Consider the following 42,957-nt stretch of genomic DNA (forward strand, 5'->3'; position numbering starts at 1 on the left):
ACCCGGACCTCCCCCGCACGCGGCTCAGCAGGTTCCCGCTCCTCGACCGTCATCGTGCGCGCGCCTGTGTAACGTGCCGTCAACATGCCGATCGGTTCCTCCTCGCTCTGTCGCGGGCCGCACCGGCCCACAGCCCGCGCAGCCTAACAGTAAACATCATACGTATGCTGTCGCTGTGACATTCGACCCTGTGACCAGCAAGCCACCGACGCGCGACCGCGCATCCACGGAACGGACGCTGCCGACCCGAGGACTGCGAACCGGGCACCAGCTCACGGAGTTGGGCCTGGGCGCAGCCCAGCTCGGCAACCTCTTCACCCAGACGACCGACGACGAGTCGCAACGCGCCGTCGCAGCCGCGGCCGAGGAAGGGATCCGCTACTTCGACACCGCGCCGCACTACGGCCTCGGGCTGTCCGAACGCCGCCTGGGGGAGGCCCTGCACGCGGCCGCCCGGCCGGGTGTGGTCATCTCCTCGAAGGTCGGGCGCCTGCTTGTGGACAGCCCTGACACGAGTCACCTGCTCGACGACGACGGGTTCGTCGTGCCGGCGACGAAGAAGCGGGTCTGGGACTTCAGCCGCGACGGGATCCTTCGTTCCGTGGAGGAGTCACTGGCGCGGCTCGGGACGGACCGGCTCGACATCGCCTACCTGCACGATCCGGACGACCACTGGGAGCAGGCATCGTCGAGCGGGATCGCCGCCCTGGCCGAGCTCCGGGACCAGGGCGTCGTCGGCGCCATCGGCGCCGGCATGAACCAGGCGGCGATGCCGGCCGAGTTCGTGAGGCGGACCGACGTCGACGTGGTGATGGTCGCCGGGCGGTTCACCCTTCTCGACCAATCGGCGCTGGACGACCTGTTGCCCGTCGCCGTCGCCCGCGGTGTCGGCGTCGTCGCGGCGGCGGTCTACAACTCCGGACTGCTGAGCACCAAGGCCGTGGACGGCTCGGCGCCCTACGACTACGGGGCGGCGCCGCGGGCCGTCGTCGAACGCGCCGCCCGCATCGCCGCCGTCTGCGAGCGGCACGGCGTGGAGCTTCCCGAGGCCGCCGTCCAGTACCCGTTGCGCCATCCCGCGGTCGTCTCGGTGGTGACGGGGATGCGCACTCAGGAACACGTGCGAAGCAATGTCGCGCGGTACCGGGCGGTGATCCCGGAGGCGCTGTGGGAGGAGCTGCACGTCACAGGGCTCGTCCCGGACCCGATGCGGACACGCTAGTCCTCCGGGATTCCAAGTCATACGTCACATGAATCTTGTTGCAAACATCATACGTATGCTAACTCTGTGTCGGGCATCAACGCCCCTATCACAGGAAGCGATCGAACATGACATCGACGTCAGACTCGACACGCTCGGTGAGCAGACGATGGAGGCGCAGGGCAGGCGCCCTCGCGGCGCTCGGCGCCGGCGCCCTCATCGCATCAGCGCTCATTCCCCTCCAAGCGCAAGCCGCGCCCCGGACGGAGTACTTCGCAGCGCCGGACGGCAAGGACGCCGGACACTGCAGCCGGTCGCAGCCGTGCTCGCTGGAGCGGGCGCAGCATGTCGTCGGCCCGGCCACCAAGCACGGTGACGTGACCGTCCAGCTTGCCGACGGCACCTACCGGCTTTCCGAGCCCCTCCGGTTCGGACCCGGCGACGACGGCGGCGACCACACCGTCGAATGGGCCGCCGCCCCGGGCGCCCACCCCGTCATCACAGGCGCCTCGAAGGTCACCGGCTGGTCCAAGTCCGGGGCAGGGTCGGGCATCTGGGAGGCGGACACCCCCAGCGGCCTGGACACCCGCCAGCTCTACGTGAACGGCGTGATCGCCCCTCGCGCCGCCATCCGTCTGGCCAACGCGGACGTCACTCCCACCGCGACCGGTCTCACCATCAAGAACCCGGCCCTGAGCTACCTCGCCACGCTCCCCGACCAGGGGCGCATCGAGTTCGAGTCCCTCGGCGACTTCACGAACCGCTACTCGCCGGTCAAGAGCATCAGTGCCACCGAGATCACGATGGCCCAGCCGGCGTGGGACAACAACACCTGGGGCTGGGACACCGTCCAGAACTCGTTCCTGGCCGGTCCGAGCTGGTACCTCGACAACTCGCTGAGCTTCCTGACCCAGGTCGGCCAGTGGTACATAGATCCGAGTGCCGGGAAGCTCTACTACAAGCCGGCGGACGGGGTCGACCCCAGCCGGCTCGACATCGAGCTGCCCCGCATGGAGTCGCTGGTCAGCATCGGCGGGACGTACGACAAGCCGGTGACCGGACTTGCCTTCAAGGGCATCCAGTTTTCCGGAACCTCCTGGCTCGGCCCCTCGACCGACGGGTACGCGGACCAGCAGAACGGCCTCTTCATCAAGGGCGCCTACGACTACCGCCCCGCCGACGCCTTCACCAGCTGCTCGCGCGGCTGCGAGATGTTCGAACGGGCGCGCACCAGCTGGTACCAGGAGCCCGCCGCGGTGCAGGTCTCCGCCGCCAGCCGCATCTCGTTCACCGGCAACACGTTCACCAACCTCGGCCAGTCGGCGCTGGGCATCGGGAACGACGCCAACGCCACGGTGACCGGTGTCGGGCTGGGCGCCGGCGACATCGAGGTGGTCGGCAACCGGTTCACGGAGAACAGCGGCCACGGCGTCGCGGTCGGCGGCGTGCTGCCCGACGCGCACCACCCGAGCGACCCGAGGATGACCAACCACGACATCCTGATATCCGACAACACGATCAATCGCGTGGCGGTCGACTACAAGGACAACAGCGGCATCCTCAGCACCTACGTCACGGGCGCCCGCATCCTGCACAACGAGGTCTCCAACGTCCCCTACGACGGCATCGACACGGGCTACGGCTGGGGCATCAACGACGCCGGGGGCTCGAACGACTACGTCGACCGCGGCTACTACAAGTGGAACACGCAGTACACGACGCCGACGACGCTCAAGGACAACCGCGTCGAGGGCAACCTCGTGCACAACACCAAGGCGCGCTTCGCCGACGGCGGATCGGTCTACAACCTCTCCGCCAGCCCGGGAAGCGTGGTCGCCAGGAACTACCTGTTCAACATCTCGGGAGTCGGCCTCTACCTCGACGAGGGCTCGCGCTCGATGACCTACGAGAACAACGTGGTCCAGGGCGGTTCCTTCCTCTTCACCAACGCGTACAGCCTCCGCAACAACACCAGCGACAACGTCATCCAGAACAACTGGTACAACTCGGGTGGTGCCTCGACGCCGAACGCAGGGGCGCACAACAACCAGCTGATCAACAACGTGAAGGTCACCGGTGCCAACTGGCCCGCGGGCGCACGGGACGTGATCTGCCAGGCGGGTGTCGCGCCGCAGTACCGGACGTCCCTCAACGCGAACCAGTTCGGCTTCAGCGGGTGCGCGGCCGATGCACCGGTCGCACCGGGCCTGCGCACGTCCGGAGGTTCGGCCGTCAGCTCGTACTTCGGCCAGCGCGGCGGCGGATTCGGGATCGCGGCGGCCGGCGCCGACGTGTGGGGCGCCGGCGGTCAGCACGACGACCAGTTCGGCTCGGTCTACCGGTCCGGCTCGATCAACGCCGACTCGAGCGTGTCCACCCGGGTCGTGTCGGTCAACGACGCCAACGCCTGGGCCAAGTCCGGGGTCATGGTCCGCAACGACATGACCAAGGCAGGGAGTTCGCCCGGGTACGCCGTCGTCGCGGTCACCGCCCGCAACGGCGTCGTGTTCGAGTGGGACGCCAACGGCGACGGGTACCTGGACACCGACGCCCGCGCCGGCGTCGACATCTACCGCCCCATCTGGGTGAAGCTCACCCGGTCGGGCACCTCGTTCAGTGCCTCGTACTCCTACGACGGCGCCAACTACGTCCCGATCGGTCAGCCCGTGACGTTGGCCTCCGCGGCGGCGCAGCAGGACGCGGGCATCTTCTCCACGTCCCACGACGTCACGCAGTCAGCGATCAACCAGTTCGACTCCGGCTCCTTCACGGCCGCAACGATGCCGTAGGTGCCGCTCACGGTGGGTCGACGACAGGCGCGGTGAGGTGTTCCGGAGCCCGTCGGCGGGCGCGCACGAGTGGGCCAGAGCACCGAACGTGAACTGTCGTCGGCCATCCGGCCGTGCGGGGCGGGCGTCCGCTCGCCCCGCACGGCCTTCTGGCCCGGTGCGGTGGGCCGCATCGTCCGGTCGTCGGGGGAGGTGCGCGGCCGACTCCACGTCGAGGTTCAGGGTGATGCGGCCGCTGCGCGCCTGCGGCGGAATGGGCATTTCGTACCGTTCGTGCGACGGGGACTCGTGCCGGCCGGTACCAGACACCTTCGTGGCGGCCTCGCGTCGGGCCGGGGTGGAGGCGCCGGTTACGTTCCGCACCCGCCGAGGGGGATACTGGCGGCCATGCGTATCGACTTCGATCCCGAGGCCATGGGCCGGACCCCGTTCTACAAGCTCCTGACCTCGGTGGTCGTCCCGCGCCCCATCGCCTGGGTCTCGACGCTCAGCGAGGCGGGGACGGCCAACCTCGCCCCGCACTCCTTCTTCACCGTCGCCTGCGTCAGCCCGCCGGTCGTGCAGTTCACCTCGGTGGGGCGGAAGGACTCGCTGCGCAACATCGAGGAGACCCGGCAGTTCGTGGTCAACCTCGCGCCCGAGCACCTCTTCGAGCAGATCAACGCCACCGGCACCGACTTCCCCCGCGGCGTCAGCGAGTTCGACGCGGTCGGCATCGCCCGTGAGCCCAGCCGCGCGGTCAAGCCGCCGCGCGTCGCGGCCTCGCCCGTCGCCCTGGAGTGCGAACTGCACAGCACGGTCACCCTCGGCGACTCGACCGTGGTCTTCGGCCGCGTCGTCCACGCCGCCGTCTCCGAGGCCGTGATGTTCGAGGGCCACCCCGACGTGCGCAAGCTCCGTCCGCTGGCCCGCCTCGGCAAGGACGAATGGGGCACGACCGGCGAGGTCCTGGAGATCTCCCGCATCCGCTACGCCGACTGGCCGGGCGTCACCCAGGGCTGAGCGTCGTCCCGCCGTACGTCCGGCCCGGACCGGTCGTCCGGTCCGCGCCGTACGTCCGGTCCGGGCCCGTGGGCGTCACGGACGGCTGCGGCGGCGCAGGGACGGGTCGAGCAGTGCGGGCGGGGTGTCGAACTTCTCGTGCGGGGCGAGGTCGAGACCGGGGGCGACGATCGCGTCGATCGCGTCCAGCACGTCGGCGGAGAGCACGGTGTCCGCGGCGGCGAGGTGTGCCCGCAGGTGGTCCGGTGTGCGGGGGCCGATGATCGCGGCGGTCACGGCGGGGTGCGCCGTCACGAAGCCGAGGGCGAGCTGGACCATGGTCAGGCCGGCCTCGGCCGCGAGTGCGGCCAGCTTCTCGACGGCGTCGAGCCTGGCCCGGTTGGCGGGCAGGGCGGTGTCGAAGCGTTCCGGCAGGAATGTGGAGCGGCTGGTGGTGACCGGCCGGCCCTCGCGGACCGCGCCGGACAGCCAGCCCGAGGCCAGCGGGCTCCACGCCAGCACGCCCAGGCCGTACTCCTCGGTGACGGGCAGCACATGGGTCTCCACGGCGCGCTGCAGGATCGAGTAGCCGGGCTGTTCGGTGACGTACCGGCTCAGGTGGTGCTCGCGGGCGGCCCACTGGGCCTGCACGATGCGGTACGCGGGGAAGGTCGAGGAGCCGAAGTGGCGGATCTTGCCCGCGCGTTGCAGGTCGGTCAGGGCCGACAGGGTCTCCTCGTCGCCGGTGGCCGGGTCCCACCGGTGGACCTGGTAGAGGTCGACGTGGTCGACACCGAGCCGGCGCAGGCTGTCCTCCAGGGCCCTGGCCAGCCAGCGGCGTGAACTGCCGCGCTGGTTGCGCTCGTCGCCCATCGGCATGCCGGCCTTCGTGGCCAGCACGATGTCGTCGCGGCGGCCGGCGAGGGCCTTGCCGACCATCTCCTCCGACTCTCCGGCGCCGTACATGTCGGCGGTGTCGATGACGTTGATCCCGGCCTCGAGGGCGGCGTCGACGAGGGCGGTGGCCTCGTCCTGGGTGGTGCGCCCGATGCTGCCGAAGTTCATCGCGCCGAGCGCGAGGGAACTGACCTGCACGCCGGTGCGGCCGAGGGTGCGGTACTGCATGACCGTGTTCTCCCTTGCGGGTGGGGTGTGGTGGCTGCGTGCGGCGGAAGCGCGCACGGCTTGGTCCCGGGGCGTGCGCCCTGGCATGATGAGCAAACGGAACCTTGTTCCGCTAACGATACGGAACGACGTTCCGGTTGGCAAGGCCGGTCGTGGAAGGAGTGGCGCGGTGATGGAGGACGGCGACAAGGGCACGGGGCGGGCGCCGCGGTCCAAGCGGGCCGACGCCCGGCGCAACGAGGAGACGCTGCTCCAGGCGGCGGCCGCCGCCTTCGTCGCCTCGGGCGTGGAGGCGCCGGTGCGCGACATCGCCGCCAGGGCCGGCGTCGGGACGGGCACGATCTACCGCCACTTCCCGACCCGGGCGGATCTGATCACCGCCGTCTACCGGCACCAGGTCGACGCCTGCGCCGAGGCCGGACCCGCCCTGCTGGCCAGCAGCGCCACCCCGCACGCCGCACTGGCGCGGTGGATCGACCTGTTCGTCGACTTCCTGGTGACCAAGCACGGACTCGCCGCGGTGCTGCAGTCCGACAGCGCCGGCTTCGAGACGCTGCACGCCTCCTTCCTCGACCGCCTCGTGCCCGTGTGCGCCGGGCTGCTCGCCGCCGCCGCCGCGTCCGGCGAGATCCGCTCCGACCTGGAGGCGTACGCGCTCATGCGCGGCGTCGGCAACCTCTGCATCGGCGCGGACAGCGATCCCCGCTACGACGCGCGCCGCCTGGTCGCGCTCCTCGTCGCCGGGCTGCGCCAGGCGGACCAGGCGAACCAGGCGGACTGACCCGCCGTCAGGCGAGGCCGGCCCGGTACACCACCAGGGCGATCTGGACCCGGTTGTTCAGATCGAGCTTGGTGAGGATGTGGGACACATGTGCCTTCACCGTGGGGACGCTCATGTACAGCGACGCCGAGATCTCGGCGTTGGTCCTGCCCTGTGCCACGGCGAGCGCCACCTCCCGCTCCCGCTCCCCCAGGAGGCCGAGCAGCCGCTCCGCCTCGCCCCGGTCGTCGGGGCGCGCGGCGGTGCCCCCGCCACCGGCGGCGGTGACGGCGCCGATGAGCTGTTTGACGGCGGCCGGTGACAGGACCGGTTCGCCCGCCACGACGTTCCGCACCGCGGCGACGATCTGGGCGGGGGGCGTGTGCTTGAGGACGTAGCCCGCCGCCCCGGCCCGCAACGCCTCCAGGACGTAGCCGTCCGTGGTGAACGTGGTCAGGATCAGCACCTCGGGCGGCCGGGGCCTGCGCCGCAGTTCGGCCGTGGCGCTCAGGCCGTCCATCCGTGGCATGCGGATGTCCATCAGGACGAGGTCGGGCCGGTGCGCGTCGACCAGCGGCAGGACCTCCGTACCGTCCGCGGCCTCGGCGACCACCTCGACGTCCTGTGCCCCGGACAGCATCATGCGCAGGCCGGAGCGCACCAGCGGGTCGTCGTCCACGATCAGGACGCGGGTCACCTGGTCCATGGCAGCCAGATCTCCAGGGCGAAGTCGGTGGGGGTGAAGGTACGGCGCATGCTGCCGCCGGCCAGGACCGCCCTTTCGTTCATCCCGACCAGGCCCTGGCCGGCGCCTTCGGGACGTGCGGCGCGTTCCTGCGGCACCGGGTTGCGGGCCGTGACGGTCAGCCCCTCGCGGGCCCCGCCGGTCAGCGACAGCCGCAGCGGGCCGTCCGGAGCGTGCTTGCGGTGGTTGGTGAGGGCTTCCTGCAGGATGCGGTACGCGGCCCGGCTCGTGGTGGGGTCCATGGTGGCCAGGTCCTCCGTGTCCCGGTGCACCTCGACGGTCGCGCCGGTCGCGCGCGACTCCTCGACCAGCCGGTCCATGTCGGCCACGGCGGGCTGCGGGGGCTCGGTGTGCGCATGGACCGTGGGGGTGCGCAGGACGCGCAGCACGTCCTGGAGGTCCTCCAGGGCCTGTCCGGCGCTCTGCCGGATGACACCGGCCGCCTCCGCGACCTGGGCGGGCGACGCCGTGGGATGGAACTCCAGCGCCCCCGCGTGCACGCTGAGCAGGGTCAGCCGGTGGGCCAGCACGTCGTGCATCTCCCGGGCGATCTCCTCCCGGGCGTGCTGCCGGGCCTGCTCGGCGCGCAGGTCCGCCTCCCGCTCCGCCCGTGCGGCCCTCTCCCGTACTCCGGCGACGTACAGGCCCCAGCCGACGGCACCGCCCACGAACGCCACGGCCGACACGGCCGTGGCGGAGGTGAGGGGCCCGGTGTACGAGGTCGCGGAGAACTGCGCCGGCACGGGCAGCAGGGCCACGCCGGTGACCCGGAGCGTGGTGCGCAGGGGGCGGGTGGCGGCCACGGTGAACAGCGCCACCAGCAGCGGTACGACCACGGGCCAGACGACCGACAGCGCCACGAGGACCAGGGCCAGCGCCACCGGGTGACGCCTGCGCCAGAACAGGGCCGCGCAGGCCAGCAGCGGGATCAGCGCCGTCTGGGACGGCCGCCAGGAGATCGGCAGCAGCGAGGTGAGCAAGGCACCGCTGGACAGCTGCGGGTACACGTGCAGACCCGACTGCTGGACCCGCACGACGAAAACCGTCAGCCCGGCGGCCGCGACCACCACGCCCGCGTCCATGAGCCGCGGGTGCCCGAGCAGGGCCTGTCTCACATCGATCACGCACGCAACCGTAAACGCCGTCCCCGGTCCGCATCAAAACATACGGGCCCCCTTGATAGACTTCTATACCAAAGTATGGGGACGCCCGGTGTGCATCGTTCCTTCGGACGGAAAAGGCGCGTACCCGCAGTCGAATTCCCGGGTTCCCCGCGGTCCGTACCTTTCCGGTCATGAATCCCAGGAAATTCCCCCGACGTTTCACCCGGGCCGGAGTCCCCGCCGCACCGCGGCCGGTGACCCGGGTCGCCGTCGTACTGGCCGGCGTCGCCTCCATCGCCGTGACCAGCGGATGCAGCACCCTCCCCGGAGTGACGTCACCGGCCGACGCACGCGCCGCCGCCCAGCGCGCGGCCCGGGCCGGCAGCCACCGCCCCGCCCCCGACTGCACCGTCGAGAAATGCGTGGCGCTCACCTTCGACGGAGGGCCCGGCGCCACCACGCCGAAACTGCTGGACATTCTCGCGGAGAAGACGGTCCGCGCCACGTTCTTCGTCCAGGGGAAAGGCCACACGGACACCTATCCGCAGACCCTGCGGCGCATGGCGCGCGATGGCCACGAAATAGGCAACCACACCTGGTCGCACAAGGTGCTCACGGAACTGGACGCGCGGCAGGTGAGCGACGAACTGACCCCGGTCCAGAACGACGTCCGCAGGATCACCGGACACGCCCCCACCCTGATGCGCCCACCGCAGGGCCGCACCGACGACGACATCTCGGCGGTCATGCGGGAACTCGGCCTGGCCCAGGTGCTGTGGAGCGTCACCGCGAAGGACTACGCCACGACCGACACCGCGCTGATCACCCGGCGGGTCCTGGACCAGACGAAGCGCGACGGGATCATCCTCCTCCACGACCGCTACCGGGGCACGATCCCCGCCGTCCCCGGGATCGTCGACGCCCTGCGCCGCCGGGGCTACGTCCTCGTGACCGTCTCCGAGCTGATGGCTCCCGCCGTACCGCGCCCCGGCACGGTCTACCGGCCGTGACGGTGGCCCTGGCGTCTGCGGCCCCGGCCGCGCCCCCGCCCCGCCCGGAGGGTCAGCGCTTGCGGCGGGTGCGGGCGGCGACGACGACGGCGGCGAGGCCGGTGACCGCGATGAAGCCCATCGCGACGAGGAAGACCGGTGACGTCGGCGTCGCGGCGCGGCTGCCGGCGATGACGTAGGCCGCCGTGTTGGGCACGCTTCCCAGCGCCGTGGCCAGCAGGAAGGGCGCGAGGCGCATCCGCGAGACCGCCGCGCTGTAGTTGGCCGCCGCGAACGGCACCCCGGGGAAGAGCCGCATCGCCAGCATCGTGCGGAAACCGTGCTCGCTGAGCTGGCGGTCCGCGGCGAGCAGCACCCGGCCGCGGAGCAGCGGGCGCAGCGCGTCCCGCCCGAGGAGGCGGCCGAGGACGAAGGCGAGGCCGGCACCGAGCACCGTGCCGGCGAGGGCCGCGGGCACTCCCGCCTGGGCACCGAAGAGCGCTCCCGCGCCGACGTTGAGCAGGGGGCGCGGTACGAAGGCGAGGGCGCAGAGCCCGTAGCCGGCGGCGAAGAGCACCACGGCCGCGGCGCCCGTGAGTTGCGCGGGCCAGCCGTGCGCGAGCAGCCGCTGGGGCTCCCACACCAGCACCGAGGCCGCGGCCCCGGACAGGAGGACGACCAGCAGCGCCAGCCGCGCCCACGACGCCGGTCGCGAACGCGGTCGGGAGAGGACGGTGACCTCGGACATCCCGCGAGCCTAGCGGAGGAGGATGTCGCTCCGGTGCCGCCGCGTACCGTAGGGCCATGGCCCCTCCCGCCCCGGTCCTGCCGGACAGCGCCCTCGCGGACCTCGTGCTGCCCCGGCTGAGCTCGGCGTACGGTGCCGCCGCCGACCCGGTGCGGGCCGCCTCGGCGGCGGCGTACATGCGGGACGCGTTCCCGTTCCTCGGTATCGCCACGCCGGCCCGGCGTACCCTGTCCCGCGCCGTGCTCGCGGGCACGCCGCGCCCGGACGAGGGGGACTGCACGGCCGTCGCCCTGCGTTGCTGGGCGCTCCCCGAACGGGAGTACCGCTACTTCGCCGTGGACTACCTGCGCCGTCATGTGGGGCGCTGCTCACCGGACTTCCTCGGCACGGCCCGGCACCTGATCACGACGGAGCCGTGGTGGGACACCGTCGACCTGCTCGCCGCGCACGTCGTCGGACGGCTCGTGGCCGCCGGCCCCGCCCTGGTGGACGTGATGGACGAGTGGATCACCGGCGACGACCTCTGGCTCGCCCGCACCGCGCTGCTGCACCAGTTGACGTACAAGGCGGACACCGACCCCGCCCGGCTGTTCCGCTACTGCCTGCGTCAGGCGGACCACCGGGACTTCTTCATCCGCAAGGCGATCGGCTGGGCACTGCGCGCGTACGCCCGCACCGATCCCGGCGCCGTGCGGGCGTTCCTCGCGGAGTCGGGGGAGCGGCTGTCGCCGCTGTCGGTACGAGAGGCGGGGAAGCACCTGTGAGCGGGGGCGACGGGCGCGGCCGGGTGCGCCGCAGCTACGACACCGTGGCCGAGGAGTACCGGGAGCGCATCGGGACCGAGTTGGCGTACAAGCCGCTGGACCGGGCCCTGCTGGCGGCCCTCGCCGAGCAGACCGCGGACGGCGCGCCCGTGGCGGACCTGGGGTGCGGCCCCGGCCACGTCACGGCGTGGCTCGCGGCGCGCGGGGCGCGGACCGTGGGCATCGACCTGTCGCCGGGAATGGTCGCGCTCGCCCGCCGCGAGCACCCCGGGGCCGAGTTCCGCGAGGGCGACCTGCTCCGCCTCCCTGCGGCGGACGGCGAGTTCGGGGCGGTCGTCGCGCTCTACGCGGTGGTCCATCTGACGCCCGGTGAACTGCGGGCGGCGTTCGGCGAGATGCGGCGCGTGCTGCGCCCTTCCGGGCGGGTGCTCGTGGCCTTCCACGTCGGGACGGAGATCCGGCACGTGACGCAGTGGTGGGGGCACGAGGTCGACGTCGACTTCCACTTCCACGACCCCGGGACGGTCACCGAGGCGCTGACCGACGCCGGGTTCGAGGTGGAGGCGCGGCTGGAGCGGGCCCCCTACCCGCAGGAGACGGAGACCCGGCGCGCCTACGTCCTCGCCCGCGTCGGCGGGGCGTGAGGCGGGCCGCCGGAAAATCGTTCGACCGACGGCCATGCCGTACCCGATCATCGACGGCATGTCCCGGTACGCCTTCAGCGCAGATACGTCCGCAGTCGCGGACGCGCTGCAGGCTGCCCCGGCACAGGCTTTCTCGGCCAACGCGTTCGGCGGCGCCCGAATCTGACCCTTCCCGGACAGTCCGGCGGACCCCGCAGGGGGAGGGTCGGCACGGTCCAGGGGTCCCGCACGCGAGGCGATGAATCGACTTACCGAGGAAGCAACATGCCCAAGCAGGCGTACGTGCGCACCAAGCCGCACCTCAACATCGGGACGATGGGTCACGTCGACCACGGCAAGACCACGCTGACCGCCGCCATCACGAAGGTGCTCAGCGCCCGCGGCTCCGCCGCGTTCGTGCCGTTCGACCGGATCGACAAGGCCCCGGAGGAGGCCGCTCGGGGGATCACGATCACCATCGCGCACGTCGAGTACGAGACGGACACGCGGCACTACGCGCACGTCGACATGCCCGGTCACGCCGACTACGTGAAGAACATGATCACGGGCGCGGCCCAGCTCGACGGGGCGATCCTCGTCGTCTCCGCCCTCGACGGCGTCATGCCGCAGACCGCCGAGCACGTGCTGCTCGCCCGCCAGGTCGGCGTCGAGCACATCGTGGTGGCGCTCAACAAGGCCGACGCCGGCGACCCCGAACTCACCGACCTGGTCGAGCTGGAGGTGCGCGAGCTGCTGTCCGCCCAGGGCTACCCCGGCGACACGCTGCCCGTCGTCCGGGTGTCGGGCTTGCGGGCGCTGGAGGGCGACCCGCGATGGACGTCGGCGATCGAGGCGCTGCTCGACGCGGTCGACACCCACGTGCCGATGCCGCACCGCTACACCGACGCACCCTTCCTGCTGCCGGTGGAGAACGTGCTGACCATCACCGGGCGCGGCACGGTCGTCACCGGCGCGGTGGAGCGGGGCACGGTCCGCGTCGGCGACCGCGTGGAGGTGCTCGGCGCGGGGACGGCGAGCGTGGTGACGGGTCTGGAGACCTTCGGCAAGCCGATGGACGAGGCCCAGGCGGGCGACAACGTGGCGCTGCTGCTGCGTGGGGTGGCCCGGGACGTGGTCCGGCGGGGCCACGTGGTGGCCGCGCCGGGCAGCGTCACGCCGAGCCGCCGGTTCCGGGCGCGGGTCTACCTGCTGCCGGCCGCCGAGGGCGGGCGGCGCACCGGGATCGCCAGCGGCTACCGGCCGCAGTTCTACGTCCGCACCGCCGACGTCGTCGGCGACGTGGACCTGGGCGAGGTGGGGGCGGCCCTGCCGGGGGCGACCGTCGACATGACGGTCGAGCTGGGCCGGCCGGTGCCGTTGGAGCCGGGGCTCGGCTTCGCGATCCGTGAGGGCGGCCGCACCGTCGGCGCGGGCACCGTCACGGCGCTCGCCGAGTGAGCGCGGGGGTCCGGGGGTTCCGCCCCCGGGCCCTGTCGTGTGCTGGGACAATTGCGGCGTGGAGGACGACGGACGCATACCCGTGACCCAGGACGTGGACTTCGGCGCGGCCAGGCTGCTGCCGGACGTGGACCGGCCCGCGGGCTGGCTGCTCACGGTCGACGGGGCCCCTCAGTCGTACGTGGACCTGGACGACCCCACCTACCTGGAGTTCGAGTACGCGCGGCGCCTGGCCTACGTGCTGGACGAGGCCGCGCCCGAGGGCGCGCCGCTGGACGTCGTCCACCTGGGCGGCGGCGCCCTGACGCTGCCCCGCTACACCGCCGCGACGCGGCCCGGTTCGCGGCAGCGGGTCGTGGAGGCCGACCGGGCGCTCGCCGCGCTGGTCGCCGCCCGGCTCCCGCTCGGGCGTGGCGGTGACGGCGTGGCGATCACGACGGACGACGCCCGTGCATGGCTCGAGGCCGCCCCGGACGCTTCGGCGGACGTCGTCGTGGCGGACGTCTTCGGCGGTTCGCGGGTGCCGGCGCACCTGACCTCGTACGAGTTCGTCACCGAGACGGCCCGCGTGCTGCGTCCCGGCGGGGTGTACCTGGCGAACCTCGCCGACTCGGCGCCCTTCGACTTCCTGCGGCCGCAGATCGCGGGCCTGCGCGAGCTGTTCGGCCAGGTGTGCCTGATCGCCGAGCCCGGGGTGCTGCGGGGCCGCCGCTTCGGCAACGCCGTGCTGGCCGCGAGCCGCGCCCCGCTGCCGGTGGACCGGATCGCGCGGCGTACCGCGTCCGACGTCTTCCCCGCCCGCGTGGTGGCCGGCGACGCTCTGGAGGTGTTCGGACGGGGGGCGCGGCCGGTCTACGACAAGGACGCGGTGCCCTCGCCGATCCCGCCCGAGGGTTCCTTCGGCGTCGGCTGACCGCCCCGCGCGACCGTCCGCCCGCCCTCGGGGTCGTCCACGCGCCGCAGCCGCCGCACCTCGGGGAGGGTGAGCACCGCGCCCGTGAGCAGCACCGTCAGCCCCGCGCAGCCCCACAGCGCCCCGTTCAGGCCGAAGGCGTCCGCGGCCGGGCCCGCGAGCGCCGTGCCGATCGGCATCATGGAGACCGAGCCGAACCAGTCGTAGGCCGCGACGCGGGAGAGCTTGTCCTCGGGGATCTCCTGGTGCAGCGCCATCATCCAGGCCACGCCGAACACCTCGATCGACAGGCCGGCGACGAGCATCGCGCAGGCCAGCAGCGGCACCGGGAGCGCCAGGGCCAGCGCGGCGGCGGGCAGCGAGAACGGGAAGACGCAGAGCACCCCGGCGAGCAGGATGCGGCGCGGCCGCCAGCGCAGCATCAGCAGCCCGCCCAGCAGGTTCCCGACGCCGAACGCGGCCAGGGCCGCGCCCCACGGCCCGGCGCCGCCGAGGTGCTCCCGGGCCACGAGCGGCCCGTACACCGCGTCGGCGGCCGTGAACACGGCGTTGACGACCGAGAACTGCACCACGATGCCCCACAGCCAGCGCCGTGAGACGAACTCCCGCCAGCCGTCGCGCAGATCGCCCAGCAGACCGCCGCGCAGACCGCCGCCGCGCCGCTCCGCGCGGTCGCGCAGCGTCGCCGGGGACACCCGCAGCAGCGCGCGCAGCCCCGCCGCGACCGCGAAGCACGTCGCGTCCACCGCGAGGACCCAGCCCGGTCCGGCGAGGGCGACCAGTGCCCCGGCGAGCGCGGCGCCGCCGACGTTCGCCCCGTTGACGCCGAGCCGGAACACCGCGAAGGCGCGGCCCGCGTGGGCGGAGTCGACGGTCGAGAGCAGCATCCCCTCGTTGGCGGGGGCGAAGAAGGCCTGCCCGGTGCCGCCCAGCGCGGAGAGCACGGCCATGTGCCAGATCTCGGCCCGGCCGGTCAGCACCAGGACCGCGAACAGGCCCTGCGAGACCGTGTTCAGGCAGTTGGCGGCGACCATGACCCGGTGCCGCGGCAGCCGGTCCGCGACCGCGCCCCCGATGAGCAGGAAGACGACCAGGGGTACCGTCCGCGCTGCGGCGACCAGTCCGATCTCCGTACCGCCGCCGCCGGTCTGCAGGACCGCGAACGCCGACGCGACGACGGCGCCCGAGGCGCCGAGCCCGGTCACGAAGGCGGAGGCGGCGAGGAGCCGGAAGTTGCGGCCGGCCCAGTCCGGGAAGCGCGGCCGGTGGGGAACGTGGCGTTTCACCCGGGGACTATCGTCGCTGGGCCGTTTCCTTGGCAAACCCATTTCCGGCCGACAGCCGGGCCGGGCCGGGCCCGAGCCGGCCGGATCGGGCTACGGCCTCGCCCTCGCCCTCAGCCGACCAGCCGGACGCTGTCGCGGACCTTGGCCACCGTCCCGGCGTCGACCGCGCCCGCGTAGCCGCTGTCCACGACCAGCAGCCAGGAGCGGACCTCCTTGTCCTTGCCGAGGAAGGTGAAGCTGTACGAGGTGCCGTCGGCCGCGCACGAGCCCTTCATCCCGGTCGCGCGCGTGGAGGCGATCCAGCCGGGCACGCCCTGGGCGTTGGTGTAGGCGCGGGGGGCCGCCTCGGTCAGCTTGGTGCGGCCCTCCTTGTTGTACTTGCCGTACGCCCAGTTGTAGGCCTCGTTGGCGGCCTCGGACTTCAGGCTCTTGGCGCCCTTGCCGCCCTTCACGCCCGCCAGGCCGCGCTCGTCGGTGCCGCACCACTTCTCGTCGAGGACGGCCGCGCCCCCGGTGACGACGCGGTTGTCGTCCCACTCGTAGCCGATGAGCAGGCCCTGCGGCTTGACCGTCCAGCCCTTGGGGACGTCGTAGGCGACGCCCATGTCACTGCGCACGACGGTCTGCCAGCCGGGGACCACGGGCTTGATCGTGTCCTCGCCCGGGTTGCCGCGGGCGTCGTCCGGGCCCGGGCCCTGCTCACCCCCCTCGCCCTCCTCGCTCCCCGACGCGGAGGGCGAGGGGGCGGGGGAGTCCGGGGCGCTTTCCGAGGCGACCGGCGAGCGGCTGCCGGACGGGCCGGCCTGCGGGCCCTTGTCGTCGCCGGTGAGCTTCACCGCGACCAGGACACCGGCGGCGACCACCGCGACCGCGGCCACCACCGACACCGCGACCACCGCGCCCCGCCGCCCCCCGGGCGGCTTCGGCCCACCCGGCACCGGCCCCGGCGGGGGCCCCCACAGCTGCGGAGGCTGCTGGTAGGCCGGGTGCTGCTGCGGCTGGTACGGGGCGGGCTGCTGCTGCCCCCACTGGGGCTGGTTCTGTGGGGGCTGCTGCGGATACTGCGGTTCCCCCGGCTGCTGCTGTCCTGGCCACATGGCTGGAAACACTAGGGGTTGTGCGGCCGCGGTTCCATGGAAGCGATGATTACCTGCTGGTAACATCCGGCCATGTCCGAGAACCAGCCCCAGATAGGCGAGCTCATGGCGGCCACCGTGCCGATGGCCGCCACCCTCAGCATCGAGTTCCTGGAGACCACCGCCGAGCGCGCCGTGGTCCGCCTCCCCGACCAGCCCGCCTACCACAACCATGTCGGCGGCCCCCACGCCGGCGCGATGTTCACCCTCGCCGAGACCGCCAGCGGCGCCGTCGTCCTGGCCGCCTTCGCCGACCAGCTCTCCCGCGCCGTCCCCCTCGCCGTCCGCGCCGAGATCGGCTACAAGAAGCTCGCCATGGGCCCGGTCACTGCCACCGCCCAGCTCGGCCGCCCCGCCGCCGACGTCATCGCCGACCTCGACAAGGGCGAGCGCCCCGAGTTCCCCGTCACCGTCGCCCTCGCACGCGAGGACGGCGCCGTCACGGGCGAGATGACCATCGTGTGGACCCTCCGCCCCAACTCCTGAGCGACGCCCGGGTGCCGCACCCCGGTGCCCGACCGGGCGCCGGGACGGGCATCGCGAATCCGTTGCGAACTCGCCCGCCCCGCACGCGCAACTCCCCTGTTGACGCCGGACGCGTCCGGTTCCAAGATCGTGGCTTCTGCGGTCTTCGTGCGGCCGGAGCGGTTCCGGTTCCATGTCCCGGCTCAGGCCACACGGGGTCACGGAGCGACCCGAGAGCCTGGAGGGCTGCCCCCATGTCGTACCTGATCGTCGGCTTCGTCAGCCTGTACGGCGGCGTCCGGGCACTGTGGCTCCGACGGCGGCAACTGGGCCCCGAGGCGGCGCGGTCCTCGTCGGTGATCCTGCGGCCGGGGGTGCTGGCCGTCCTCGCGGGTCTCGCTCTCGCCTGCGGGGTGTTCCTGCTGGCCGACGGGATCCTCGTCATGGCGCAGGGCTGAGCCCGCGGGGTCCGGCCCGCGGCGACACGCTGATGCCCACGTCGGATACGCTGCAACGACGTGCGCGCACCGGCGCGCCGACCGACATCCGACCGCCCTAGGGGGAGGAAGCGGCCTTGCACGTCCAGGAGTGGCTCGGCACGATCCCGCCGGTGAGCGTCTACCTGCTGGTGGGCCTCGTGATCGGCCTGGAGAGCCTGGGCATCCCGCTGCCGGGCGAGATCATCCTCGTCAGCTCGGCCCTGCTCGCCTCCCAGGGGCACGTGGACCCGTGGGTGGTCGGTGTCTGCGCCTCGGCGGGGGCGATCGTGGGCGACTCGATCGGCTACGCCATCGGCCGGCGCGGCGGGCGGCCGATGCTGGACCGGCTGGGGCGGCGCTTCCCCAAGCACTTCTCGCCGGCGCACATCGCGGCCGCCGAGGCGTCGTTCACGCGCTGGGGCATGTGGGCGGTGTTCTTCGGGCGCTTCGTGGCGCTGCTGCGGATCTTCGCCGGCCCGCTGTCGGGCGTGCTGAAGATGCCGTACTGGAAGTTCCTGGTCGCCAACGTCCTCGGCGGCATCGTGTGGGCGGGCGGCACCACGGCCGTCATCTACTACGTGGGCATCGTGGCCGAGCCGTGGCTCAAGCGCTTCTCCTGGATCGGCCTGGCGGCCGCCGTGCTGATCGGCCTCGGCTCGTTCCTCGTCGTGCGGCGCCGTGCCAAGGCCGCGGCGAAGGCCCACGAGGCCGCGCCGGAGGCGGACGCCGTGGCGGCGGCCGCCGACTGAGCGGTCGGCCCCGGGGCGGTCAGTCCCGGGCGAAGGCGGCCCGGTGGGCGTCGGCGAGCTGGACGTAGTGCTCGGCGTTGATCCGGACCATCTCGCGCTCCTCGGTGGTCAGCTCACGGCGCACCTTCGCCGGTACGCCCGCCACCAGCGACCCCGGGAGCACCCGCATGCCCTGGGGGACGAGCGCACCCGCCGCGACGAGCGAGCCGTGCCGATGTGGGCGCCGTTGAGGACCGTGGCGCCCATGCCGATTAGCACGTCGTCCTCGACGACGCAGCCGTGCAGCACAGCGTTGTGGCCCACCGTGACGCCCGCGCCGATCACCGCGGGGAACCCGGGGTCGGCGTGGACCGTGGAGTTGTCCTGGACGTTGCTGCCCTCGCCGACGCTGATCGACTCGCAGTCGCCGCGCAGCACCGTGTGGTACCAGACGCTCGCGCCGGCGGCCAGCGTCACGTCGCCCAGCACCACCGAGGTCGGCGCGGTGAAGGCGGCGGGGTCCAGGTGGGGCGTACGCCCGGCGACGTCCGCGATCAAGGCTCTCTCCGTCATGGGGATCACCGTAGTCCGGTGATTGCGCCCCTCGCGTGGCGGGTAGCGCGTACTGCGTGCTGAAGTTCTCCGACGAAGTGATCATCGCGCTGGAAACCGGTGCCCCGGTCGTCGCCCTCGAGTCGACGATCATCTCCCACGGCCTGCCCCGTCCCCGCAACCACGAGGTGGCGCTGGAGCTGGAGGCCGCCGTGCGCGAGGCCGGCGCCGTCCCCGCGACGATCGCGGTGCTGGACGGCGTGCCGTGCATCGGGCTCGACGGGAAGGGCCTGGAGCGCATCGCCGGCGACGAGGGGATGCGCAAGCTCGGCCACCGCGACCTGCCCGTCGCGGTCGCCACCGGCGCCAGCGGCGCCACCACCGTCTCCGCCACGGCCTTCCTCGCCGCCCGCGCCGGGCTGCGCGTCTTCGCGACCGGCGGACTGGGCGGCGTGCACCGGGGCTGGACCGAGGAGCAGGACGAATCCGCCGACCTGAGGCTGCTCGCGGGCACCAGGATCACCGTCGTGTGCGCCGGGGTGAAGTCGATCCTCGACGTGCCCGCCACCCTGCAGCGCCTGGAGACCCTCGGCGTCACCATCGTGGGCTATGGGACGAGCGAGTTCCCCGGCTTCTACCTCAGCGGCTCCGGGCAGCCCGTGGACTGGACGGTCGGCACGCCCGACGAGGCCGCCTGCGTCATGGCCGCCCAGGACGACCTCGACGGGCCGCCGTCCGCCGTGATCCTCGCCAACCCCGTGCCGGAGCACGAGCAACTCGACCCGGCCCTGCACGACCGCGTGCTGGCGCAGGCGCTGGCGGCCGCCGAACGCGAGGGCGTCACGGGGCAGGCCGTCACGCCGTTCCTCCTCGGTCACCTCGTCGAGCACACCGGCGGGGCCAGCCTGGAGGCGAACCTCGCCGCCGTGCGCGGCAACGTCCGCCTCGCCGCGCGGGTCGCCGTCGCGTGGACGGAACGCGGCGCACATCACATCTGATCGCCCGGCCGCGCCGCGGCGCCCTCGGTACGGTGAGCGGGTGCCGAAAAACGAGAACCTGTTCTCCTCCGCGGCGGCCTGGCGTCGCCGGGCCGTCTCGCGTCTGGTGCACCGCGGCTGGCGGTGGGTCCAGGACGCGGGTGCCGTCTCGGCCGAGCGCCCCGGGCCCTTGCGCTTCGGCCGGATCGGCGCGGGCACCCGGCTGGCGTTCCCGCAGGGGACGGTCTTCGGCGAGCGGTGGATCCACCTCGGCGAGTGCTGCATCATCGGCGAACAGGTCACGCTGACGGCCGGGATGATGCCCGGCCTCGACCTCGGCCCCGACCCCGTCGTCCGGCTCGGCAACGGCGTCGTCCTCGGCCGCGGCAGCCACGTGATCGCCTCCCGGCCGGTCGTGTTCGGCGACGACGTCTACTGCGGGCCGTACGTCTACGTGACGAGCGACAACCACTCCTACGACGACCCGCACGAGCCCATCGGCCGCCAGTGGCCGCGCTCGGCGCCCGTCGAGATCGGCTCGGGGAGCTGGCTCGGCGCGGGCGCGGTGGTCCTGCCGGGGGCGCGGATCGGGCGGAACGTCGTCGTCGCGGCGGGGGCGATCGTGCGGGGCGAGGTCCCCGACCACTCGGTGGTGGCGGGCGCGCCGGCGCGGGTCGTCCGGCGCTGGACGCCCGAGCGGGGGTGGGAGCCGCCGCTGCGGACGCCCGCCCCGGTGCCGGTGCCCGCCGGCGCGACCCACCAGCAGCTGGCCGCGCTCGCGGGGCTCGACCCGGAACTCCTCGCGGGATTGGAGGAGAAGCTGGCCTCCGAGGCGTGACCGGTCCGGGCGTGCGCGGCGCCTCTTGCCGAAACGGCACGGAACGTTGCCTCCACCGGCGGCCGGAGTGATCGTGCCGCCATGGACGAGAACAAGAGCGGCATCGGCGGGAACGGCATCGAGGCACCGGGCGGCGTGTGGGACGTCGTGGTCGTCGGGGGAGGCGCCGCCGGTCTGTCCGGCGCGCTGACCCTGGCACGGGTGCGGCGGTCGGTGCTGGTGATCGACGCGGGCGAGCCCCGCAACGCCCCGGCCGCCGCGGCACACGGACTGCTGGGACGCGACGGCATCGCCCCCCTGGAACTGCTGCGGAGGGGGCGGGAGGAGGTCGCATCCTACGGCGGCCGCGTCGTCGCCGGAAGCGTCACGGCGATCCACCGCGACGGTGGCCGCTTCGGGGTCGAGTGCGCGGACGGACGGCGGACGGCGGCCCGGCGGGTCCTGGTGACCTCGGGCCTGGTCGACGAACTCCCGGACGTGCCGGGCCTGGTGGAGCGATGGGGCAGGGACGTGGTGCACTGCGTGTTCTGCCACGGCTGGGAGGTCCGGGACACCGCGGTCGGGGTGCTTGGCAGCTTCCACCAGGCCCTGCTGTTCCGGCAGTTGTCCGAGGACGTGACACTGTTCCTGCACTCCGGCACGAATCTGACGGACGATCAGTGGGAACAGCTCGCCGGGCTGCGCGTCGGCGTCGTCGAGGGCGCCGTGACCGGTCTGGAGACCGACGACGCGGACCGGCTGGCGGGGGTGCGCCTCGCCTCCGGGCAGGTGATACCGGTCCGCGTGCTCGCGGTCGCCCCTCGCTTCACGGCACGGGCGTCCTTCCTCGGCGGTCTCGGCCTGGCCGTGCGGGAGCATCCGGCGGGCTTCGGGGAGCAACTCGCGGTGGATGCCTCCGGCTTCACCGGCGTCGACGGCGTGTGGGCCGCGGGGAACGTCGGCGACCTGATGGCGGGCGTTCCGGCTGCGGCGGCGGCCGGGACGACCGCGGCCGCCGCGATCGTCATGGACCTGCTGACGGACGACGCCCGTGCGGCCGCCCGGGCCCGGCGGCCCGCCGGCACCGGGGTTTTCAGCGGGCGGACGGAGGCGGAGGTCACGCGGCGCGTGCTCGGGGTGCGCCGGCACGGCCTGGACCCGCTGACGGGGGCGTGAACCCCCCGTCACCCCGGTCGCCCCGGCCTCAGGCGGTGCGGGCCCGCAGATGGGCCCGCTCGCCCTGGCGCCCGAACAGGACGAGCAGTTCGACGGGGTCATCGCCGTCGGGGCCGAGCCGGTGCGGGACGTGCGTGTCGAACTCGGCGGCCTCGCCGGGCTTCAGCACCACGCGCCGGTCGCCGAGGAGCAGCAGCAGGCGTCCGGCCAGGACGTAGACCCATTCGAAGCCCTCATGGGTCTTCAACTCGGGCTCCGTGCCCGGGTGCGGCGGGATCAGCAGCTTGTGCGCCTGGATCCCGCCGGGTCGGCTCAGCGGCACGTACGTCAGACCGTCGCGGGTGACCGGCCGGAGGTGGATGCGGGGATCTCCGGTGCGGGGCGCGCCGACGAGCTCGTCGAGCGGCACCGAGTGGACCTCCGCCAGGGTCAGCAGCAGCTCCAGGGTCGGCTTGCGGCTCCCGCCCTCGAGGCGGGACAGGGTGCTCTCGTTGATCCCCGTCCGCTCGGCCAGCTCGGCCAGGGTCATGCCGCGGCGGCGCCGCAGCTCCCGCAGCCGGGGCCCGACGGCGTCCAGCACCTCTTTCCTCGTGACGTCCACGCCCCCAGGTTGCCGAAACGGCAGGGGGGATTGCAAGTGCGGCAAGCGGCGGGCGGGCGGTGCGCCGTCAGCCGGCCGCCAGCAGGACCGATCCCGCCAGGGCGAGGCCGGCGCCGGCCGCCTGGACGGGGCGGAGCCGCTCCCCGAGGACGCCCCGGGCGGCGAGGGCGGTGACGACGGGGTACAGGGAGGCCAGCACCGCCGCCACCGCGACGGGGCCGTGGTGCGCCGCCAAGGCGTAGGAACCGTTGGCCGCCACGTCCGCGAGGCCCACGAAGGCCAGTGCGGGCAGGCTGCGCCACACCGTCGGCAGGCCGCCCTCGGGGAGCGACGGTGCACCCCGCCGCACGGAGACCGCGAGGGCCGCCCCGCCCACGGCGACGTTGCAGACGCGCTGGACGAACAGCGCCAGGAAGAGCCCGGTCACGGTGTGGGAAGCCTCCGCCACGAGCGACATGACCGCGCCGAAGCCGAAGGCCGCGACCAGGGTCATGGCCACCGCCTGCCGCTGTACGGGCGCCCCGCGCAGCTCGGGCCCGCCGGCCAGGACGATGCCCACGACGGCCACCGCGATGCCCGCGTACTGCACGGTCCCGGGGCGTTCGCCGAGCAGCAGCCCCACGCTCACCGGGACCGCCACCCCCACCGTGGCCAGCGGCGAGACGACGCCCATGGGGCCGAGGGCGAGCGCGCGGTAGAAGCAGAGCATGGCGACCGGGCCGATCAGCCCCGCGGCCACGGCGAACCACAGGCGCGGGGAGGCCTCGCTCCAGCCGCCCGTCGCGACCACGACCGCGCCCAGCGCGACGGCGGCCACGCCCTGCGACACGACGACCACGGTGAGCGCCGGGAAACGGCGGGTGAGGAGCCCGCCGCCGAAGTCGGCGAGACCCCACAACAGGCTGGTGGCCAGGGCGAAGACCGCGGTCATGGGGCTCCCTCGCAGTACAGTACGGTGAACAGTGCAGTACACCCCACAGTAGTACAGTGAAGTGAACTCCAGCATTCATCATATTGGACGGTACGGTGCCGGACCTCGACCTGATCGCCCAGTCGCTCGCGCGCAACGTCAAGCGTCTGCGCCTGGAACGGGGATACAGCCTCGACGCGCTCGCGGCCCGCGCCGGCGTCAGCCGCGGCATGCTGATCCAGATCGAGCAGGCGCGCACCAACCCGAGCCTGGGCACCATCGTCCGCATCGGGGACGCGCTCGGCGCGAGCCTGGTGAACCTGCTGGACTACGCGGACGGGCCCAAGGTGCGGCTGGTCCCCGCCGACCAGGCCGTCGAGCTGTGGAGCACCCCCGCCGGCAGCCGCGGTCTGCTGCTGGCCGGCGGGCAGGCGCCGGGACCGCTGGAGATGTGGGCCTGGCGGATCATGCCGGGCGAGGGCCACGACTCGGACGCGCATCCGCCGGGCACCGTCGAACTGATCCGGGTGGACAAGGGTGAGCTCACCCTCGTCGTCGACGGGCAGGAGCACCGCGTGCCCGCCGGGACGACCGCCAGCTTCGAGGCCGCGGCGCCGCACGGCTACCGCAACCGGGGCACCGAGGTGACGGAGATGACGCTGGCCATCTCCGTCCCCGCCCCCCAGTGAGACGGCGCCGCCAACTCCCGGGATTTGTTAGCGTTCCGGACATGCGCGCACCCATCGGCACCTTCACCGACGTCCACCCCGCCGTGGAGAAGCTCGACCTGCTTCCGGCCCCCGTCGCGGCCGCACTGACCGCCTGGAGCGGGCAGGTGCCCGTCGAGGAGCTGCTGCTGGTCGACACCGACCCGGAGAAGGCGGACACCGCGGTCTTCACCGAGACGTACGGGGTCGCCCTGGAGCAGTCCGCGAACTGCGTGGTCGTCGCGGGCAAGCGCGGCGGGGAGGTGACGCTCGCCGCCTGCGTCGTCCTCGCCACCACGCGGGCCGACGTGAACGGCCTCGTGCGGCGTCATCTCGGCGTGCGCAAGGCCTCGTTCGCGCCGATGGACACCGCCGTGGGCGAGAGCGGCATGGAGTACGGCGGCATCACCCCGATCGGGCTGCCCGCCGACTGGCCGCTGCTGGTCGACGCGGCGGTCGCGGACACCCCGTACGTGATCATCGGCAGCGGCCGCCGGCGCGGCAAACTGCTCGTGCCCGGCAAGGCCCTGGCCTCGCTGCCGGGCGTGGAACTGCTGGAAGGGCTGGGACTCCCCGCGTGACGGATCTGCTGGACCGCCTGGAGCGCTACTACGACGCCGTGCCCCGCGCGGGCGCCCGCGCCGAGGAGCACGGCCCGCTCACCCTCTTCGTCCGCGAGGGCGTCGGCTGGCCCTTCTACGCCCGCCCGACGCCCGGCGCCGACGGCACCGTCGGCCGGGCCGACGTCGACCGGGTCCGGGCCCGCCAGCGCGAGCTGGGCGTGCCCGAGTGCTTCGAGTGGGTCGCGGAGACCACCCCCGGCCTCCGGGAGGCGGCGCAGGCGTCCGGCCTGGCCGTGCACGAGCACCCGCTGATGGTGCTGGATCCGCTCGTCCCGTCCCCGCCGCCGCCGGAACTCCCCGCGGACGTCGGCGTACGGCTGCTCCGGCCCGGTGACCCCGCGCTGCCCAGCGCGCTCACCGTCCCGCACCTGGCCTTCGCGCAGCCCGGCACCGCCGTCGGCACCGCCGGGCGGGCGGAACTCGCCGCCGCGCTCCCGCTGCACGCCGCCCCGGGACTCGTCGCGACCGCGGAAGCCCGACTGCGGGCCGGGCTCACCGTCCACGCCGCGGCCGTCGAGGACGGCACCGCGCTGTGCGCGGGCCAGTACAACCCCGTGGGCGAGGTCTGCGAGATCGTCGGCGTGGGCACCCTGCCCAGCGCCCGCCGCCGCGGCCTGGCCCTCGCGGTCACCGGCGCGCTCGTCGCCGAGGCCCGTGCGCAAGGGCTGACCACCGTGTTCCTGTCGGCGGGCGACGAGGCCGTCGCCCGGATCTACGCCCGGCTCGGCTTCCGCCGGGTCGGCACGGCCCTCATCGCGGAGCCGTCCGCCCCCTGACCGGCCGCCGCGACAGGTCCAGCGACAGCGGGATCGAGTGCTCGGCGAACCCCAGGCTGCGGTAGAGCGGTTCCGCCTCCGGGGTCGCGTGCAGGTCGACGCGGGTCACGCCCTGTTCCGCGAACCACGCGAGCAGGGCCTGCGTCGTGGCCCGCGCGTACCCCAGGCCGCGGTAGCGGGTGTCGGTGCAGACGTTGAAGACGAAGCCGAACCGGCCCGCCGGGTGCCCCGGCGCGGGCAGCCGCTCCTCGACCCGGCCCACCGCGCACGCCGCCAGGTGCGGCCCGTCCGCGACCGCGGGGTCGCCGTCCACCACGAACGCCCCCAGCCACCGCGCGCCGCCCCCGCCGAGCTGCTCGCGCGCCCGCTCCTGCGCGGCCGCCTCCCAGGGACCGGGCTCGTCCCGCCCGCTCATGGCCAGGAACATCAGCCGCCGCAGCCGTACCAGCTCGGCGGCGTCATCGGGTCGGGCAGGGCGTACGGGACCGGGCATGTGCGCACGCTACAACAGGGCATCAGGCCCTACGCAGCGGATTTCCGGCGCATCCGCGAGCCCCGGGGCCCGCGGCAACCGGGGTCCGGCGGCTAGCCGAGCCGGGGGATCTCGATCGCGGGGCAGCGGTCCATGACCATGAGCGGACCCGCGGCGCGGGTGCGCTCGTACGCGTCCTCGTCGATCACGCCGAGCTGGTACCAGACCGCCTTCGCGCCGATCGCGACGGCCTCGTCCGCGACGGCCCCGGCCAGGTCGGAGTTGACGAAGACGTCCACCACGTCGACCGGGAACGGGATGTCGGCCAGCGAGGCGTAACCCTGCTCACCGTGCACGGTCTCGGCCTTGGGGTGCACCGGCACCACGCGCTTGCCGTACCGCTGCAGCACCGCGGCGACGCCGTACGCCGCCCGCGAGGCGTTGTTGGACAGCCCCACCACGGCCCAGGTGTCCCCGAGGCCGGTCAGGATCTTCCGAACCGTCGCGTCGTCTCCGTACACGTCGTCCTCCCTCTATTCCGGTCCGCAGTAGTCAACCAGAGGACGCACCTGACTGTTCCCGTAGGGTGGCGGGGTGGTGGAGCGGTATCTGACGATCGGGCGCGAGCACGTCCACGAGAGCGAGATCAAGCGCTCGCGGTTCCTGTGCGCACTGGCGCCGGCCCCCAGTGAGGAGGCGGCGCAGCAGTTCATCGCCCGTGTCCGCAAGGAGCACGCCGGGGCGACCCACAACTGCTACGCGTACGTGATCGGCGCCGAGGGCCGGATCCACAAGGCGAGCGACGACGGCGAGCCGGGCGGCACCGCCGGGACCCCGATGCTGCAGGTGCTGCTGCGCCGCGAGGTCCGCGACGTCGTCGCCGTCGTCACCCGCTACTACGGCGGCATCCAGCTCGGCGCGGGCGGTCTGGTCCGCGCTTACGGGGGCGCCGTGTCGGCGGCGCTCGACGAGCTCGGCACGGTCGAGCGGCAGAAGCTCGCACTGGTCACCGTCGTCGCGGATCACCAGCGGGCCGGGCGCATCGAGAACGACCTGCGCGCCGCCGGCCGCACCGTACGAGGCGTCGCCTACGGCGCGGCGGAGGTGCGCATCGAGCTGGGCGTGCCGGAGGAGGAACTGGCGGCCTTCCGGAGCTGGCTCGCGGACGCCTCCGCCGGGACCGCGGGCGTCGAGGTGTCGGGCAGCGCCTTCGTGGACGTGTAGCGGGCCCGCCGGCAGGTCACTCGGCGTTGACGTAGGTGACCTTGCCCTTGACGGTGGCCTCGATGAAGCAGGTGCGGTAGTCGTCGACCCGGTAGTAGTACAGGGACGGCTTGTCGCTGATGATGTCGGGCTTGACGATCGCGTAGCTGAGGGTCGGGTGCTCGACCTTGCAGTCCTTGTCGGCGCGGCCCATCAGGGCCGGAAGCGCGTCCCAGCTGACGGTCCTGAGGTCGACGACGGTGTCGTCGGGATCGATGGTGCCCTTGCTGCCCCACTCCGACACCTCGCCGTCGCGGTACATGTAGCCGTCGTACACGCCGGTGTCCGACTTCTTGGGTGCCTTGAAGATCGCGTAGTCCTCGTAGACGGTCAGTTCGACCACCTTGGTGCCGCCCGAGACCGACTTCACGACGTCCGCCATCGAGCGGCCCCCGGCCACCGAGAGCAGCTTCTCGGGCGCCGCCGTGCTGGGGGCGCCGGGGACGGAGGAGGGCGTGCCCTTCGGGGTCCCCGTGCCGCCGGCCTTCTCCTTCGCGTCGGCGTCCCCACCGTGGAGCCCCGGGACGAGGGTGTACAGCAGGACGCCCGCGACGCCCACGGCCACGACGGCGGTGGCGGCGGCCACGACCCGGCCGGCACGGCCGCCGGGCCGGGCCGCGGGGAGCGCGGTGGGGCGGGTCGGCGGCTGCGGGGGGTGGTACGGGTGGGGAGCCAACGGCGGGTACGAGGCCGGGGCGGGACCGAAACCGGGGGGCGCCGCGTCCATGGGCGCGGGAGCGGGCGGCGTGCCGCGCTCGACGTCGGAGAGCATCCGGTCGAGCCGGTCGGCATCGGGCCGGGCGGCGGCGTCCCGCACGAGCAGGGCGGTGAGCACGGGGGCGAGCGGCCCCGACCGCACCGGGGGCGGGAGGGGCTCGTCGAGGACGGCGACGAGCGTGGCGATGCTGGTCTCGCGGCGCAGCGGGTGGACGCCCTCCACCGCGACGTACAGCAGCATGCCGAGCGACCACAGGTCGGAGGCGGGGTTGCCCTCCTCGCCGCGGATGCGCTCGGGGGCGATGTACTCGGGCGAGCCGATGAGGCCGCCGGTGGTCGTCAGCCGTGTCGAGTCGCGGAGCGTGGCGATGCCGAAGTCGGTGAGCACCGGTGTCATGCCGGGCCGCAGCAGCACGTTCGCGGGCTTCACGTCGCGGTGGTGGACCCCGACCGCGTGCGCGGCGCGCAGCCCCGCGAGTACCCCGCGGCCGACCGCGGCCGCCTCCGGCGGGGTCAGCGGGCCGCGGGCCAGCCGGTCCTGCAGGGAGCCGCCGGTCACCAGCTCCATCACCAGCCACGGGTGCGGGAGGTCCGTCCTGTCCACGATGTGGTGGATCGTGGCGACATTGGGGTGGTGCACCCGGGCCAGCGCGCGGGCCTCGCGCAGCACGCGCTCCCGCAGTTTCGCCGCCGCCTCGGGGTCGGTCTCGGCCAAGTCCGGGTCGGGCGGCCGTACTTCCTTCAGGGCGACCTCGCGGTGCAGGGCGGTGTCGCGGGCCCGCCAGACCAGGCCCATGCCGCCGCCGCCCAGTCGTTCCAGCAGCTCGAAGCGGCCGTCGATCAGTCGTCTGCCGGAGTCGCTCGCCGTCATGGCGGTTATCGTACGGGCGGGCGGGAACACGGCTTGACCGACCTTGCCCGAATTCGGACTCCCGCGGCGCGCTGACAGTGGTGCCGGATAGCCTGCTCTCGGAGCCTACGGGACCGGTGGGGACACCGGGGCCCGTGCGGAGCATGCGGAACGTGAGCCGGAGGAACGGAACATGCGGGCGGGAGAGCCACGGTGAGGTTGCTGCACACCTCCGACTGGCATCTGGGGCGGTCCTTCCACCGGGTCGGACTGCTCGACGCCCAGGCGGCGTTCATCGACCACCTGGTGGCGACGGTGCGGGCGGAGGGCGTCGACGCCGTCCTCGTCGCCGGCGACGTCTACGACCGGGCGCTGCCCTCGCTGCCCGCCGTCGAGCTCTTCGACGACGCCCTGCACCGGCTCGCCGCCCTCGGCGTGCCCACGGTGATGATCTCCGGCAACCACGACTCGGCCCGCCGGCTCGGTGTGGCCTCCGGGCTCATCGACCGCGCCGGGATCCACCTGCGGACCGACCCGGCCGGGTGCGCGACGCCGGTCGTGCTCGCCGACGCGCACGGGCCGGTCGCCCTGTACGGGCTGCCCTACCTCGAACCGGCCCTGGTGCGCGAGGAGTTCACCCTCGACCGGGCCGGGCACACCGAGGTGCTGAGCGCCGCCATGGCGCGGGTCCGCGCGGACCTGGCCGCACGCCCCGCGGGCACCCGCTCGGTCGTGCTGGCGCACGCCTTCGTCGCGGGCGGCGCGCCCAGCGACAGCGAGCGGGACATCACCGTCGGCGGTGTGGCGGCCGTGCCCGCGGGCGTCTTCGACGGCGCCGACTACGTGGCCCTCGGCCATCTCCACGGCTGCCAGACGATCACCGACCGTGTCCGCTACTCCGGCTCCCCGCTGGCGTACTCCTTCTCCGAGGCCGACCACCGCAAGAGCATGTGGCTGGTCGACCTCGGCGCCGACGGCTCCGTGTCCGCCGAGCGGGTCGACTGCCCCGTGCCCCGGCCGCTCGCCCGGATTCGCGGCCACCTGGAGGAGCTGCTGGAGGACCCGGCGCACGAACGGCACGAGGACTCCTGGGTCGAGGCCACCCTCACCGACCCGCACCGCCCGCACGAGCCCATGGCCCGCCTGCGCAAACGCTTCCCCCACGCCCTCGCGCTGGCCTTCGAGCCCGAGCGCACGGACGCCGACCCCCACGCCTCGTACGCGCAGCGCCTGCGCGGCCGTACCGACCGGCAGATCGCCGAGGACTTCGTGACCCACGTGCGCGGCACCGGGCCCGACGCCGCGGAGCGGGGTGTCCTGCGGGACGCGTTCGACGCGGTCCGCAGCGATGCCGTACGGGCGGAGACCGACTGATGCGCCTGCACCGTCTGATCCTGACCGCCTTCGGGCCGTTCGCCGGCAGCCACACCGTGGACTTCGACGAGCTGTCCTCGGCCGGGCTGTTCCTGCTGCACGGCGCGACCGGCGCCGGCAAGACCTCCGTGCTGGACGGGGTGTGCTTCGCCCTGTACGGCGGGGTCCCCGGCAGCCGGCAGGGCAACCGGCTACGCAGCGACCACGCCGGGGAGGACACGCTCACCGAGGTCGTGCTCGACCTGACCGTGGGCGGACGGCGGCTGGAGATCACCCGGCGCCCCGAGCAGCCGCGCCCGAAGAAGCGCGGCACCGGCTACACGATGGAGAAGGCCGTCACCCTGCTGCGCGAGCACACGGCGGGGGAGTGGCGGGCGCTCAGCAAGTCCCACCAGGAGGCCGGCGAGGAGTTGAAGCAGCTCATCGGCATGAGCCGGGAGCAGTTCTGCCAGGTCGTGCTGCTGCCCCAGGGCGAGTTCGCGACCTTCCTGCGGGCCACCGCCACCGACCGGGCCGCCCTGCTCGGCAAGCTCTTCGACACCGGCCGTTTCAAGGCCGTCGAGGAGTGGCTGCGGGCCCGGCGGCGGGCCGCCGAGCAGCGGGTCGCCGCCGGGGACGACGAACTGCAGCGGCTCGCCGAGCGCATGGGCCAGGCCGCCGGGGACGACCCGGAGGCCCTGGTCGGGCCGCTGCCGGAGGGCGTCGCGGCCGGCGACCCGGAACTGGCCCCGCACATCCTGCGCTGGGCGGCCGTGCTGGCCACCACCGCTCACGAACGCGTCGACGTCGCCGACCTCGCCGTGACCGCCGCCGAGGGCGCGCACGAGCAGGCCCAGCGCGAGGCCGAGGCGGTACGCGAACTCGCCGTCCGGCAGCGCCGGCACGCCGCGGCCGAGCGCCGCGCCCGTGACATGGCCGGCGAGCGCGAGACCCGCGCCCGCGAACAGCGGCTGCTGGAGACGGCGGAGCGGGCCGCGACCGTGGTGCCCGCCCTGGAACTGCGCGAGCGGGCCGCCGCCCGGCAGGCCCGTGCGGCCGTCGAGGAGCGCACCGCCCGCGCGGGCCTGCCCGCCGAGCAGTACGAGGCGGGCGCCGAACAGCTCGCGGAGTACGAGAACCGGCTCCGCGAGGAGCTGGGCGGCCTCGCCGACGCCGGCCGGGCCGAGCAGCGCGCCGCCGAACTGGCCCACGACCGAGGGCGGGTGGAGCGCGAGGCCGCCGAGGACGAGCGGCTGATCGCCGACACGGCCGCCTGGCTGGACGGCTGGGAGGCCGCACGCCTCGGCCACGAACGCGCCGTCGACACCGCTCAGTCCGCCGCCACCCGCGCCGCCGAACTCTCCGGCGCCGTCGACCGGGCCCGCCGCCGCCTCGACGCCGCCCGCGAACGCGACACCCACGCCACCGCGCTGCTCGCCGCGCAGGACCGGCTGCGCGCCGCACGCGACGCCGCCGCCGACGCCCGCGACCACTGGCAGGACGTGCGCGAGGCCCGCATCAACGGCATCGCCGCCGAACTGGCCGCGCAGCTCAGCCCCGGTGAGGGCTGCCTGGTCTGCGGCGCCACCGAGCACCCGCACCCCGCCCGCCCCACCGGCCGCCAGGTGGGCCGCGCCGACGAGGAGGCCGCGCAGGAGGCCCAGCAGCGGGCCGCCGCCATCCGGGACACCGCGCAGGACCAGGTCGTACGCCTCACCGCGGCCCACGACGCGGCCCTCGCCGCCGCGGGACCGGAGCCGCAGCCCGAACTCGCCGCCGCGCACGCCGCGCTGGAAGAGGAGTACCGGGCCGCCGTGCGGGCCGCCGCGCGGGCCCCCGAGGCGCGCCAGGCGCTCGACCGGGCCCTCGCGGAGCACGCCCGCCGCTCCGCGGACCGCAACGAGGCCGAGAACCGGCTCGCTTCCCTCACCACCCGCCGGGAGCTCCTCGACCAGGAGGACTCCGAGCTCACCGCCCGGCTGGCGCGGGCCCGCGGCCCGTACGCCACCGTCGCCGAGCGCCGCGCCCGGCTCGCGGCGGACGCCGAGCGCGCCGCCACCGCGGCCGGGGCGGCCCGCGCCGGGCAGGACTGCGCCCGCGCGCTGAAGGAGGCGGACTCCGACCTGGCCGACGCCGCCTACAAGGCCGGTTTCCCCACGCCCGAGGCGGCGGCCGCCGCCGTACAGCCGGAGACGGAACTGCGGCGGCTGCGGCAACGGGCGGAGGAGTGGCGCCGCGAGGAGGCCGCGGTCACTGCCGAACTCACCGCTCTCGACCTGGCCGAGGCCGCCGCGCTGCCCCCGGCCGACCCCGACGCGGCCCGGCGGGCCGTCGAGACCGCCACCGTACGGCTGCGCGGGGCCGCCGCCCGCCAGTCCGCCGCGCACACGACCCGCGACGCCCTCGACCGGCTGCGGGCCGAGGCGCTGCGCGGTACCAGGGCGCTCGCCCCGGCCCGTGAGGAGTACGCGCGGCTGCGACGCCTGGCGGACCTGGCCACCGGCGCCGGCGAGAACACGCTGCGCATGGAACTGGAGACCTACGTGCTGGCCGCCCGGCTGGAACAGGTCGCGGCCGCGGCCAGCGTCCGGCTGCACCGGATGTCCTCCGGGCGCTACACCCTCGTCCACACCGACGCCCGTGCCTCACGCAACGTCAAGTCGGGCCTGGGGCTGATGGTCGTGGACTCCTGGACGGGCACCGAGCGCGACACCGCCACGCTCTCCGGCGGCGAGACCTTCTTCGCCTCCCTCGCCCTCGCCCTCGGTCTCGCGGACGTCGTCACGGACGAGTCGGGCGGCGCCCGCCTCGACACGCTCTTCGTCGACGAGGGTTTCGGCAGCCTCGACGAGCAGACCCTGGACGAGGTGCTGGACGTCCTCGACGGGCTGCGCGAACGGGACCGCGCCGTCGGCATCGTCAGCCACGTAGCCGAGCTCCGGCAGCGCGTCCCCGCCCAGTTGCAGGTGGTCAAGGGGCAGCGGGGGTCAGCCCTCCGCCACCGCACGGCGGGCGAGCGGTGACGAGTAGACGACGCTCGTCGTCACCGAGCCGAGGCCCGAGACGCGGCCGGTGATCTCCTCCAGGTGACGCATCGAGCGGGCGGTGACCTTCATGATGAAGCAGTCGTCGCCCGTCACATGGTGGGCCTCCAGGATCTCCGGGGTCGACTCCAGCAGATCGTGGAACGGCTTGTAGTTGCCGTGCGGGTAGCGCAGCCGGACGAACGCCATGATCGGGCGGCCGATCCGCTCCAGGTCCACGACGGCCGTGTACGCCGCGATCACCCCCGCCTCCTCCAGCCGGCGGACCCGCTCGGTCACCGCGCTCGGTGACATCGACACGGCACGCGCCAGTTCTGCGTAGCTGGCCCGGCCGTCGCGCTGCAGGGCGTCCAGGATGCGCCAGTCGGTGGCGTCGAGGGAATCCACGGTCATTCCCCTTGAGTACCAGTGGTTTCCCCGGTCGGGCAAGACGGACGCCGGGGAACGACCCTTCAGGCGGGCGTCGGCGGCTCGTAGATTTACCGCCATGACGACACAGACCGCCGCCTCCGCCTCCACCTCTGCCTCCACCTCTGCCTCCGCTCCGGCCGGCAACCCCGTGCTGCGCGTCCCGCCCGCCGCTCCGGCCGACGCCGCCGCGTACTTCGCCGCGAGCCTCGCCTTCCACGCCGACGTGTCCGACGTCGCGGCCGCCCTCGCCACGGCGGCGGAGAGCGGCACCGGACCCGGCTTCGTCGTCGTCGACTCCCGTTCCACCCAGGCCTGGGAGCAGGGCCACGTCCCCGGAGCCGTCCACCTGCCCACCGCGGACGTCCCCCGGCTCGCCGCGGCCTTCCTCGACCGCGACGTGCCCGTCGTCGTGTACTGCTGGGGGCCCGGCTGCAACGGCGCCGCCCGCGCCGCGCACGCCCTGGCGAGCCTGGGCTACCAGGTCAAGGAGATGCTCGGCGGCATGGAGTACTGGATCCGCGAGGGCTTCGCCCACGAGACGGCAGACGGCACCTCACGGCGTCCGGCCGACCCGCTGACCGCGCCCGTGGGCGCCGACGACTGCGGTTGCTGAGGCCGCCGCGCGGCGGCCTCAGCGGACCACGGAGACGGCCGGGCGCAGGAACCGGCGGTCCCGCGGACCCCACCCGGCGAGCGGCGCCGCGGCCCGCAGGACGACGTCCAGCGCGGCGTCGGCGTCGCACGCGTAGTGCCCGCTCGCCCAGGCGGCGTTGGCCTCGACCACCGCCCACCCGTCCGCGGTCCTGCCGACGTCGACCACGACCGCGCCGGGCAGTTCCGGCACGCCGGGTGCGAACAGCCGTCGGGCGAAGTCCCGCACCTCGCCGGCCGCCGGGTCGCCGTCCAGGGGCGCCACGTCCAGGCCGCCGCGGGTCGCGTAGCGGCTGCCCGTGACGACCTCGCCGTCCAGCAGGAACAGCCGGTACTCGACGGCGAACGCCACGATGTCGCTCACCAGCACGGGGGCGTCGTCGTCCACCGCGTCCGGACCGGGCAGGCCGCTGCCGTCGGGGTACACACGGGCCGGGAAGCTCTTGTCGTTCGGCGGCTTCACGAAGGCGGGCCGGCGCAGCCCGCGGGCCTCCGCCAGGGTCGTGAACTCGATCCGCCGCCCCACGAGTTCGCACGGCAGCCGGGCCAGCCAGTCCTCGTCGGCCTCCAGCAGCCCCAGGCCCAGGTCCGCCGCCACCGCGTCCGCGAAGAGCGGCCCCGCGTACAGCGACGGGCCCACGGCGTCGAGCGCGTCCTGCGGCACCCGCCACGTGGGGAGGGTACGCGTCGCCATGCCGCGCCGGTGGGCGGCCGCGGCGAGCGCATGGCCGGTGGCGGTCACGCGCGGCGAGAGGAAGAGGGTCCGGGACGGGTGCACGGTGTTCACGGTCAACGATGGTGGCGCACCCGGCGGGTGCCGCGACAGCGCATTACGCCGTCACACCACCCCGGCCGGCCGCAGCTCGTACGCCCACTGGGCGTCCCGGTCCGCGACCCGCCCGAAACCGGCCCGCTCCAGCACCCGTTGCGAGGCGCGGTTGCCCGGATCCGTGGTCGCCAGCACGGTGCGCACCTCGGCACGGCTCAGCGCCCACCGGGACAGCACCAGTACGGCGTCCGTCGCCCAGCCCACGCCGCGCGCGGACTCCGACAGGTCGTAGCCGATCTCCACCAGGCCGTCGACGGCGGAGGGCGGGCCGTGGAAGCCGATGCCGCCGAGCGCGAGGCCGTCGTCCGTCCGCTGGATCACGAACAGCCCCCACCCCGGGGCGTACACCGCGGCGGCCGCCGCGATCGTCATCATCCCGGCCGCGATGATCGTGCCCTCGCCCGGCCCGCCGTCGATCCACTCCAGCCCGGCCGGCTTGCCGTCGGCCAACTGCGCCGCTTCCTCCGGCAGTTGCTCCCTCAGCACCACCCGCCCGTGCGTCAGCACCAGGCGGCCCTCTTCCCGCGCAGCATTCGGAATCATCCGCGTGACACCCCCATGCGACTCACCCTATCCACCCCCGCCGCTCCCCGCGGGCGGGTCCCGCGCCGGGGCGGGCATCGCGGGCAGGCACCGGGCGGCGGCGTGCCCCGCGGGAAATCCGCGGGCTGCCGACGGTCCGGCGTGGCAGGATCGGTGCCGCTCAGGGGAGGGATGCGCATGGGGCTCGACTACACCTACGAGATCGTCCTGCCGGGCAGGAACGTCGCCGCCGCGCTGGCGGAGCTGGTGAAGCTGGCGCCGCCGGCCTCGCAGGTGCCGCCGCTGACGGTCACCCTGCCCGGCGGGGAGGGCATCGTCGTCCCCTTCACGTCCCATTTCCGGAGCGAGCCGGTGGACTGCTCCGGGAGCGGCACGCTGGGGCTCGACACTTCGATCATGTTCGGGGTGGACGACGCCGTGCGCGCGTTCCTGGAGGACCGGGACCCCGAGCCCGACGCGCTCGGGAGGGTCCCGATCGGCTACGTCTACCTGACGGTCCGGTTCGCGCCCGCGCTCCACCCCCACTACGCGACGTTGGAGTTCACGGCGGCGACCACCCGGATGAGCCTGATGTTCGAGCGGTCCGCGAGCGTCCGGTCGGTGTTCACCGGCCTCACGGCCGCAGCCGGGGGAGTGTGCTGCCTGCTCGACACCGAGACCGGCATCCACCGGATGGACTGGCTGAACGGCCGGCCGGTGCGGGAGACGGTCCCCGGCCCCCGCTTCGCCGACTACCGGGCGCTCGTGGCGGCCTGGCCCGACCCGGAGCGGTGAAGGGGCGGCGTACGGTGTCCTCCCCCGGGCCGGCCCCGGGGGAGGACGGGTGACCGCTAGAGCTTCGAGAGCTCGTCGACGAGGTCGTCCAGGCCCAGGGAGCCCTGCGACAGCGCGGCCATGTGCCAGGCCTTGGGGTCGAAGGAGTCACCGTGGGCCTTGCGGGCGGCCTCGCGCCCGGCGAGCCAGGCGCGCTCGCCCAGCTTGTAGCCGATGGCCTGCCCCGGCATGCCGAGGTAGCGGATGATCTCGCTGTCGAGCATGGCGTCGCTGAGCCCGTTGAAGCGCCCGAAGAATTCACGCCCCAGCTCCGGCGTCCAGGTCTCGCCCGGACGGTACGGGCTGTCCTGCGGGATCTCCAGCTCCAGGTGCATGCCGATGTCCAGGATGACGCGGGTGGCCCGCAGCATCTGCGCGTTGAGGTAGCCCAGCCGGCGCCCCGCGTCCGTCAGGAAGCCGAGTTCGTCCATGAGGCGCTCGGCGTACAGGGCCCAGCCCTCCGCGTTGGCGCTGACCTGGCCGAGGGTGGCCTGGTAGCGGCTGAGCCGGTCCGCGACGTACACCCACTGCGCGAGCTGCAGGTGGTGGCCGGGGACGCCCTCGTGGTACCAGGTGCTGACCAGGTCCCAGACGGGGAACCGCTCGCGGCCCAGGGTGGGCAGCCAGGTGCGGCCCGGCCGGGAGAAGTCCAGGGAGGGGGCCGTGTAGTACGGCGCGGCGGCGCTGCCGGGCGGGGCGATGCGGGACTCGACGTGCTTGACGGGCTCGGCCAGGTCGAAGTGGGTGCCGTCGAGCGCGGCCATGGCCTCGTCCATCAGGCCCTGCAGCCAGTCGCGGACCTCGTCGACGCCCTCGACGGCCTCGCCGGCCTCGTCCAGGTGGGCCAGCGCCTCCAGCGGGGTGGAGCCGGGCAGCACCTTCTCCGCCTCGACGCGCATCTCGGCGTCGAGGCGCCGGAATTCCTCCCAGCCCCAGGCGTACGCCTCGTCGAGGTCGAGGTCGGAGCCGGTCCAGTAGCGGGCCCAGCGGGCGTACCGCTCGCGGCCGACGGCGTCCGGGGTGCCCTCGACGGCGGGGGCGTAGGTGTCGCGCAGCCAGTCGCGCAGGCCGGCGACGGCCGCGGTGGCGTCGGCGGCACCGCCGTCCAGCTCGGACCGCAGGGCCTGCGGGCCCTCCTTCACGAACTGCGCGAACCAGCTCGCTCCTGCGTCCTCGCCCAGCCACTCGCCGAGCTGCTCGATGACCGTGGCGACCTGGCGCGGCCCGGCCGGCAGCTTGCGGGCGACGCCCTCCTCCAGGGAGGCCCGGTAGCCCGCCAGGGACTCCGGGACCGCGCGCAGCCGGGCGGCGACGGCGGCCCAGTCCTCGTCGGTCCCGGTCGGCATCAGCATGAAGACGCCGCGCACCGAGTGGACGGGGGAGTGCAGGTTGCTCACGGCCCGCAGGCCCTCACCCGCCTCGTGCACGGCCAGCTCGGCGGTGAGCCGCTCGCGCAGCAGCCGGGCGCAGCGGCGCTCGTCGTCGTCCGTCGCCTCGGCCGCGTCGACGTCGGCCAGGGTGCGGCGGGCGAGCTCGGCCTGGGCCTCCAGGCCGGCGGGGCTGAAGTCGGGGAGCCGGTCCTGACCGGTCCGCACCCCCAGGTACGTGGCGGTGATGGGGTCGAGTTCGGTGACCGCGTCGACGTACGCGTCGGCGATCTGGCGGGGCAGCGCACTGCCGGTGGTGTCGGGCATGGTCACATCCTGGTACGGAGCGGCCTGCTCCGTCATCACCATTGACGATCATATTCCTGACGTGGGCGGGAGCAGCGGGCCGCAGTCCCAGTGCTGGAAGATCAACCGGGTCTCCACGCGCGCGACTTCGGGCCGCGAGGTGAACTCGTCGACGACCAGCCGCTGGAGGTCGCCGGTGCTCGCCACGGCGACGTGGACGAGGTAGTCGTCGGGCCCGGTGAGGTGGAACAGCGCCCGGGACTCGGGCAGTGCCCGCACCCGCTCGACGAACGGGCCGATCAGCTCCCGGCGGTGCGGCCGCACCTGAACCGCCAGCAGTGCCTCCAGCGGCCGCCCGAGCCGGGCCGGGTCGACCCGCAGCTCATGGCCGAGGATCACCCCGGTGCGGCGCAGCCGGCCGACCCGGTCCAGGCAGGTGGACGGGGCCACGCCCACGGCCGCGGCGAGGTCCTTGTACGTCGTCCGTGCGTCGTTCTGCAGGAGCCGCAGAATCTCGAGGTCGACCGGATCCAGAAGCACAGAATCGGACATCGGCCGAAGTTAACACGGGCCCTCCCCGCTACGGACCGGTAGCTGTTCAGCATCGGGCCATGGACACGACAGCATCGGCGCCCACCCGCGCCCTCGCCACCGAGGCCGTGCACGCCGGCCGCGAAGACCTCGCGGACCTCGGCCTGCACGCCGTTCCCCTGGACCTGTCCACCACCTACCCCTCGCGGGACAGCCGCGCCGAGGCCGCCCGGCTGGACGACTTCGCCGTGACCGGTGCCGCGCTGACCGGCCCGCCGGTCTACTCCCGGCTCGACAACCCCACCGTCGCCCGCTTCGAGGCGGCGCTGGCCCGGCTGGAGGGCGCCGAGGCCGCGGTGGCCTTCGCCAGCGGCATGGCCGCCCTCACCGCCACCCTGCTGGCCCGCGCCTCCATGGGGCTGCGCCACGTGGTGGCCGTCCGCCCGCTGTACGGCTGCAGCGACCACCTCCTGACCGGGGGCCTGATCGGCACCGAGGTGACCTGGACCGACCCGGCCGGGATCGCCGACGCCATCCGCCCCGACACCGGCCTGGTGATCGTGGAGACCCCCGCCAACCCGACGCTGGCCGAGGTCGACCTGCGGGCCGTCGCCCACTCCTGCGGCGAGGTGCCGCTGCTGGTCGACAACACCTTCGCCACGCCCGTCCTGCAGCGCCCGCTGGAGAGCGGCGCCAGGATCGTGCTGCACAGCGCCACCAAGTACCTGGGCGGCCACGGCGACGTCCTGGGCGGGGTCATCGCCTGTGACGAGGAGTTCGCCCGCGTGCTGCGCAAGGTGCGCTTCGCCACCGGAGGGGTGCTGCACCCCCTGGCGGGCTACCTGCTGCTGCGCGGGCTGTCCACGCTGCCGGTCCGGGTGAAGGCCGCCTCGGCGACGGCGGCCGCGCTGGCCGAGCGGCTGGCCGCCGACCCGCGGGTGGCGAAGGTGCACTACCCGCGGATCGGCGGCGCCATGGTCGCGTTCGAGGTCCAGGGCGACCCGCACGAGGTGATCGCCGGGGTCCGGCTGATCACCCCGGCGGTCAGCCTCGGGAGCGTCGACACCCTCATCCAGCACCCGGCCTCGATCAGCCACCGCATCGTCGACGAGGGCGACCGCCACAGCTCGGGCGTCAGCGACCGGCTGCTGCGGCTGTCCGTCGGCCTGGAGGACGTCGAGGACCTGTGGGAGGACCTCGACATCGCGCTCAGCGCAGCGACGCGCTCGCGCCGGCCGGTGACAGCGTCGCGGTGATGACCAGCGTGCCGTCCTCGACCTGGTAGTCCAGCGGCAGACCCAGGCGGCGCATCGTCGCGACCATCCCGGTGTTGGTCGCCCGGGTCACCGCGTAGACGCTCTCGCACCCCGCGTCGACGGCCTGGGAGACCAGGCGGCGCAGCAGCTCCAGGCCGATGCCGCGGCGCTGCCAGGCGTCCTCGACCAGCAGGGCGACCTCGGTCTCGTCGCCGTCCCACAGCAGGTGGCCGAGGGCGACGAGCCGGCCGGAGACGGTCTGCACGGCGAGGGTCTGCCCGAAGCGGGGGCTGAGCAGGTGGGTCAGATAGCGGTCCACGTCCGCGACCGGCCCGTGGTAACGGCGCGTCAGGGTCCTGGCGGAGCAGCGCTCGTGGAGCTCGCGGGCGGCCTCGAGGTCCTCGGGGCCCGCCCGGCGGACGGTGATCTCGTTGCCCTCGGGGAGGGTGAGCACCGCACGGTCCTCCGGGACCCTGGTGCCCAGGTGCGCGTCGAGCTCGACGAGCGCGCGGGCGCGGGCGAACTCGGTCGGGGTGAACGGGAGGTAGGCGCGTTCCACGGTGAGGGTGCCTCCGGCCGGATCGCGCAGCCGCATGATGGTGCCCTCCAGGGTGTCCTCGGTGTCCTCGGTTCCCTCGGCGGGATCGGGGCCGGCCGTACCGGGCGGGGTGGAGCTTATCGTGCAGCGGCCGAACAACTGGCGTAGTGCCAGGGGCAGTTCGGCGGCGTCCATGGCGGTGCGGGTGGCGAGGTTCAGCACCCGGGTCGGGGTGTCGACCAGGTCGTGGGCGTCGGCCCGCTCGATCCAGGTGTCGCGCCCGCCTCCGCCCCCCACGGTCCGCGTCAGGTCGCCCGGGGCGAGTGCGGCCGGGGCGCGGACCAGGAACTCGTCCACGGTGCCCTCGGCCAGCGGGTGCGTCTGGAGCGTGAGGATGTCCACGCCGCGCCCCGCCAGCGCCGTGCAGAGGGTGGCGAGGCTGCCCGGCGTGTCGTGCACGGTGGTGCGCACCCGCCACAACGTCGTCCGCGGGTCGGGTCCGCCCACGGCGGAGCTTTCCCCCGGCTCCGTCGTACGGCTCCCGCTGTGGCTCCCGGCTGTCGGCGGTGAGTGACCGTGATGGCGTGCCCACCATGTGTGGAAGCCGGCCGTGGCGACGAGCGCGGCGGCCGACAGGCACAGCAGGGCCGGGCCGTCGGGGGCGTGCCCGACGAGATTGGCGATGAGGTCGGCGGTGGCCACGGCCACGAAGAGCGCGGCGAGTTCGATCACGTCGCGGCGCCAATGGTGCCGCCGGGCCGCGAAGGCGGCGGGGGCGGTTGTGGCGGAAGTCAGTTCTCGCATGCAAACACCATGCCGAACTCGTGTTGCGTGATCACGAACGCGTTGTGACCGACGGGTAAAGGGTGTTCCATGTCGGTTAACTCCCCCTTTCAACAATTCCGTCCTGCGACAATCTGCGTAGGCACCGGCCGTAGCGCCGCGCGATGCCACGCTGAGTGACGCGTCCCAGGGGGCCCAGTAGACGCACCAACCACGCCCCCGGTCCACTGAAGGCCGTGACATCCAGCCACACGGACCCGTCGGGCGCGAGGCTCACCACGAACGACTCCTCGCCGCGTTCCGGGTGGCCGGGGAGCGTCCCGTAGGCGAACCCCACGCGCTCCGCGCCGTGTTCCGCCCACACCACCTCGCACGGCGCGCGCAGCGGGCCGATCCGCAGGGACACACGTACCCCCGGCGCCGCGTCCGGGGTGCCGGCGGGCACCCGCAGTCCGGTCGCCCGGTGCATCCGCCACCCCATCAGCGCCCGCCCGGCCGCGGCCAGCACCTGGGGGCCCTCGCCGAGCCGGATCCGCTCGTGCAGGTGGTGGAACCCCGGCGGCGTGGGCCCGCCGGTCCGTGTCACCCCGACCTGCTCATAGGTGAAACCACCCGTCACGGCGCCGTCCTTCCTGTTCTCAGGAGCCCGCGGAGCACCCTCCCCGCTCGCTCCACGAGGTCTCGAAATCGCCGTATTGCCCCGACGATTTGCACATGCTAAGCCCCCGGGGCGCCGCCCGCCCGCCGGTAGGTGCAGACGTTGACGCCCTTGTCGCTGGTGACCGTGGAGACCAGTGCGAAGGTGCGCAGTCCGCCGTCCTCGGGGAAGAGCGACTTGCCGCCGCCGAGGAGCACGGGCATGACCATGAGGCGGAGTTCGTCGACCAGGTCCTCGCTCAGCAGGGTGCGCGCGAGCGTCGGGCTGCCCATGACCACGACGTCGCCGCCGGGGGCCTCCCGCAGCTCCTTGATCCGGGCCACGGCCTCCCCGCCGGGGATGCGGGTGGTGTTGTGCCAGGTCAGCTCGGAGTCGCCGAGCGTGGCGGACACGACGTACTTCGGGAGCGCGTTCATCCGGTCCGCGAAGGGGTCACCGGCCCGCTGGGGCCACGCGCCGGCCATCGCCGCCCACGTGCGGCGCCCGTACAGCAGCGCGTCGGCCTTGCCGACCGCCTCGTCGAAGGCGCCGCCCACGACCTCCGGGTCGAAGAAGGGGTGCGTCCAACCGCCGTTGGCGAAGCCGCCGTCGGTGTCCTCGTCCGGTCCGCCCGGCGCCTGCACCACGCCGTCGAGGCTGATGAATTCGGTGATCACGATGCGCATGGGACTCGCTCCTCGTCTTCGTCGTCACTCGCCGCCGTCACGGCAAGGGAGACCGTCGCGCTGCCCCGACATCATCGCGCCGAGGAGGCGAGGCGAGGTGACCTGGACCACATCCCTGCGGATCGTGATGGAATCCGACCGCCGCCGACCGGCTGTGAGCGCCTGGACGATGCCCGTGCCGCGTGACCCGGGGAGGTACTGATCCGTCCCTTCGGGAAGGCCGGACGTCCCCTTGGTGCAGAGGGTCTCGTCCCCCGCTTCAGCGGGACGAGGTCTTCGTGCAGGGTCGGCGATCGAGCGCACGGGGCGTCTTCGGCCCGGTGCGATCTCCGGTGGACCCGCGGTCATCGGCGGCGCGGGCGCCGCCCTGTGCGGGAGGGGGGAGTGGCCCGGGGATCCGCAGGGCTGCGGGATGTCGTGGGGGCCGCGACCGGCCGGCGCCCGGCGGCGTGGGCGCGCCCACCCGCGGCCGGCC

Annotated in this window: 44 protein-coding genes and 1 pseudogene (1 of these 45 running past the window's edge); 24 read left to right on the forward strand and 21 right to left on the reverse strand. The window is 73.9% G+C overall.

The window, feature by feature from the left end:
* Window positions 1–86 carry the 5' portion of a zinc-dependent alcohol dehydrogenase gene (locus tag ABZ312_RS06835; RefSeq protein WP_500325006.1) on the reverse strand. Its footprint begins 934 nt before the window's first position, so only the first 86 of its 1,020 coding nucleotides appear in the window; its start codon is at window positions 84–86; its stop codon lies beyond the left edge, outside the window.
* Between the two features lie 152 nt (window positions 87–238).
* On the opposite strand from ABZ312_RS06835, the gene ABZ312_RS06840 reads away from it, so the two are divergent.
* The 3 genes from ABZ312_RS06840 (at window position 239) to ABZ312_RS06850 (ending at window position 4,992) form a co-directional block, all read left to right on the forward strand.
* The gene (locus ABZ312_RS06840) at window positions 239–1,222 is read left to right on the forward strand and encodes an aldo/keto reductase (RefSeq protein ID WP_500436705.1); all 984 of its coding nucleotides are present in this window, start codon (window positions 239–241) and stop codon (window positions 1,220–1,222) included.
* A 356-nt stretch (window positions 1,223–1,578) separates the two neighbouring features.
* Window positions 1,579–3,990 (forward strand): right-handed parallel beta-helix repeat-containing protein, encoded by a 2,412-nt coding sequence (locus ABZ312_RS06845; RefSeq protein ID WP_500436678.1) that lies wholly within the window; start codon window positions 1,579–1,581, stop codon window positions 3,988–3,990.
* Window positions 3,991–4,377: 387 nt separating this feature from the next.
* Window positions 4,378–4,992, forward strand: a complete 615-nt coding sequence (locus ABZ312_RS06850; RefSeq protein WP_499510447.1) for a flavin reductase family protein — start codon at window positions 4,378–4,380, stop codon at window positions 4,990–4,992.
* 75 nt (window positions 4,993–5,067) lie between these two features.
* Here ABZ312_RS06850 and ABZ312_RS06855 read toward each other — a convergent pair whose 3' ends face one another.
* Complete coding sequence (locus ABZ312_RS06855; RefSeq protein ID WP_500325002.1) at window positions 5,068–6,096, reverse strand: aldo/keto reductase; 1,029 nt, start codon at window positions 6,094–6,096, stop codon at window positions 5,068–5,070.
* Window positions 6,097–6,268: 172 nt separating this feature from the next.
* Between ABZ312_RS06855 and ABZ312_RS06860 the strand changes: the two genes are divergently transcribed.
* On the forward strand, window positions 6,269–6,877 hold the full coding sequence (locus tag ABZ312_RS06860) for a TetR/AcrR family transcriptional regulator (RefSeq protein WP_500436679.1): 609 nt from the start codon (window positions 6,269–6,271) through the stop codon (window positions 6,875–6,877).
* A 7-nt stretch (window positions 6,878–6,884) separates the two neighbouring features.
* Here the strand turns inward: ABZ312_RS06860 and ABZ312_RS06865 are convergent, their stop codons facing one another.
* Window positions 6,885–7,562, reverse strand: coding sequence for a response regulator transcription factor (locus ABZ312_RS06865; RefSeq protein WP_500436680.1), 678 nt, complete (start codon window positions 7,560–7,562; stop codon window positions 6,885–6,887).
* The gene (locus ABZ312_RS06870) at window positions 7,550–8,725 is read right to left on the reverse strand and encodes a sensor histidine kinase (protein ID WP_500436682.1); all 1,176 of its coding nucleotides are present in this window, start codon (window positions 8,723–8,725) and stop codon (window positions 7,550–7,552) included. Before ABZ312_RS06870 ends, ABZ312_RS06865 begins: the two co-directional genes overlap by 13 nt.
* Window positions 8,726–8,895: 170 nt before the next feature.
* Here ABZ312_RS06870 and ABZ312_RS06875 point away from each other — a divergent pair, with 170 nt between their 5' ends.
* A complete protein-coding gene (locus ABZ312_RS06875) occupies window positions 8,896–9,714 on the forward strand; it encodes a polysaccharide deacetylase family protein (RefSeq protein WP_500436684.1) in 819 nt (272 codons plus the stop codon).
* 52 nt (window positions 9,715–9,766) lie between these two features.
* On the opposite strand, the gene ABZ312_RS06880 is transcribed toward ABZ312_RS06875, so the two are convergent.
* Window positions 9,767–10,441 carry a TVP38/TMEM64 family protein gene (locus ABZ312_RS06880; RefSeq protein WP_499510441.1) on the reverse strand — a complete coding sequence of 225 codons (675 nt, stop codon included), beginning with the start codon at window positions 10,439–10,441 and terminating at the stop codon, window positions 9,767–9,769.
* A 56-nt stretch (window positions 10,442–10,497) separates the two neighbouring features.
* Between ABZ312_RS06880 and ABZ312_RS06885 the strand changes: the two genes are divergently transcribed.
* The 4 genes from ABZ312_RS06885 to ABZ312_RS06900 all read left to right on the forward strand — a co-directional run bounded on the left by ABZ312_RS06885 (window position 10,498) and on the right by ABZ312_RS06900 (window position 14,199).
* Window positions 10,498–11,205 (forward strand): DNA alkylation repair protein, encoded by a 708-nt coding sequence (locus ABZ312_RS06885; protein ID WP_500324994.1) that lies wholly within the window; start codon window positions 10,498–10,500, stop codon window positions 11,203–11,205.
* Window positions 11,202–11,849, forward strand: coding sequence for a class I SAM-dependent methyltransferase (locus ABZ312_RS06890; RefSeq protein ID WP_500324992.1), 648 nt, complete (start codon window positions 11,202–11,204; stop codon window positions 11,847–11,849). Before ABZ312_RS06885 ends, ABZ312_RS06890 begins: the two co-directional genes overlap by 4 nt.
* 264 nt (window positions 11,850–12,113) lie before the next feature.
* Window positions 12,114–13,286, forward strand: a complete 1,173-nt coding sequence (tuf, locus tag ABZ312_RS06895; RefSeq protein ID WP_500358800.1) for an elongation factor Tu — start codon at window positions 12,114–12,116, stop codon at window positions 13,284–13,286.
* Window positions 13,287–13,344: 58 nt separating this feature from the next.
* A complete protein-coding gene (locus ABZ312_RS06900) occupies window positions 13,345–14,199 on the forward strand; it encodes a spermidine synthase (protein WP_500324989.1) in 855 nt (284 codons plus the stop codon).
* Here ABZ312_RS06900 and ABZ312_RS06905 read toward each other — a convergent pair.
* Both ABZ312_RS06905 and ABZ312_RS06910 read right to left on the reverse strand, forming a co-directional pair.
* A complete protein-coding gene (locus ABZ312_RS06905; RefSeq protein WP_500324988.1) occupies window positions 14,139–15,527 on the reverse strand; it encodes an MFS transporter in 1,389 nt (462 codons plus the stop codon). The two genes, ABZ312_RS06900 and ABZ312_RS06905, sit on opposite strands and share 61 nt — an antisense overlap.
* Window positions 15,528–15,595: 68 nt before the next feature.
* A complete protein-coding gene (locus ABZ312_RS06910; RefSeq protein WP_500324987.1) occupies window positions 15,596–16,582 on the reverse strand; it encodes a DUF8017 domain-containing protein in 987 nt (328 codons plus the stop codon).
* Window positions 16,583–16,654: 72 nt separating this feature from the next.
* Here ABZ312_RS06910 and ABZ312_RS06915 point away from each other — a divergent pair, with 72 nt between their 5' ends.
* From ABZ312_RS06915 to ABZ312_RS06925, 3 genes are all read left to right on the forward strand, one after another.
* Window positions 16,655–17,107 carry a DUF4442 domain-containing protein gene (locus ABZ312_RS06915; protein ID WP_500324986.1) on the forward strand — a complete coding sequence of 151 codons (453 nt, stop codon included), beginning with the start codon at window positions 16,655–16,657 and terminating at the stop codon, window positions 17,105–17,107.
* A 233-nt stretch (window positions 17,108–17,340) separates the two neighbouring features.
* Window positions 17,341–17,544, forward strand: coding sequence for a hypothetical protein (locus ABZ312_RS06920; RefSeq protein ID WP_500324985.1), 204 nt, complete (start codon window positions 17,341–17,343; stop codon window positions 17,542–17,544).
* Window positions 17,545–17,660: 116 nt separating this feature from the next.
* Entirely contained in the window at window positions 17,661–18,314 is a 654-nt protein-coding gene (locus ABZ312_RS06925) for a DedA family protein (RefSeq protein WP_500324983.1), read from the forward strand.
* 19 nt (window positions 18,315–18,333) lie between these two features.
* Here the strand turns inward: ABZ312_RS06925 and ABZ312_RS06930 are convergent.
* Window positions 18,334–18,866, reverse strand: a pseudogene (locus ABZ312_RS06930) (gamma carbonic anhydrase family protein).
* A 56-nt stretch (window positions 18,867–18,922) separates the two neighbouring features.
* On the opposite strand from ABZ312_RS06930, the gene ABZ312_RS06935 reads away from it, so the two are divergent.
* From ABZ312_RS06935 to ABZ312_RS06945, 3 genes are all read left to right on the forward strand, one after another.
* Complete coding sequence (locus tag ABZ312_RS06935; RefSeq protein WP_500324980.1) at window positions 18,923–19,843, forward strand: pseudouridine-5'-phosphate glycosidase; 921 nt, start codon at window positions 18,923–18,925, stop codon at window positions 19,841–19,843.
* Between the two features lie 40 nt (window positions 19,844–19,883).
* Window positions 19,884–20,660: an acyltransferase gene (locus ABZ312_RS06940; protein WP_500324978.1), complete on the forward strand. Its 777-nt coding sequence runs from the start codon at window positions 19,884–19,886 to the stop codon at window positions 20,658–20,660.
* A gap of 81 nt (window positions 20,661–20,741) precedes the next feature.
* Complete coding sequence (locus ABZ312_RS06945; protein WP_500324977.1) at window positions 20,742–21,815, forward strand: NAD(P)/FAD-dependent oxidoreductase; 1,074 nt, start codon at window positions 20,742–20,744, stop codon at window positions 21,813–21,815.
* A 28-nt stretch (window positions 21,816–21,843) separates the two neighbouring features.
* Here ABZ312_RS06945 and ABZ312_RS06950 read toward each other — a convergent pair whose 3' ends face one another.
* Both ABZ312_RS06950 and ABZ312_RS06955 read right to left on the reverse strand, forming a co-directional pair.
* Complete coding sequence (locus ABZ312_RS06950) at window positions 21,844–22,416, reverse strand: cupin domain-containing protein (RefSeq protein ID WP_500324975.1); 573 nt, start codon at window positions 22,414–22,416, stop codon at window positions 21,844–21,846.
* Between the two features lie 67 nt (window positions 22,417–22,483).
* Window positions 22,484–23,347 (reverse strand): EamA family transporter, encoded by an 864-nt coding sequence (locus ABZ312_RS06955; protein ID WP_500436686.1) that lies wholly within the window; start codon window positions 23,345–23,347, stop codon window positions 22,484–22,486.
* 95 nt (window positions 23,348–23,442) lie between these two features.
* On the opposite strand from ABZ312_RS06955, the gene ABZ312_RS06960 reads away from it, so the two are divergent.
* From ABZ312_RS06960 to ABZ312_RS06970, 3 genes are read left to right on the forward strand one after another with little or no spacing between them, the layout of a single operon-like run.
* The gene (locus ABZ312_RS06960; RefSeq protein ID WP_499516750.1) at window positions 23,443–24,015 is read left to right on the forward strand and encodes a helix-turn-helix domain-containing protein; all 573 of its coding nucleotides are present in this window, start codon (window positions 23,443–23,445) and stop codon (window positions 24,013–24,015) included.
* A gap of 41 nt (window positions 24,016–24,056) precedes the next feature.
* Entirely contained in the window at window positions 24,057–24,614 is a 558-nt protein-coding gene (locus tag ABZ312_RS06965; protein WP_500324972.1) for a YbaK/EbsC family protein, read from the forward strand.
* Window positions 24,611–25,432: a GNAT family N-acetyltransferase gene (locus tag ABZ312_RS06970; RefSeq protein ID WP_500324970.1), complete on the forward strand. Its 822-nt coding sequence runs from the start codon at window positions 24,611–24,613 to the stop codon at window positions 25,430–25,432. Before ABZ312_RS06965 ends, ABZ312_RS06970 begins: the two co-directional genes overlap by 4 nt.
* Here the strand turns inward: ABZ312_RS06970 and ABZ312_RS06975 are convergent.
* Window positions 25,407–25,925, reverse strand: a complete 519-nt coding sequence (locus ABZ312_RS06975) for a GNAT family N-acetyltransferase (RefSeq protein WP_500436688.1) — start codon at window positions 25,923–25,925, stop codon at window positions 25,407–25,409. The two genes, ABZ312_RS06970 and ABZ312_RS06975, sit on opposite strands and share 26 nt — an antisense overlap.
* 92 nt (window positions 25,926–26,017) lie before the next feature.
* Window positions 26,018–26,425, reverse strand: a complete 408-nt coding sequence (locus ABZ312_RS06980) for a CoA-binding protein (protein WP_499510422.1) — start codon at window positions 26,423–26,425, stop codon at window positions 26,018–26,020.
* A 73-nt stretch (window positions 26,426–26,498) separates the two neighbouring features.
* Between ABZ312_RS06980 and ABZ312_RS06985 the strand changes: the two genes are divergently transcribed.
* Window positions 26,499–27,128: a YigZ family protein gene (locus ABZ312_RS06985; RefSeq protein ID WP_500324949.1), complete on the forward strand. Its 630-nt coding sequence runs from the start codon at window positions 26,499–26,501 to the stop codon at window positions 27,126–27,128.
* A 16-nt stretch (window positions 27,129–27,144) separates the two neighbouring features.
* Here the strand turns inward: ABZ312_RS06985 and ABZ312_RS06990 are convergent, their stop codons facing one another.
* Window positions 27,145–28,755: a serine/threonine-protein kinase gene (locus ABZ312_RS06990; RefSeq protein WP_500436690.1), complete on the reverse strand. Its 1,611-nt coding sequence runs from the start codon at window positions 28,753–28,755 to the stop codon at window positions 27,145–27,147.
* Window positions 28,756–28,947: 192 nt separating this feature from the next.
* Here ABZ312_RS06990 and ABZ312_RS06995 point away from each other — a divergent pair, with 192 nt between their 5' ends.
* The gene (locus tag ABZ312_RS06995; RefSeq protein ID WP_500324945.1) at window positions 28,948–30,108 is read left to right on the forward strand and encodes an exonuclease SbcCD subunit D; all 1,161 of its coding nucleotides are present in this window, start codon (window positions 28,948–28,950) and stop codon (window positions 30,106–30,108) included.
* Window positions 30,108–33,110 carry an AAA family ATPase gene (locus ABZ312_RS07000; protein WP_500359011.1) on the forward strand — a complete coding sequence of 1,001 codons (3,003 nt, stop codon included), beginning with the start codon at window positions 30,108–30,110 and terminating at the stop codon, window positions 33,108–33,110. Before ABZ312_RS06995 ends, ABZ312_RS07000 begins: the two co-directional genes overlap by 1 nt.
* Here ABZ312_RS07000 and ABZ312_RS07005 read toward each other — a convergent pair.
* Complete coding sequence (locus ABZ312_RS07005) at window positions 33,075–33,524, reverse strand: Lrp/AsnC family transcriptional regulator (RefSeq protein WP_500324940.1); 450 nt, start codon at window positions 33,522–33,524, stop codon at window positions 33,075–33,077. The genes ABZ312_RS07000 and ABZ312_RS07005 overlap by 36 nt on opposite strands.
* Window positions 33,525–33,618: 94 nt before the next feature.
* Between ABZ312_RS07005 and ABZ312_RS07010 the strand changes: the two genes are divergently transcribed.
* Window positions 33,619–34,155 (forward strand): rhodanese-like domain-containing protein, encoded by a 537-nt coding sequence (locus ABZ312_RS07010; protein ID WP_500359012.1) that lies wholly within the window; start codon window positions 33,619–33,621, stop codon window positions 34,153–34,155.
* An 18-nt stretch (window positions 34,156–34,173) separates the two neighbouring features.
* Here the strand turns inward: ABZ312_RS07010 and ABZ312_RS07015 are convergent, their stop codons facing one another.
* Together ABZ312_RS07015 and ABZ312_RS07020 are read right to left on the reverse strand one after the other, a co-directional pair.
* Window positions 34,174–34,980: an ATP-grasp domain-containing protein gene (locus tag ABZ312_RS07015; protein ID WP_500436692.1), complete on the reverse strand. Its 807-nt coding sequence runs from the start codon at window positions 34,978–34,980 to the stop codon at window positions 34,174–34,176.
* A gap of 51 nt (window positions 34,981–35,031) precedes the next feature.
* Window positions 35,032–35,565, reverse strand: coding sequence for a GNAT family N-acetyltransferase (locus ABZ312_RS07020; RefSeq protein WP_500436694.1), 534 nt, complete (start codon window positions 35,563–35,565; stop codon window positions 35,032–35,034).
* Window positions 35,566–35,742: 177 nt separating this feature from the next.
* Between ABZ312_RS07020 and ABZ312_RS07025 the strand changes: the two genes are divergently transcribed.
* Window positions 35,743–36,339 (forward strand): hypothetical protein, encoded by a 597-nt coding sequence (locus tag ABZ312_RS07025; protein WP_500436696.1) that lies wholly within the window; start codon window positions 35,743–35,745, stop codon window positions 36,337–36,339.
* A gap of 56 nt (window positions 36,340–36,395) precedes the next feature.
* Here ABZ312_RS07025 and ABZ312_RS07030 read toward each other — a convergent pair whose 3' ends face one another.
* Complete coding sequence (locus ABZ312_RS07030) at window positions 36,396–38,072, reverse strand: DUF885 domain-containing protein (RefSeq protein WP_500324933.1); 1,677 nt, start codon at window positions 38,070–38,072, stop codon at window positions 36,396–36,398.
* A 48-nt stretch (window positions 38,073–38,120) separates the two neighbouring features.
* Window positions 38,121–38,603, reverse strand: a complete 483-nt coding sequence (locus ABZ312_RS07035) for an Lrp/AsnC family transcriptional regulator (RefSeq protein WP_089224626.1) — start codon at window positions 38,601–38,603, stop codon at window positions 38,121–38,123.
* A gap of 59 nt (window positions 38,604–38,662) precedes the next feature.
* On the opposite strand from ABZ312_RS07035, the gene ABZ312_RS07040 reads away from it, so the two are divergent.
* The gene (locus ABZ312_RS07040) at window positions 38,663–39,838 is read left to right on the forward strand and encodes a trans-sulfuration enzyme family protein (RefSeq protein ID WP_500324931.1); all 1,176 of its coding nucleotides are present in this window, start codon (window positions 38,663–38,665) and stop codon (window positions 39,836–39,838) included.
* Here ABZ312_RS07040 and ABZ312_RS07045 read toward each other — a convergent pair.
* From ABZ312_RS07045 to ABZ312_RS07055, 3 genes are all read right to left on the reverse strand, one after another.
* Complete coding sequence (locus ABZ312_RS07045) at window positions 39,792–41,180, reverse strand: GNAT family N-acetyltransferase (RefSeq protein WP_500359014.1); 1,389 nt, start codon at window positions 41,178–41,180, stop codon at window positions 39,792–39,794. The two genes, ABZ312_RS07040 and ABZ312_RS07045, sit on opposite strands and share 47 nt — an antisense overlap.
* Before the next feature lie 76 nt (window positions 41,181–41,256).
* On the reverse strand, window positions 41,257–41,778 hold the full coding sequence (locus ABZ312_RS07050; RefSeq protein ID WP_500324927.1) for a DUF1990 domain-containing protein: 522 nt from the start codon (window positions 41,776–41,778) through the stop codon (window positions 41,257–41,259).
* Window positions 41,779–41,876: 98 nt separating this feature from the next.
* Window positions 41,877–42,482, reverse strand: a complete 606-nt coding sequence (locus tag ABZ312_RS07055) for a dihydrofolate reductase family protein (protein ID WP_500359015.1) — start codon at window positions 42,480–42,482, stop codon at window positions 41,877–41,879.
* Window positions 42,483–42,957 lie beyond the last annotated feature (475 nt).

It is taken from the genome of Streptomyces sp. NPDC006207 (assembly GCF_040613835.1).
In the GTDB taxonomy this organism is placed as follows: Bacteria; Actinomycetota; Actinomycetes; order Streptomycetales; family Streptomycetaceae; genus Actinacidiphila.

Excerpts from the sequence above, each read along its gene's own strand:
- ABZ312_RS06945 (WP_500324977.1), top strand. The coding sequence starts at position 20,742 with ATGGACGAGAACAAGAGCGGCATCGGCGGGAACGGCATCGAGGCACCG.
- ABZ312_RS06920 (WP_500324985.1), top strand. The coding sequence starts at position 17,341 with ATGTCGTACCTGATCGTCGGCTTCGTCAGCCTGTACGGCGGCGTCCGG.
- ABZ312_RS06885 (WP_500324994.1), top strand. The coding sequence starts at position 10,498 with ATGGCCCCTCCCGCCCCGGTCCTGCCGGACAGCGCCCTCGCGGACCTC.
- ABZ312_RS07020 (WP_500436694.1), bottom strand. The coding sequence starts at position 35,565 with ATGATTCCGAATGCTGCGCGGGAAGAGGGCCGCCTGGTGCTGACGCAC.
- ABZ312_RS07035 (WP_089224626.1), bottom strand. The coding sequence starts at position 38,603 with ATGTCCGATTCTGTGCTTCTGGATCCGGTCGACCTCGAGATTCTGCGG.
- ABZ312_RS07010 (WP_500359012.1), top strand. The coding sequence starts at position 33,619 with ATGACGACACAGACCGCCGCCTCCGCCTCCACCTCTGCCTCCACCTCT.
- ABZ312_RS06955 (WP_500436686.1), bottom strand. The coding sequence starts at position 23,347 with ATGACCGCGGTCTTCGCCCTGGCCACCAGCCTGTTGTGGGGTCTCGCC.
- ABZ312_RS06850 (WP_499510447.1), top strand. The coding sequence starts at position 4,378 with ATGCGTATCGACTTCGATCCCGAGGCCATGGGCCGGACCCCGTTCTAC.
- ABZ312_RS06910 (WP_500324987.1), bottom strand. The coding sequence starts at position 16,582 with ATGTGGCCAGGACAGCAGCAGCCGGGGGAACCGCAGTATCCGCAGCAG.
- ABZ312_RS06915 (WP_500324986.1), top strand. The coding sequence starts at position 16,655 with ATGTCCGAGAACCAGCCCCAGATAGGCGAGCTCATGGCGGCCACCGTG.
- ABZ312_RS06965 (WP_500324972.1), top strand. The coding sequence starts at position 24,057 with ATGCGCGCACCCATCGGCACCTTCACCGACGTCCACCCCGCCGTGGAG.
- ABZ312_RS06975 (WP_500436688.1), bottom strand. The coding sequence starts at position 25,925 with ATGCCCGGTCCCGTACGCCCTGCCCGACCCGATGACGCCGCCGAGCTG.
- ABZ312_RS06905 (WP_500324988.1), bottom strand. The coding sequence starts at position 15,527 with ATGGGTTTGCCAAGGAAACGGCCCAGCGACGATAGTCCCCGGGTGAAA.
- ABZ312_RS07045 (WP_500359014.1), bottom strand. The coding sequence starts at position 41,180 with ATGCGAGAACTGACTTCCGCCACAACCGCCCCCGCCGCCTTCGCGGCC.
- ABZ312_RS07025 (WP_500436696.1), top strand. The coding sequence starts at position 35,743 with ATGGGGCTCGACTACACCTACGAGATCGTCCTGCCGGGCAGGAACGTC.
- ABZ312_RS07005 (WP_500324940.1), bottom strand. The coding sequence starts at position 33,524 with ATGACCGTGGATTCCCTCGACGCCACCGACTGGCGCATCCTGGACGCC.
- ABZ312_RS07040 (WP_500324931.1), top strand. The coding sequence starts at position 38,663 with ATGGACACGACAGCATCGGCGCCCACCCGCGCCCTCGCCACCGAGGCC.
- tuf (WP_500358800.1), top strand. The coding sequence starts at position 12,114 with ATGCCCAAGCAGGCGTACGTGCGCACCAAGCCGCACCTCAACATCGGG.
- ABZ312_RS06880 (WP_499510441.1), bottom strand. The coding sequence starts at position 10,441 with ATGTCCGAGGTCACCGTCCTCTCCCGACCGCGTTCGCGACCGGCGTCG.
- ABZ312_RS07030 (WP_500324933.1), bottom strand. The coding sequence starts at position 38,072 with ATGCCCGACACCACCGGCAGTGCGCTGCCCCGCCAGATCGCCGACGCG.
- ABZ312_RS07000 (WP_500359011.1), top strand. The coding sequence starts at position 30,108 with ATGCGCCTGCACCGTCTGATCCTGACCGCCTTCGGGCCGTTCGCCGGC.
- ABZ312_RS06875 (WP_500436684.1), top strand. The coding sequence starts at position 8,896 with ATGAATCCCAGGAAATTCCCCCGACGTTTCACCCGGGCCGGAGTCCCC.
- ABZ312_RS07055 (WP_500359015.1), bottom strand. The coding sequence starts at position 42,482 with ATGCGCATCGTGATCACCGAATTCATCAGCCTCGACGGCGTGGTGCAG.
- ABZ312_RS06855 (WP_500325002.1), bottom strand. The coding sequence starts at position 6,096 with ATGCAGTACCGCACCCTCGGCCGCACCGGCGTGCAGGTCAGTTCCCTC.
- ABZ312_RS06990 (WP_500436690.1), bottom strand. The coding sequence starts at position 28,755 with ATGACGGCGAGCGACTCCGGCAGACGACTGATCGACGGCCGCTTCGAG.
- ABZ312_RS06860 (WP_500436679.1), top strand. The coding sequence starts at position 6,269 with ATGGAGGACGGCGACAAGGGCACGGGGCGGGCGCCGCGGTCCAAGCGG.
- ABZ312_RS06865 (WP_500436680.1), bottom strand. The coding sequence starts at position 7,562 with ATGGACCAGGTGACCCGCGTCCTGATCGTGGACGACGACCCGCTGGTG.